A 57,671-nucleotide genomic window follows, 5' to 3' on the forward strand; every position below is an offset into this window, starting at 1 on the left:
CGAGGGGTAGGCTCCCGCGATGGACGCGAGCGGAACGGGGGACCCCCCCGCAGGCGGATCGGTGCTCGGGGGAGTCGCCCCAAGTGCCTACGTCGGCCTGCTCAAGAACCGCGGCTTCCGCAACCTCACCCTCGCCACGCTGAGCTCCGCGGTCGGCGACTGGATGGGGTTCTTCGCCATCATCACGCTGACGGCGGACATCCTCGGTCCGGGCAACGCGGCGCTGTTCGCCGTGTCCGGCGTCATGATGGCCCGGGTCCTGCCGTCGCTGTTGCTCGGCACGGTCGCGGGCGTCCTCGTGGACCGGTGGGACCGCAAGCACGTGCTCATCGGGACCGACCTCGGTCGGGGCCTGGTGATGGTGCTGATCCCGTTCACCAACGAGGTGTTCACCCTCGTGCTCGCCACGCTCGTGATCGAGGGCATGTCGTCGCTGTTCGCGCCGGCCAAGGACGCGGTCTTCCCGTCCCTCGTCAAGCGCAGCGAGCTCGTGCTGGCCAACCAGATCAACCTGCTGTCGACCTACGGGACCCTGCCGATCGGCGCCCTGCTCAACGCGGCGCTCGTGGCGCTGGCCCTGACGCTGGCCCCCGAGGGGTCGTTCCTGGCCGAGCGACCCATCGCGCTGCCCATCTGGGTCAACGCCTTCTCCTACTGGATCTCGGCACCGCTGCTCGCGCGGCTCGAGGTTCCACCCGCGGCGCGTCACGGCACCTCGATGGCGACCACGGACGGCGCCGAGCCTCCCGGGCCTTGGGAGCAGCTGCTCGAGGGGTTCCGCTTCATCGCGCGCCAGCCCGTCGTCCGCGCGCTGATCGTCGGCGTCATGGTCGCGTTCGCGGCGGCGGGCGTGGTCATCTCGGTCGGTGAGTTCTTCGCCCGCGTGCTCAACGCCGGCCAGTCCGGTTTCGGCATCCTGGTGGGGCTGGTCGGCATCGGGCTCATCGGCGGTCTGGTGCTCGCGCCGCCGCTCAGCCAGCGGATCGAGCCCGAGCGGCTGTTCGCCCCCGGGATCGGGATCGCGGGGGTCTCCCTCCTGGCGCTCGCGCCGATGCCGTCGCTCGGCTGGGCCGTGATCCCGGCCCTCACGATGGGCATCGGCGCCGGCGTCGCCTTCATCGTCGGCTACACCGTGCTCCAGCAGCGCTCCGGGGACGCCATCCGCGGGCGCACGTTCGCGGCGTTCAACTCCGGGGTCCGCGTGGCCCTGTTCGGGGCCACCCTCGCCGTGCCGCTGTTCGTCGGCGCGATCGGCCGGGAGCGCCCGGAGCCGGGCAGCTCTTTCTACCCGTACGCCTTCGGGGGCATCCGGATCTCGATCCTCATCGCCGGAGCGCTGGCGCTGACCGGCGCGGTGCTGACCGGGAGAGCCCTCCACCGTGCCATCACGAGCGAACCCGGCCTGGACCTCGACTCCTCCGTCGAACCGCTCATTCGGCACGGCATCTTCATCGTCTTCGAGGGTGGCGACGGCTCGGGGAAGTCCACCCAGATCCGGCTCCTGCGATCAGCCATCGAGCGCACCGGCTGGGACGCCGTGGTGACGCGGGAGCCGGGCGGTACCGCCATCGGCGAGCGCATCCGCGAGGTGCTGCTCTCGCGCTCGTCCGACGAGATGAGCGACCGGACCGAAGCGTTGCTGTACGCCGCGGCACGTGCGCAACACGTCGACGAGGTCATCCGTCCCGCCATCGAGAAGGGGGCGGTCGTGCTGTGCGACCGGTACGTCGATTCCTCGATCGTCTACCAGGGTGCGGGCCGAGGGCTCGGTGAGCGGGCCGTCGCCGACCTCAACGCCTGGGCGACCGGCGAGGTCGTCCCCGACCTCGTGGTCCTGCTCGACGTCGATCCGGCCGAGGGCCTCCGGCGCGCCACCGACAGCGGCACCCCGGACCGTCTCGAGGCTGCAGGGCTCGACTTCCACCGCTCCGTGGCTGCTGCCTACCGCGCCCGCGCGGAGCTCGACCCGGACCGCTACCTCGTGCTCGACGCCACGCGACCGGTCGAACAGCTCCACCACCGCATCCGGGACGTGGCGCTCGAGCTGCTCGGCGAGCGTGACCGGGACCGCGACCGCCCACCGACCAGCCCCGAGGACGGCGGCGCCGTCGCGGACCCGGATCCGGGTCCGATCCCGGACCCGACCCCGAGCCCGGACGGCACGCTGCCCCTGCCGACGGCGGAGACGACGGCCGTGTCCGCGGCCGAGACGACCGCCCTGCCGGTCGAGACCCGGGGCCGGGAGGAACCTTCGTGAACGGTGTGACCTGGGACGAGGTGCTCGGGCAGCCCGCTGCGGTCGAAGCGCTCCGCGCCGCGCTGCGGAGCGACGAGGTCGCGCACGCCTGGTTGCTGGTCGGTCCGACCGGCGTGGGGCAGCCCGAAGCGGTCCGGGCGCTCGCCGCGGCGCTCAACTGCCCCGACCGATCCGCCGACGCCGGGTGCGGCGAGTGCTCCACGTGTCTGCGGATCGGACGTGGCGTCCACCCAGCGGTGGACGTCTTCGAGCCCGAGGGCCAGTTCCACCTCGTCGACGCGGTCCACGACTGGATCACCACCGCGTCGCGGTCCCTCACCGAGGGGCAGCGACGGGTGATGCGGGTGGTCGCGGCCGACCGCATGAACGAGTCGGCGCAGAACGCCTTCCTGAAGATCCTCGAGGAGCCGCCCCCATCGGTGGTGTGGGTCCTCGAAGCCTCGGACGAGTCCGCGCTGCTCGACACCATCCTGTCGCGCTGCCGCCGGCTCGACGTCGTGCCGTGGGGGCCGAACGCGCTGACCCAGCTCGCCACCCGCGAGCTCGGCGTCCCTGCGGACCGCGCCCTCGAGCTGGCGCGCGCGTCGCTCGGCTCGCCCGAGCGGCTCCGCGACCTCGCCGACCCCGAGCTCGCCGAAGCGCGCTGGCAGCACCTCGCGCTGCTCGACCGGCTCGCGACCGGGGGGCCTGGGCTGGTCGTCCCGCTGGCCAAGGAGCTGACGGCGTGGGCGCGTGGACGGGTCGCCCCGCTGAAGGACAAGCACCTCGCCGAGTTCGCGAGCTACGAGGAGTCCTACGGCGTCGACGAACGCGGACGCGGGTGGCCGACCGGCGTGAAGAAGCGGCTCGAGCAGCGGCACGCCCGGCTCGAGCGGGCCGAGATGCGTCGCGCGCTCGACACCCTCCTCGACACGCTCGCGAGCCAGCTGCGTGACCTGCTCGCCGTCGCATCGGGAGCTGGGCCCGATCAGGTGATCAACGTCGACCACCTCGCCTCGCTCCAGCGTGACGCGGTCCGCCTGCCGCCGCCCGCCGCGGTCCAGGGCCTGCGGGCGATCGCCCGGTGCCGCGAGGCGCTGGATCGCAACGGCGCTCCCGAGCTCCAGCTCGAACGGCTCCTGCTCGCCATCGCGCTGCCGCTGTACGCCCAGGCCGCCGCCAGCTGATCGTCTCCTCCGTCCGGGCGGTAGCATCCGCACCGCACACGCCGGGATAGCTCAGTCGGCAGAGCGATTCACTCGTAATGAATAGGTCCGGGGTTCGATTCCCCGTCCCGGCTCCAGCCACGACCGTCCTCGCCTCGGTGCGGGGCACCCCGCCCGCTCCCGTACCCTCGCGCCGCCCGTGCGCACGCTCGCGCCGGTCGGAGGACGACACCCGCGATGATCACCCCGGTGCAGGCACCGCCCCGCTCGGCGGCCGAACGCCTGGCTCGGCAGCTGCTGCGCGTCGAACACGCTGAACCCCGTGCGCTCATGCCGCTCAAGGGGTCGCTGGCCATCTCCGCGGTCCGGTGCGTCATCACCTACGCCATCATCCCGGCCACGGCGCCGCTGATCACCGGCTTGGGGGTCGTCGCCACCCCCATCGCCATCGTCCTGTCGATCGTGGCTGGCGTCATGGCGGTCGTCAGCCTGCGCCGCGTCTGGCTCGCCGACTGGTCACGACGGTGGGCGTACACCGCGTTCATCCTGATCGTGGTGGCGCTGCTGGCCACCACGCTGGTGTTGGACGTGCGGACCCTGCTCACCTGACCTCTCGACGGGACGGAGCCGAGGTGGAGCCGCCGGACGACCCACGGGCGCGTTGGAACCGCAAGCACGCGGACGCGGTGGGTAGCGGCACGGCCCCGACCGACCCGTCGAGCTTCCTCACCGCGAACGACGCGCTGCTGCCGACCTCCGGTCGCGCCGTCGACGTGGCCGGAGGCACCGGCCGGCACGCGCTGTGGCTCGCCGCGCGCGGCCTCGATGTCACGCTGGTCGACGTGTCGGACACCGCGTGCGCCGAAGCGACGCGGCGCGCGATCGACACCGGGGTCAGCCTCGACGTGGTGCGCGCCGACCTGTCACGGGACCCGCTGCCCGCCGGCCCCTGGGACGTGATCGTCGTCACCCACTGGCTCGACCGGGACGTCTGGTCCCGGCTCCCCGCCGAGCTCGCGCCAAGCGGCACGCTGCTGCTGTGCCAGGCGACGGTCAGCAACCTCGATCGGCACGACCGGCCGCCACGCCACTTCCTGCTCGAAGACGGCGAGGTGGCGCAGCTCGCCGACCGGTTCACCGCCGCCGACGCGGCCCTCGAGGTGATCGCCCTCGAGGAGGGGTGGACCGACGAGGACCGCCACGAGGCCCGGCTCGTCCTCCGTCGAGCGGCCGGGTAGGCGCCGGCGGCGGACGGCTCGGCAACGACGGGTCAGATGCGGCTCGACCGGTCCGAGCCGCCGGCGATCAGCTCGAGCCGAGCGGTGACCTCGCGGACGAAGCGGTGCACGACCGCCTCCGCGACCCGGTGAGGGCCGGCGCGGTCGAGCAGGTCGCCCGCGACCCCGAAGGGCGGGTCGTAGCTGCCGGTCAGGGCGACCTGCACCCGCGGGGGCGACAGCGACAGCGCGGTGATCTCGAGCTGGGCATCGACGGTGGGGAACAGCAGGTGCCCCCGCGCCGCCCGCCAGCGCAGGGGGAGGACGCCGCGCAGCACCTCGACCGGCTGGAACGCATCGAGCTCGATCACCACGTCACGGCCGAGCTCGAAGCCGCCGAGGTCGACCGCGAGGTTGCCGACGACCTCCTCGGCGTGGGCCGCCGAACGATCCGTCGCGTCCTGGAGCAGGCGCTCCGGATCGGTCGCGAGCAGCTCGATGGCGTCGTCGTAGGGGACGTCGGCGTAGTCGTAGGCGTAGAGCGGACGTTCCACGGGGTGTCCTGTCAGACGGAGGCGTCGTGGCTGGCGGGACCGAGCAGTCCGAGCTCCGCGTGCGCCGCCGCGAGGCGGGCCACGGGCACCCGGAAGGGCGAGCACGATACGTCGTCGAACCCGACCGCCGAGAAGAAGCCCACGGAGGTCGGATCACCACCGTGCTCGCCGCAGACGCTGATGTCCACCGTCGGGTCCGTCGCGCGGATGCGCTCCACGGCCGTCCGCACCAGCTCGCCCACGCCGTCGACGTCGATGGTCTCGAACGGGTCGGCGGGCAGGATGCCCTGGGCGAGGTACGGGGGCAGCAGCCGGGCTTCGACGTCGTCCCGCGAGAACCCGAACGTCATCTGGGTCAGGTCGTTGGTGCCGAAGGACAGGAAGTCGACCTGCTCGGCGATGACACCGGCGAGCAGCGCCGCGCGCGGGGTCTCGATCATCGCGCCGACCTCGTAGCTGAGCGGGTGGCCGGCAGCCGCCTCCACCTCCGCAGCCACCGCCCGGACCGCCGCCAACGCGGCGGCGAGCTCGGCGGGAGCGCTGACCAGCGGGATCATGATGCGCACCTGCGGATCACCGCCTGCAGCGGACCGTTCTACCGCTGCGTCGAGCAGCGCCCGCACCTGGACCGCGTAGATCTCGGGCCGGAGCAGGCCCAGTCGGACGCCGCGGATCCCGAGCATGGGATCGTCCTCACGCCACGCCAGCGCCCCGTCGAGCAGGTGGTGTTCCTCCTCCGACAGGCCACGCGTCGCGTCCGCGACCAGCAGTTGCTCGACGCGCGGGAGGAACTCGTGGAGCGGGGGGTCGAGCAGGCGCACGGTCACGGGCAGCCCGTCGACCGCCTCGAGCAGCTCGACGAAGTCGTGCCGCTGCTGGACGTAGAGGTCGGCGATGGCCTCGTCCCGATCGGCATCGTCGGTGGCGAGGATGACGTGGCGGACGAGTGGCAGCCGGTCACCGAGGAACTGGTGCTCGGTCCGGCACAGGCCGATGCCCTCCGCGCCCCGCTCCAACGCTGCCCGGGCGTCCTCCGGCGTGTCGGCGTTGGTCAGCACCCGCAGCTCGCGGACCTCGTCGGCCCAGCCGAGCAGGCGGACCAGCTCGGGCGGCGCGGCGGGCGCGACGACGGCGACCTCGCCGACCACGACGTCGCCGCTGGTCCCGTCGATCGAGATGGTGTCACCCGCGTGGATGACGACGTCGCCGATCGTGACCGTGCCCGCGTCCGGGTCGACGACCAGGTCGGCCGCGCCGCAGACGGCGGGCTTGCCGATCCCGCGGGCGACCACGGCGGCGTGGCTGACGAGTCCGCCGCGGCTCGTGAGCACCCCGCGTGCCGCCAGGATCCCGTGCAGGTCCTCGGGCGAGGTCTGCGGCCGTACCAGCAGCACGTCGACGCCCTCGGCGGCGCGCGCGACGGCGGCGTCCGCGGTCAGCACCACCTCCCCGGCGGCAGCACCGGGGGAGGCAGCCAGACCCCGCGTGACCGGCTCGTAGCTGGCGGCCGGGTCGAAGCGCGGGTGGAGCAGCATCTCGAGCTGGTCGGGGGTGAAGCGGGCGACCGCCTCGGCGGGCTCGATGACCCCCTCGTCGACGAGCTCGACCGCGATCCGGAGCGCCGCCAGCGCCGTCCGCTTGCCGACCCGCGTCTGGAGGACGTACAGGGTCCCGTGCTCGATGGTGAACTCGATGTCGCACAGGTCGCGGTAGCGCTCCTCGAGCCGCCGGAAGACCTCCAGCAGCTCGACCTCGCACTCGGGGAACACCGCGCCGAGGTGCGACAGCGGTTCGGTGGTCCGGGTCCCGGCGACGACGTCCTCCCCCTGGGCGTGCAGGAGGAAGTCGCCCACCGGGCGTGCCTCGCCGGTCGCGGGGTCACGCGTGAACGCGACCCCGGTGCCGGAGTCGTCACCCGCGTTGCCGAACACCATGACCTGCACGTTCACGGCGGTACCGAGATCGTCCGAGATGCCCTCCATGCGCCGGTAGGTCACGGCGCGGTTGCCGTTCCAGGACCGGAAGACGGCCAGGATCGCCGCGTCGAGCTGCTCCCACGGGTCGGTCGGGAAGGGGCGTCCGGTCGCTGCCACGATCGCGGCGTCGTAGGCCGCGATGAGCTCCTCGAGCCCCTCCACCGGCAGACCGCTCGGGTCGGTGACGGCGTGGCGTTCGAGCAGCGGCGTCGCCGCGGCGGACAACTGCTCCTCGGGCACCCCGAGCACGACCCGCCCGAAGAGGTCCAGCAGGCGCCGGTAGGCGTCCAGCGCGAACCACCGGTCGCCGGTCTTCGCCTCGAGCCCGGCGACGGTCTCGGGGTTCAGGCCGAGGTCGAGGACGGTGTCCATCATCCCCGGCATGGAGAACTTGGCACCGGACCGGACCGACAACAACAGGGGTGCGGTGGGGTCACCGAACCCGAGGCCCGTCACCTGCTCGAGGTGAGCGATGGCGGAGCGCACCTCGTCGGCGAGCTCGCTCGGCGCGGTGCCGTCCGCCGCCGTGGTCGCCCGGCAGGCCTCGGTGGTCACCGTGAAACCGGGGGGGACCGGCAGGCCCATCCGCACCATCTCGGCGAGGTTCGCGCCCTTGCCGCCGAGCAGGTCGCGCTGGTCGGCGCCGCCCTCCTCGAACAGCCGCACCCACCGGCGCGGTGTGGGCGGCGATCCGTCGTTCGTGCGAGCGACAGGTGCGGGAACGAGCGTCGAGGTGTCCACGGCGAGCCCTCCTCGGGCGTGGCCGCCCCGCACGGGGGGCCGCGTCCAAGGTACGTCCAGCAGGCGCTGCGGGCGAGGGTCCAAGGACCAGCCTCCGGGTGACCTACGGTGCGGTGCCGGACGTCGGGAGCGAACCGTGGAAGCGTTGGAGACGATCGAGTACGAGGTGGCCGATCGGGTGGCGCGGATCACCCTCGACCGGCCCGAGCGCGGGAACGGGTTGACCCCGCGCCTGATCGCCGAGCTCGGCACCTGCGTCGAGCGCGCGGACCTCGATCCGGACGTGCACGTGATCGTGCTGAGCGGGAACGGCAAGGGGTTCTGCGGGGGCTACGACCTCGTGGACAGCGCCGAGGGGATGGGCCGCTTCGGTGACGACCGCGTGTCCCCGCCGCCCGGATCGCCGATCGACCCCGCGGTCGTGGCCGCCAACCACGACCCGGAGGGGACCTGGGACCCGATGGTCGACCACGCGATGATGAGCCGGAACGTGCGCACCTTCATGTCGCTGTTCCACGCCTCGACCCCGGTGGTCTGCAAGGTCCACGGGTTCTGCGTCGCCGGCGGCACCGACCTCGCGCTCTGCAGCGACCTGCTCGTCATCGCCGAGGACGCCAAGATCGGCTACCCCCCGTCCCGGGTCTGGGGGTCGCCCACCACCTCGACGAGCGCACCGAGATCCTGGTCGAACGCATCGCCCGCGTGCCCTGGAACCAGCTGGCGATGATGAAGCACCTGGTCAACCAGTCCCTCTACGGCCAGGGTCTGCACCAGACCCAGCTCCTCGGCACCGTCTTCGACGGCATCACCCGCCACACCGCCGAGGGGTACGCCTTCCAGCGCCGCGCGGCCGATGCGGGCTTCCGCGAGGCTGTCCGCGAGCGGGACGCGCCGTTCGGCGACGCGGGGTCGTCCACCTTCAAGGGCTGACGCTGCCCGGACCCCCTGCGGACGGCCGTTCGGCCGCCTCCGGTCGGGACCGGAGGCCCGGTCATGAGTGCCCTAGGGCCCTGGCCGTCGACGTTCACGCTCCTAGTCTCGATCGACCGACCGCGATCGCGTCGGGTGCGCGGGCGATGAGGCGGCTGGGGTGGGACGAACGCTGCGGCTCACGGGCTTGGTCGTCGGCGACGAGCCGTCCGCCTGGGCCGAGATGGGTCTTCCCGTCGTCGGCGATCACCTCACCGTGGGTGGCGTGACCGTGCGGCTCGTGGGGGCGGACGGCCCGCGCGGCATCCTCGGGTGGGAGCTCGATCCGCGCATCGATCACGCGGTAGACGGGCTCGCCCCGGCCACCGCTGGCGACCGCCAGCAGGATCCGGATGCGACCGCCACGGGCCGTGGGTACGCGGTGGTCGCCCTCGACCACCTCGTCGTGGCGACGCCCGACGTCGAGCGGACCTCCGCAGCCATCATCGCTCTCGGCATCGAGCCACGTCGCACCATCGACGCCGCACGCGGGGACGAGGGTTTCCGGTACCGCTTCTGGAAGCTCGGCACCAGCCTGCTCGAGCTGATCGGCCCGATCGCTCCCGCGGGCGACGGCCCGGCCGTGTTCGCGGGGCTGGCCTTCACCGTCCCGGACCTGCGGGTCTTCGCTGGGGTCACCGGAGCACCCCAGGCGGCGGTGCAGCCGGGCCGCGAGATCGCCACCGTGAGGACCGCGGAGCTCGACATCAGCGTGCCCGTGGCGTTCCTGACCCCGCGGCCGCCGCGAGGTGAGGCGGCCCGCGAGGACGACCAGCCCGTCAGAGCTGGCCGATGAGCTCGCGCGGGTGATCCACGATGCGCGTGACCCCCGCCTCGCGCAGGACCTCGTCACCGAAGCCGCCGCAGCGCACCCCGATCGGGCGGACGCCGGTCCGGCGCGCGGCGATGGCGTCCCACGGCGAGTCGCCGACGAGCACCGCGTGGTCCGGGGTCACCCCCAGCTGACCGCAGGCGGCGATCAGCGTCTCGGGTGACGGCTTGCTGTCGTGCTCACCCGCGCCGGCGAGCGGCAGGTCGGGTTCGCCGAGCACGGCCAGCAGCGCCTCGCGTTCCTCCTCCCCGGCGGAGGTGGCGATGACGAACGGGACCTCGCGCACCCGCAGGTCCTCGAGCAGCTCCCGCGCCCCCGGCGTCGGCCGCAGATCGTCGGCCCGGGCCAGGAAGCGTCGACGGTGGCCGTCCGCGGCCTCCTCGGTCCCGTCCGCGTCGTGGCCACCGAGGAGCCAGGGCAACAGGCGGTCGCCGCCCATCCCGATGCCGGCGTGGATGCGCACGGCGGGGATCTCGTGGCCGACCTCGCGGAGGGCGTCCTGCCAGGCGACGACGTGGTGGTAGACCGAATCGACGAGCGTGCCGTCGAGGTCCAGGAGGGCGGCGGGGCGTGAGCTCATGCCCCCTTGGTAGCGGCCGTGGCCGCCTCCCGACCGTGCGGTGCCCGACCGGATGGTCGGTCCTACCGGTCGGCGCGGACGAGTGGCGGGGGTCGCCAGCAGGAACCTGCCCCGTGCGCGTGGAAGCCTCCACCAGCACCCAGCCAGGATCGAACCGTGAGCGACCACAGCAACGGAGGCGACCGACGTCCGTCGGCGACCGATCGTGCGCGCCTCGCCGGTGACCTCCACCGTGAGCTCGGTACCTCCCGGCTGGCCTGGGACGCCGCGCTGCTGCGCAGCGATGCGGCCATCGCGGGAGGCGACGAGGACGAGGTCCGCGCGGCCCTCGATGACCACCGCCTCCTGCTCCAGATCCTCGAGCAGCGCATCGGCGAGGTGGTCGCGACCGCGGCGCAGGCTCGGATCGGCGACCCGACACCTGACGAGCCCGCCCTCCTGGAGTCGACCACCGGGTCGAACGGCGGGCCGCGTGACCGCCTCGCGACCGTCCTCCACCGCGCCGGGGTCCTGCTCGGCACCGCCGCCGCCGTGCTCGCCGTCGTGGCGGTCGGGGTCGGCGATCCCCCGATCGGCCCGCAGACCACCGTCGCCCGCTCGGAACAGGACGCCCGCTCCGTCGACGCGGGGTTCGACGCTCGCACCGCGGAGGAGACCCGATCGCCGCTCCCCGACGGTGGGTTGCCGTCGCCCACGCTGGTCCCGGAGCGGTCCATCACCCCGCTCGAGTCGCCGACCCCGCGGACCTCGCCGGGCGAGCCCCCCGGCGACGACGCCACCCCTCCGGCGGACCCCGCTCCGACGAGCGGCGGGCCCGGCACCGTGCCGGCCATCCCCGAGCTGCCGACGGCCGAACCGGGCGAGGACGACGAGCCGCCGCGGATCGTCGAGCTGTTCGACCGGTTCGGCGGCGTGGGCGACGCCACCGACCAGGACGCCTCGTCGTCGCTGCCCGGCGAGTTCCGCGACCTGATCGCGCCCTGATGCACCCGTGCGCCGGACCCGCCGCTTCGGAACCTCGGACGGGCCTGAGGTAGGCTCCCGCGTCGCCCGAGCTCGAACCTCGCTCGTGTGCGCACCGTCGACTCGAACCGCCCCCGAGCCCCTCGGAGCCGCCCGATGCGCCGCCTCCTCGCGCCCCTGTTGCTGGCGCTGATCGCCCTGCTTCTCGTGCCCAGCGCGGCCTCCGCCGACGTGGTCGAGGCCCCGGCCGACGTGGTCGAGACCCCGGCCGACGTCGTGCTGGCCGCGGCTGCGGATGACGAGCCCCTCGGACCGGACCCGATACCGCGTGACGAGCTCGACAACCCGGCCCGGTCGCTGGCCGGGTACGAGGACCCGGACCTGCCGTTCCACTGGGCGGCGTCGTTGATCCTGCTGGTCGTCGGGGTCGTGGGGCTCGTGATCGGGATCGGACTCTGGTACCTCCTGGTGGTCCGGCCCGCCAAGCACGACGCGGCCTGACCGAGGTCCAGCGCGAGACCTGATCCGATCAGAGAGGTCGGCACCCGTGGCCCACCCGACCTCACCGCCGCTGATCGACGAGCGGGTCGCCATCGCGGCGGCCCGGCTGGTGGTGATCGGCAAGCGTGACGATGCCGAGGCGGCCGCTCGGCTGCGGGCCGAGGTCGCCGCGGACCTGCCGGCCATCGACGAAGCGGCGCGGCGCTGGTCCGGTCTCGGCGCCGACCTGCCCCCGACGCGCGCCCGCGTGATCGGGCGCCTCGGGTGGGTCCGCGCGAACCTGGCGGGCATGCGCGGCGCCTTCGAGCCGCTCCGCGAGCGGCTCGGACCCCGACGCGCCGTGACCTCGCGGGTGCTCGGGGCCCAGCTCGGCGGGCTGCTCGGGCTGCTGTCCACGCGGGTGCTCGGCCAGTACGTGCTGCCGCTCGGCTCGCGGGTCGCCGGCGGCGCGACGGGAGAGCTGGTCGTCGTGGGCCCGAACGTGCTCGAGCTCGGCCGGCAGCGCGGTGAGCTGGCCACCGACGTGCGGCGGACGGTGCTGCTCCACGAGGTCACCCACCGGCTGCAGTTCGACGCTTCGCCGTGGCTCGGCCCGCACCTGCAGGGGCTGCTCGACCGCTACCTCGAGGGCGCCCGGCTGTCCGGCGAAGCCGTCGCTGACGTGGCCGCCGGCCTGCCGGGGACCATCGCGAAGGTCATCGCGACCGGCTCGTCGCAGCCTCTGATCGAGCTCGTGCTCACCCCCGACCAGCTGACGGTGATGGACGAGGCACAGGGGCTGATGAGCCTGCTCGAAGGTCACGGGAACGCGGCCATGTTCGGGGCCACGACCGGGCTGGTCGACGACCCGGATGGCGTGCGCGAGCACCTCGCCAGCCGCCGCGGCGACCTCACCGCGAAGATCCTCAACACCGTCGGTGGGTTCGAGCTCAAGCGTCGTCAGTACGCGGAGGGGGAACGGTTCGTCGATGGCGTGGTCGCTCGCGCCGGGGTGGACGGTCTCAACCGCGCCTTCGAGCGCGCCGACCACCTGCCTCGTGGCGAGGAGATCGCCGACCCGGAGGGCTGGCTGGCTCGCGTCGGTGGCTCCCCGGCCGCGTCCCTGCCGAGCGGGTGACGCGCGGGGACCTGGACCCACCGCAGCGGCCGGGCCCGCTGCCCCCCGGCCGCGGCCGCGGCGCGCTGATCGACGCCGTCGCCGCTGAGCTCGCGCACCTCCCGCGCGGCGCAGCCGTCGTCGTCGCGCTGTCCGGTGGCCCGGACTCGACCGCGCTCGCCTACCTGGCCACCGAGGCGCGACCGGACCTGATCGTCACCCTCGTCCACGTCCGGCACGGGCTCCGGGACGACACCGAGGACGTCGTCGTCGTCGAGCGTCACGCCGCCTACCTCGGGCTCGCCCTCGAGATCACCGCGGTCGCGGTGGCGCGCTCCGGGCGGGGGCTCGAGGCCGCTGCCCGCGACGCGCGGTACGCGGCGCTCCGCCGGGTCGCGAGCGATCGGGGGGCCGAAGCCATCCTCGTCGGCCACACCGCGGACGACCAGGCCGAGACCGTGGTCCTACGGATCGCGCGGGGGACCGGTGTCGGTGGACTGGCCGCGATGCGCCCCCGTTCAGCCGACCTCGTGCGCCCCCTCCTGCGTCTGCGTCGGGCGGACCTGCGTCGCTTCGTGGCCCTCGAGGGCCTGCCGGTCGCCAGCGACCCGACCAACGACGACGCCCGTCTGCGGCGTGTCCTCGTCCGTTCGCAGGTGCTGCCTCTCCTCGGTGAGGTCGGCCCGGATCCCGTCGGCGCGCTCGGGCGCCTCGCGGCACTCGCCGCCGAGGACGACGATGCGTTGGGGGCGCTCGCGGATGCGGCGTTCGGTGAGGTCGCGGTGCGGTGCGGCGACGTGCTCGCCGTGCGGGACGAGCAGCTCGAGCGCCTCCCCGCGGCCGTCCAGCGACGACTCTGGCGGCGCGTGTTCGCCGACCTCGGCCAGGCGCTGCCGCCCCCTGCAGCCGTGATCGCCGACCTGCTCGCGCTCCGGGCGGGGCGCCGGCTCCAGGTGGGCGCCCTCGAGGTGTCCGCGGGCGGCGGCTGGCGTGCCGTGGCACCTCGCCGATCGATCCCCAGCCCGCCCCGCCCGTTGCAGCTGCCGGGGACCACGAGGTGGGACCCGGCCGGCATCGCGGTCGAGGTCCGGACCCCCGGGTCCGTCGCTGCCGACGGGACGACCACGGGACAGATCACCTTCGAGCTGAGCGGCGCCTGGACCCTTCCGGTCCCCGCCCTCGGCGGGCTCGCCCCGCCGCCTGGGGGGACCGCCGAGCGGTGCGTGCTCGCGCTGCCGACCGAGCTGGTCCACGCCGGGCTGGAGCTGCGTCACCGGCGTCCGGGGGACCGGTGCCGTGCCGTCGGTGGGACGCGCCGCGTCGCCGACGTGTTCGTGGACGCCCGCGTGCCCCGACCGGTCCGCGACCGGTGGCCGCTGCTCGTGGCCGGTGACCGGGTCGTGTGGATCCCGGGGGTGGTCGTCGATGCGGAGGTGCTCGCCGCCGGGCGTGCCGCCCCCGCCGCGCAGCTGCTGGCGGTCCCGAGCACCCCCGCCCCCCGTTAGTCTCGATGTTTCATCGGCTCCGCGGACAGGCTGTGACGGAGCCCGGCCTGCCGCGCCTCTCGCACCCACGGAGCCACGATGTCCGACCTGGACGCCATCCCCGCCCTGCACCGCGACGACATCGAGTCGGTGCTGATCTCGAGCGACCGGATCGAGGCGAAGATCGCCGAGCTCGGCGCCCGCATGTCGCAGGACTACACCGGCCGGGACATCCTCCTCGTCGCGGTCCTGAAGGGGGCGTTCCTGGTCATGGCCGACCTGGCACGTCACCTCGAGGTCGGCTGCTCGGTGGACTTCATGGCGGTCTCCTCGTACGGGGCCGCGACCTCCTCGTCCGGGGTCGTGCGCATCCTCAAGGACCTCGACACCGACATCGAGGGCAAGCACGTGGTGATCGTCGAGGACATCGTCGACTCCGGTCTGACGCTCGACTACCTGGTCAAGAACCTGCGCTCGCGCAAGCCCGCGTCGCTCGAGCTGATGGCGCTGCTGACCAAGCCGTCGCGCCGCGAGGTCGATCTGCCGGTCAAGTACGTCGGCTTCGAGATCCCCGACGTCTTCGTGGTGGGCTACGGGCTCGACTACGACGAGCGGTACCGCAACCTGCCGTGCATCGCGACCCTCAAGCCCGAGGTGTACGGGGCGGCCTGACCGTCCGGCTCGCGGCCTGGCGTGCGCCGAACGGTGCGCCGGGGCCCCGCAGGCCAGGGACCGGCCACCCACCCCGCTGGTAGCATCGAACCTCGCTCGGAGGACGTTCCTGCACGAGGTCGTGCGGCCCGCAGGCCCTCCACTCGACGAGCAGGGAACACCAGATGAAGCCAGGTCAGCGGCTCCTGCGCGGCCCTCTCCCGTGGATCCTCGCCTTCGCGGCGGCGCTCTGGCTCGGGGTCAGCTTCCTCGGCGCGGCCAACGCCCCGGACGAGCTGTCCTGGACCGAGTTCTCCGCGGCCGTCGAGGCCGGCCAGCTCCAGGGGCAGGATCTCGAGCTGTCGACGATCGGCAACCGGTCGCAGTCCATCGAGGGTGAGCGCATCGTCGACGGTGACGCGACGCCGTTCCGGGTGGTCTACAACCCCGACATCGTCGGTGACCAGATCGGTTCGTGGATCGACGCGGGCCAGCTCCGCACCGAGTTCGACGCCGAGGCACCCGGTGCGCTGACCTCCATCCTCGCCACGGTCCTGCCCTTCATCCTGATCCTCGGGATCTTCTTCCTGCTGATGAACAACATGCAGGGCGGTGGCGGCAAGGTCATGCAGTTCGGCAAGTCCAAGGCCAAGATGGTCTCCAAGGACGCGCCGAAGGTCACCTTCGCCGACGTCTCCGGTGCCGACGAGGCGGTCGAGGAGCTCCGCGAGATCAAGGAGTTCCTGTCCAACCCCCAGAAGTTCCAGGCGATGGGCGCCAAGATCCCGAAGGGTGCGCTGCTCTACGGCCCCCCCGGGACCGGCAAGACCCTGCTCGCCCGCGCGGTGGCCGGCGAGGCCGGCGTCCCGTTCTTCTCGATCTCCGGGTCGGACTTCGTCGAGATGTTCGTCGGTGTCGGCGCGAGCCGAGTGAGGGACCTCTTCGAGCAGGCCAAGGCGAACGCCCCCGCGATCATCTTCGTCGACGAGATCGACGCCGTCGGTCGTCACCGCGGTGCCGGCATGGGTGGCGGCCACGACGAACGCGAACAGACCCTCAACCAGCTGCTGGTCGAGATGGACGGCTTCGACGTCCGCACCACGGTCATCCTCATCGCGGCGACCAACCGTCCCGACATCCTCGACCCGGCGCTGCTGCGCCCGGGCCGCTTCGACCGCCAGATCCCGGTCGACCGGCCCGACCTGATCGGTCGCGAAGCGATCCTCCAGACCCACGCCCGTGGCAAACCGCTCGAGGACGACGTCGACCTCGGCGTGCTCGCGCGGCAGACGCCGGGCTTCACCGGTGCCGACCTCGCCAACCTCGTCAACGAGGGGGCGCTGCTCGCCGCCCGCTACGGCAAGAAGTCGATCGCGATGTCCGAGCTCGAGGAATCCATCGAGCGGGTCATCGCCGGTCCCGAACGTCGCACCCGCCTGATGTCGGAACGCGAGAAGCGGACGGTCGCCTACCACGAGGGTGGTCACGCGATCGTCGGGCACGCCCTGCCCAACGCCGACCCCGTGCACAAGGTCACCATCATCCCGCGCGGCCAGGCGCTCGGTTTCACGATGCAGCTGCCGACCGAGGACAAGTACCTCATCTCGCGCAGCGAGCTGATCGATCGGCTCGCGGTGATGCTCGGTGGGCGCGTCGCCGAGGAGCTCAAGATCGGCGACATCACCACCGGCGCCGGTGACGACATCAAGAAGGCCACCGCGACCGCCAAGCAGATGGTCACCCAGTACGGCATGAGCGACATCCTCGGGCCGATCACGCTCGGTCACGGTGACTCGCAACCGTTCATGGGACGCGAGATGGGCGGCGGACCGGAGTACTCCGGGCAGATCGCCGCGCAGATCGACGCCGAGATCCGCAAGCTCCTCGACGAGGCCCACGACGAGGCGCTCGAGATCCTGGTCGAGAACGACGACGTGCTCGAGGCGTTGGCGAGCAAGCTGCTCGAGGTCGAGACGGTCGACGGCGCGCTCATGGCCGAGGTCTTCTCGCCCATCGACAAGCGACCCACGCGTGCCGTGGTCGCCCCCGAAGCGCAGGACCCGAAGATCGTCATCGATAAGCTCCGCCGGCTCGACCCGTCGATGAACGGGCACGGGAACGGCAACGGGAGCGCCGATGGCCCGAAGGCGTCCACCGCCAAGAAGGCGACCAAGAAGGCCACCCGGAAGCGGGCGACCGAGAAGACCTCGCGTTCGTCGAGCGGCCGGACCACCAAGCGGAGGACCGACGGATCCAGCTCCGACAGCTGACCGCCGGACCCAGGACCGCTGCCGAGACCGAGGGCCAGGTGCGCGACATCACGGGCGTCGAACCGAACGGCACGTTCGACCACGACAAGATCGAGCGCGCCGTGCGGATGCTGTTCGAGGCGATCGGCGAGGATCCGGACCGTCCCGGCATCGTCGACACCCCGGCGCGCGTCGCTCGGGAGTACGACGAGATCTTCGCCGGGCTGCTCGTCGACCCGGCCGACGTTCTGTCGGTGGTCTTCGATGAGCACCACGACGAGATCGTGATGATGCGCGACATCACCTTCCACAGCATGTGCGAGCACCACCTCGTCCCGTTCAGCGGGGTGGCACACGTCGCCTACCTGCCGAACGAGGCCGGGCAGGTCACCGGCCTGTCGAAGCTGGCGCGCCTGGTCGACGTCTGCGCGAAACGGCCGGGGCTGCAGGAACGCATGACGACGATGATCGCCGACACCATGGAGCGCAAGCTCGACCCCCGTGGCGTGATGGTGGTGGTCGAGGCCCGGCACCTGTGCATGGAGATGCGTGGCATCCGGCGAGCCGGCGCGACGACGGTGACCTCGACGGTCCGCGGCATCTTCCGCGAGGACCCACGCACGCGCGCGGAAGCGCTGGCGCTCCTGCGCGGCGGCGGTGGGGGCTCCGCGCTGTTCTGAGGGTCGCGGCTCCGTTCCTGACGTCGCTGAGGACACGCGGCCCTCTAGGATCGGCCCGTCCACGCCTCCGAGCGATCAGGGTGCCTACCGTGGCTGAGGTTCGACCGATCTGCCGCGTCGAGGATGCCCGCCTGGTCCCCGAGGGTGGCCCCGCACAGCTGGTCCTCACCCAGCTCGAGCGGGCGAGCGAGATCGCCGACAAGGTCGCTGCGGCGCGCGGCGTCGGGCGGGCTGACGGTGACCGGCTCGAGGTCATGGCCGTCCCTTCGCGGCTGATCGATGCTGCCGGCCGGGTCGGCGGCGCCGAACTCGCCGGTCCGCTCCGCGAGGTCGTGGACGCCGCCGTGGCCGCCTGGCTCGGAGGGGCTCCGGACCTGGTCACCCCCGCGGGGATGTTGCCCACCGGTTCGCGCCCCGTCGTGCTGGGCATCCTGAACGTCACCCCCGATTCGTTCTCGGACGGTGGGACGGCCTACGACCCGAGCGATCACCCCGGCGCGGCGATCCGCGCCGGCCTGGCCCTGCTGGCAGCCGGAGCGGACGCGGTCGACGTCGGTGGCGAATCCACGCGGCCGGGCGCCGATCCCGTGCCCGCCGACGAGGAGCTGCGTCGGGTCCTGCCCGTCGTCGAGGCCCTCGCGGCGGAGGGTGCGATCGTCGCGATCGACACGGTCAAGGCCGAGGTGGCGCGGGCAGCCGTCGAGGCCGGTGCGAGCATCGTCAACGACGTGTCCGCGGGATCGCTGGACGAGCGGATGCACCCGACGGTGGTCGACCTGCGCGTCCCGTACGTGCTGACCCACATGCGCGGCGAGCCACGGACCATGCAGGAGCACGCCTCCTACGAGGACGTGGTGCGCGAGGTGTTCGACCAGCTCGCGGGAGGGATCCGCGACCTCACGGCCGCCGGGCTCCCGCCCGAGCGCATCGTGGTCGACCCGGGGCTCGGGTTCGCCAAGGACGCGCGCCACAACCTCGCCCTGCTCCAGGCCGTGCGGGACCTGACCTCGCTCGGCCGGCCCGTCATGATCGGTGCCTCGCGCAAGTCCTTCATCGGCACGGTGACCGGCTCGGACGATCCGACGGACCGGCTCGAAGGCTCGCTCGCCGTGGCCGCGACGGCCGTGGCCGCGGGCGTCCGGATCGTCCGGGCGCACGACGTGGCCGCCACCGCCCGCGCCGTCCGGGTCGCCCACGCCATCGCGGCCGGCGAGCTCCCCGACGGGCCGGTGCCGACCGGTCGGCAGTAGCCTCGCGGTCCGTGCCGGGAGGACCCGCGTTGGACCGCATCACCGTGACCGGCATCGAGGTGTTCGCGCACCACGGCGTCCTGCCGCACGAGCGCGAGCTCGGCCAGCGGTTCGTCATCGACCTGGCCCTCGACCTCGACCTCGCGCCGGCCGCCGCGTCGGACGACGTCGCCGACACCGTCCACTACGGCGACCTCGCCGCGGCGGTGGTGGCCCTCGTCACCGAGCAGCCGGTCGACCTCATCGAGACGGTCGCCGAACGCGTCGCGGGTCGCTGCCTCGAGGACGACCGGGTGCGCGCCGCCGAGGTCACGGTGCACAAGCCCTCCGCGCCGCTCCCCGTGATCGCCGCCGAGGTGGCGGTCACCGTGCGACGAACCCGCGCCTGACGTGGCGGACCTCACCTTCCTGTCGCTCGGCGCGAACGTCGGTGACGCGCTCGAGACCCTGACCGCGGCCGTCTACGCGCTCGACGACGTCGACGGGTTCGCGGTCGAGGACGTGTCGGCGGTGTACGAGACCGAGCCCTGGCCGACGCCCGACGACCCGCGGCACGTACCCCAGGACCCCTACCTCAACCTCGTCGTCCGGGGCCGGACGGCCCTCGACCCCCACGACCTCCTCCGGCAGACCCAGCTCCTCGAGGCTGCGTTCGGGCGCGACCGTGCCACCGAGCAGCGGTGGGGCCCGCGTCCCCTCGACATCGACCTCCTGCTGGTCGGTGACGTCCGGCTCGCCACGGCCGACCTCGAGCTGCCCCACCCGCGACTGACCGAGCGCGCCTTCGTCCTCGTCCCGCTCGCGGAGGTCTGGCCGGGGGGCACGCTCCCGGACGGTCAGCGCGTCGCGCAGGCGCTCGCAGCGATCGCGCCGATCACCGGCATCGAGCTGGTGGTCCGGCTCGACGACGTCCCGGGGCGTCACGTGGCGCGACCCGAAGGGCCGGGAGCACCGCGAGCCTCGTTCGAGCGCCCCGGACTGGATCCCGACGAGGCGGCCGGCTCGTGACCTCGACGACCTCGACGACCTCGCGTCGACGCGTCGCCATCGTCGGGCCCGGCCGCGTGGGGACCCTGCTGGCGGTGGCGCTGTCGCGGGCCGGTCACCGGACGGTGGCGGTGGCTGGTGGGTCCGAGGCCTCCCGCGAGCACGTGGTGGCGCTCGTGGCGGGCTGTCGGCCGCACGGGGACGTCGTCGCGGCCGCCGCGGACGCCGACCTCGTCGTCATCGCCACCCCCGACGATGCCATCGAGCGGGTCGTCACCGACCTCGCGCGGTCGGACGTCCTGCACGAGGGGCACCGTGTGGTGCACGTCGCCGGGTCGCGCGGTCTGGCGCCACTCCACCGCGCTGCCCTCTGCGGCGCCGGGGTGGCGGCGTGCCACCCCGCGATGACCGTGCCGACCGGCGCCAGCGATCCCGACCTCCTCGTCGGGACACCGTGGGCGGTGACCGCGTCCGCGACGGATCGGGCGTGGGCACGGGATCTCGTCGCCGACCTCGGCGGGGACCCCCACGATGTCGACGACGACGTCCGCGGGCTCTACCACGCCGGTCTCACGGTCGGCAGCAACGCGGCGGCCGCGGCCGTGGTGGTCGCGCGCCAGCTCCTGCTCGGCGCCCGCATCGACGACCCCGCCGCCTTCCTCGGCCCCCTCGTGGCCCGCAGCGTGGACAACGCGATGACGACCGGCGCCGCTGCCCTGACCGGTCCGGTGGTCCGGGGCGACGTGGGCACGGTCGCCGCGCACCTCGACGTGCTCGCCGCCGATGTGCCCGACCTGCTCGAGGCGTACCGGGACCTCGCGCGGGTCCTGCTCGGCCGTGTCCGCGCCGAGTTGTCCCCGGGGGCCGCCGCCGAGCTCGATGTCCTCCTCGCCCCGCGGACCTCGTGACCCGATCGGCACGTACCCTGCGCCGCCGCCGGAGGGAGCCCGTGTGCAGCGTCTGACCACCATCGCCGAGGTGCGGGCCGCCGTCGGCGAGGCCCGCCGTGCGGGCGGTCGCGTGGCGCTGGTGCCCACCATGGGAGCGCTGCACGAGGGCCACCTCGCCCTGGTCCGTGAGGCGGCCAGCGACGCGGACCTCACGGTCGTCTCGATCTTCGTCAACCCGACGCAGTTCGACCGCCCCGATGACCTGGCCGCCTACCCGCGCGATCTCGAAGGGGACGAGGGGCAGCTCGCCGAGCTCGGCGACCTCGCGCCCGACGTCGTGTTCGCCCCGGAGGTCGCCGAGGTCTACCCCCGTCCGTCCGTCACCCGGGTGACCGTGAGGGGCCTGACCGACCGCCTCTGTGGCGCCTCGCGCCCCGGCCACTTCGATGGCGTCGCGACCGTCTGTACCAAGCTGTTCTCGATCGTCCAGCCCGACCTGGCCGTGTTCGGCCGCAAGGACTTCCAGCAGCTGGCCGTCATCCGGCGGGTCGTGGCCGACCTGGACCTCCCGGTCGAGGTCGTGGGTGCGCCGACCGTCCGCGAACCCGACGGGTTGGCGATGTCGTCACGCAACCGCCGGCTCGGCCCCGCGGAGCGTCGGAGCGCTCTCTGCCTGTCGCGCGCGCTCCGGGCGGGTGTCGCGGTGGCTCGCGCCGGCCGCGCGGGAGGGGGGCCGATCGACGCGGTTCGGGTCGCCAACGAGGTCGGCGGTACCCTCTCGGCCGCCCCCGGGGTCACCGTCGACTACGTCGAGGTGCTCGACCCCGAGACCCTCGCACCACCCGACGCGACCTCGCGCGGGCAGGCGGGAGACGGATCTCCGGAGGCGCAGCAACAGCTGCTGGTCGCGGTCGCAGCCGACGTCGGACCGGTCCGCCTCATCGACAACGTCGTGCTGGGCGACACCGAGGACGAGGAACGGCTGCTGGCAGCGACGAGCTGAACGCCACCGACAGGTGGACCGGTTGGAACCGGGACGTGGGAGCGTCCCGGAACGACACGGCAGAGAGGCGGGTGCAGATGCGCCGCACGATGATGAAGTCCAAGATCCACCGCGGGACGGTCACCGAGGCCAACCTCGATTACGTCGGCTCGATCACCATCGACCGCGACCTGATGGACGCCGCGGACCTGCTGGTCAACGAGAAGGTGCAGGTCGTCGACAACGACAACGGCGCCCGGCTCGAGACCTACGTGATCGAGGGCGAGCGAGGATCGGGCGTGATCTGCCTCAACGGCGCTGCCGCCCGGTTGGTCCAGCCCGGCGACACCGTCATCATCATCTCGTACGCCGATCTCGAGGATGCCGAGGCGCGGGCCTGGGAACCGACGGTCGTCTTCGTCGACGGGGACAACCAGCCGGTCTCGGTCGAGGTGGCCGAACGGCACGGCCAGGTCCGGGGCGTGGCCTGAGCACCGGACGGCAGGTGGCTGGGTCCTCCGCCCTCCCCGGTGACGGCGTGCTCGACGCGGTCGCGGTCCGCGCTGCGGGCGAGGAGGCGGTCGCGCGAGCGCTCGCCGAGGACCTCGGGGTCGCGGTCGACGCGACCCCGGCGCAGCGGCGAGCCGCGGACGCGACGGCCACGGCGACCATCCCGCCGGACCTTCCGGGCGAGGCATCGCTGGTCGCCCGGGCCGATGGCGTGATCGCGGGGACCGCCCTGGTCGAGCTGACCTTCGCGGCGGTCGACCCGTCCCTCGCGGTGTCGATCGACGTCGCCGACGGCGCGGCCGTCACGCGGGGCCAGGTGCTCGGAGCGGTGACGGGTCCGCTCGCGTCGGTCCTGGCGGGCGAACGCACCGCGCTGAACTTCCTCACCCACCTGTCGGGGGTGGCGACGCGCACCCGCGAGTTCGCGCGCGCCGTCGACGGCACGGGCTGCGTGGTCCGCGACACCCGCAAGACCACCCCGGGGTTGCGGCTGCTCGAGAAGGCGGCCGTCCGGGCGGGGGGTGGGGTGAACCACCGCGTCGGACTGGCCGACGCGTTGCTGGTCAAGGACAACCACGTCGCCGCTGCCGGCGGTGTGGCCGAGGCCACCCGGCGCGCTCTCGCCGCCGTCGGAGGTCGCCACGTCCAGGTCGAGGTCACCTCGCTGGCCGAGCTCGACGCGGCCGTCGATGCCGGCGCGCGGGACGTGCTGCTCGACAACTTCACCCCGGAGGGCTGCGCCGAGGCCGTCGCCCACCTCGCGGCTCGCGATCTCGCCGAGCGGGTCCTGCTCGAGGCCTCCGGGACGATCCGGCTCGACACGGTCGCCGCGTACGCCGCGTCCGGGGTCGATCGCGTGGCCGTCGGGGCGCTCACCCACTCGGCGCCGCAGCTCGACATCGCGTTGGACGTCCGGGCCGTCGGCTCGGACGCTGCTCCTCGACCGGAGGCCTGAGGTGCTGCTCGCCATCGATGTCGGCAACTCCAGCACGGTCGTCGGCACGCTGCTCGGCGACGAGGTGCGCCACCACTGGCGGCTGTCGACCCACGCCGACGAGACCGCCGACGAGCTCGCCCTCAAGCTCGCCGGCTTGCTCCGGTTCGTGGGCCTCGACCTCAGCACGGACATCGACGGGGCGATCGTGTCGTCCGTGGTCCCGCACGTGACCGAGACGTTGCGCCAGCTGGCCGATCGCTACCTGCGCGAACCGCTGCTGGTGGTCGAACCCGGGGTGCGTACCGGCCTGGCGTTGCGCGTGGACAACCCGCGCGAGATCGGCGCCGACCGCATCGTCAACGCCGTCGCCGCGTACGCGCTCTACGGCGGCCCGGCCATCGTCGTCGACTTCGGGACCGCCACGTCGTTCGACGTCGTCGATGGCCAGGGCCAGTTCGTCGGGGGGGCCATCGCTCCGGGCGTCAGCACGTCCGCCGATGCGCTCGTCCGACGAGCCGCACGCCTGCCGCGGGTCGAGACGATCGCCCCGCCCGCGGCCATCGGCCGCTCCACGGTCACCGCGTTGCAGTCCGGCATCGTCTTCGGCGCCGCGGGGCAGGTCGACGCCCTCGTCGAACGCATCTCCCGCGAGCTCGGACCCGGCGTGACGACGGTGGCGACCGGGGGACTGGCGTCCGCGGTCCTCGACGCGTGCCGGAGCATCGATCACCACGATCCCTGGCTCACGCTCAGGGGCCTGAGCCTGGTCTGGGCGCACAACCGCCCCTGACGCGGCTGCCGTAACCCCCGCACGCCAGCGCTACCGTGCGGCCCCGCCCGCACCCTAGCCCGCGAGACGCCCGTGTCCGACGCCCCCCGTGACCCGTCCGACGAGGCGCTGCCCGATGAGGGCTCCAAGCTCGACGAGCTGATCGCCGCCCGCCGGGCGAAGGTCGACCAGCTCCGTGAGGCTGGTGTCGAGCCGTACGCGTTCGCGTTCCGGCCCACCGACACCCTCGCTGAGGTCGCGGAGCGCCACCCCGCCCTCGAGCCTGGCACCGAGACGGGCGAGCAGGTCACCGTCGCCGGTCGGGTCGTGGCCAAGCGTTCGATGGGTCGTCTGCACTTCCTGGTCCTCCAGGAGGCGGACGCGCAGCTCCAGCTGTTCGTGCCGATCAAGGCCGTCGACGAGCCGTCGCGCGACCTGCTCGGCCAGCTCGACGTCGGGGACTGGCTCGGCGCGACCGGTGAGGTGCTGGCGACCAAGACCGGTGAGCTGTCGGTGAAACCGTCGCAGCTCACCCTCCTCGCCAAGAGCCTTCGGCCGCTGCCCGACAAGTGGCACGGCCTCACCGACACCGAGGCGCGCTTCCGTCAGCGCGAGCTCGACCTCGTGGTCAACGCCGACGCCCGCCGGGTCTTCACGGTCCGGGCGAAGGTGCTCAAGGCGCTCCGGGCCGAGCTCGACGAGCGCGGGTTCGTCGAGGTCGAGACCCCGATGCTGCACCCGATCCCCGGCGGGGCCGCTGCGCGACCGTTCGTGACCCACCACAACACCTTGGACACCGACCTCTACCTGCGCATCGCGCCCGAGCTCTACCTCAAGCGGCTCATCGCGGGTGGCATGAACCGGGTCTTCGAGATCAACCGGAGCTTCCGCAACGAGGGCATGTCGACCCGGCACAACCCCGAGTTCACGATGCTCGAGTCGTACGAGGCCTACGCCGACTACCACGACGTCATGGACCTGACCGAGGCGCTGCTGCAGCGCGCATCGCGGGAGGCGGTCGGCACGCTCGAGCTCACCTACGGCGACCGCGAGGTGTCCCTCGCGGGGCCGTTCCGGCGGATCCCCCTCCTGGACCTCGTCCGCGAGGCGACGGGCCGCGGCGAGCTCACCTACGACGACGATCTCGACACCTGGCGGGGCGTCTGCGACGCGCACGAGGTCCACCACGAGGACGCCTGGGGAGTCGGCAAGCTCGCGCTCGAGGTGTACGAGGCGCTCGTCGAGCACACCCTCTGGGAGCCGACCTTCGTCACCGACTACCCGATCGAGGTCAGCCCGCTCGCGCGTCGCCACCGCGATCAGCCCCACGTGACCGAACGCTTCGAGCTCATCGTCGCGGGCCGCGAGTTCGGCAACGCCTTCTCCGAGCTCATCGATCCGGTCGACCAACGCGAGCGCTTCGAGGCGCAAGCGCGCGCCAAGGCCGCCGGCGACCACGAGGCGATGCCGATCGACGAGCCGTACCTGCGGGCGATGGAGCTCGGCCTCCCGCCCACCGGCGGGCTCGGCATCGGGGTCGACCGGCTCGTGATGCTGCTCGCCGACGTCCACAACATCCGTGATGTCATCCTGTTCCCGACGCTGCGACCCGAGTCGGGCGTCTGACCCCGACGGCGTCACGCGTTCGAGTCGACCTGGAGAGCCGCACGTGCGGATCACGACCTACTGCTCGTCCTCCGAGGCGGTCGACGACCGCTACAGCGAGGTCGCCCACGCGTACGGCACGGCGCTCGGCGAGGCGGGCCACGAGCTGGTCTACGGCGGCACCTCGGTCGGGCTCATGGGCGTGGTCGCCCGTTCGGTCCGCGAGGCCGGCGGTCGGGTCACCGGGGTCGTCCCCGAGCTCATGGTCGAGCGCGGGCTCGCCGACGACGCGTGCGACGAGCTGGTGGTCACCGAGGGGATGGGCGGTCGCAAGCAGGAGATGATCGTCCGAGCGGACGCCTTCGTCGCGCTCCCCGGCGGTTTCGGGACCCTCGAGGAGCTGCTCGAGGTGTTGACCCTGAAGCAGCTCGGCTACCACCGGCGGCCCATCGTCATGCTGCAGGTCGACGGGTTCTGGGACGGCCTCCTCGCGTTCTTCGAGCAGCTCTACGCCGCGGACTTCGCCCGTCCCGACTACCGGCGGCTCTACGCAGTGGCCGCCGACGTGCGCGAGCTGCTCGAACTGGTCGTGCTCCCGCCCGAGAGCGACCTCCCGACGAAGTGGTACTGAGGTGAAGGGTGAAGTCCCGGACGCTTCGGCCGATGCTCCGGTGAGAGTCGACGCGGCGGACACCGGGACGGGGAGAGGGCGACGTGCGTTTCGAGGCGGCGTTCCGTTCCTTCGCCGAGAGCATCGGTGTCGCCGTCGTCGTCGCGGATGTCGACGGGCGGGTCCTGACGGCCAACGACGCGGCGCACGAGCTGTTCGATGGCGTCCTCGGCACCCATGGGGTCCTGCTCGGTTCCCGCGCCGGCGATCACCCCTGGACGCTGCTGCACGAGGACGGGCGCGAGATGACGCTCGATGAGGAACCTGCGCAGCACGCGCGGCGGTCCGGTGAGCCCGTGCGGGACGCGGTGGTCGGGTTCGTGGTCCGGGACGGCTCCCCCTGCTGGCTGCTCCAGAGCGCCGTCCCGCTCCAGCCGGACGACGACCCCACCAACGATCTGATCATCTCGACGTTCGTGGACATCACGGCGCGGCGTGAGCTCGAGGCGCGCCTCGAGCAGCAGGCGAGCGCCGATCCGCTGACCGGGCTGGCGAACCGTCTCCGCTACGAGGAGGGGCTCCGGGAATCGGCCGAACGGGCCGATCTGTCGGAGCTGCCGGTCGCGTTGATGCACCTCGACGTCGACGACTTCAAGGGCATCAACGATCTGCACGGTCACGCGGCTGGCGATGGCGTGCTGGTGGCGATCGCGGATCGGATCGGATCGTTGGTGCGTGCCACCGACACCGTCGCCCGGCTCGGCGGCGACGAACTGGCGGTGGTGCTCGCCGGAGCCGACGAGGAACGAGCGCGAGCCCTGGCCGAGGAGATCCTCACGGCCGTCGCGGCCCCCATCCGTCCAGCCCGGACGTTGCGAGGGACCGAGCTCGAGGTGACGGTGTCGATCGGCCTCGCCGTCCGCGAGTCCCGTGGCGCGCTCGACACGCTCGAGCTGGCGGCCGACGAGGCGCTGCTGGCCGCCAAGCACGCCGGGAAGGGGCGCTACGTGGTCCACGACGGCGCCACGGTGGCTCCGGGCGGCGTCGAGGTGGTCGTGGACGGTGCGGACGCCCACGCCTGGGCGGAGTACATCGACCGGCTCCGTCACGCGATCGCGCGCAGCAAGGAGGAGGGCAGGCTCCCGAGCTCGTCCGGGGCGCCGGACTCCATCCACCGGGTGCTGCAGGCGATGCTCGTTCGGATCCGGCGCGTGGCGCCAATCGGTGAGGTGGCGTTGGAGCTACCGCGCGAACGGGACCTCGGGCCGTTCGTGTTCCACCAGACCAACGTGGACTCGTGGGTGGCCCGGCTGCGCCGGGACGGCATCATCGACGTCGAGATGTCGCCGGAGGCCGAGCGGTTCTGGGCGGCGGTTCGGGGCCGCGTCGACGTCGTCGGGCTCTGAGCGTCTCGGTCGACTCGGTACCACGGCGTGGCACCCGGCTCAGCGGCCCGCACGGTCCCGGAGCTGCTGTGCGAGGTCCCGGGCGGTGCCGCTCGGATCGGCCGGGTCGAGGACGATCGGGCCGAAGGTCTCGTCCGGCGTGCTGCCGGCCGCGAACGGACCGAGGTCGAGCGCTGCCAGGGCTGCCAGCGCCAGGATCAACACCGTGAGACCGGCCAACGTGGCCGTCGTCCGCGAACGCTTCCCCTCCCCGCGGGGCTCCGGACCGTCACCTGCCGCCGCGTCGGCAGCCGGTTCGGCGGCGATGGCTCCGGTGGGCGTGTCGGCGCCCACGGGCTCGAACGGTCCCTCGCCGGTGAGGTCCGGCGCCTGCTCCTCGTGCGGTCCGGTGGTCCGGTCCACGACCATCGCCGCGGTGGCCTCGCGGTGGGGCGGCGGCGGCGTCGGCGCGCCGCTGTGCACCGGATCGCTGGCGAGGATGTCGAGGGCGGCGAGGGCATCCGGTGGGCGGTCGTCGGGGTGTTCGGCGAGCAGTCGGCGCAGCAGCTCGCGCAGCCTCGGCGGCACGTCGGAGCGCGTCGCCGTGCGAACGCTGGCTTCGTCGCCCGGCGCGTGGCCGGTCAGCAGCTCGGTCAGGGTCGCCCCGAGCGCCCACAGGTCCGTGCGCACGGTCGCCGGTTCCCCGCGCCGACGCTCCGGCGCGAGGTATCCCGCCGTGCCGATGACGAAGCCGGTGCGCGTCAGGCGTTCCTGGTCGATGGCGACCGCGACCCCGAAGTCGGTCACCTTGACGGTGCCGTCCGCCGCGCGCAGCAGGTTGCCCGGCTTGACGTCGCGGTGCAGGAGGCCCGCCTGGTGCGCGCTGTGGAGGGCCCCGAGCGCGTCCGTGGCGATCTGGGTGACCGCCTCGGGCGACAGCGGACCCTCGGAGGCGAGCACGTCCGAGAGGCTCGGCCCGTCGACGCACTCCATCACCAGGTAGGGGCGGCCCGTCTCCTCGCCGACGTCGTAGACGGCGACCACACGAGGGTCGCTGACGGACGCCGCCGCACGTGCCTCGCGCAGGAAGCGCGCGTACGAACCCGCGTCGAGGGAGAGGTTGTCGGCGAGGAGCTTGATCGCGACCTCGCGACCGAGCACCTCGTCCTCCGCCCGCACGACCACCCCCATGCCACCGACGCCGAGCTGGCCGGTCACCCGGTAACGGCCGGACGCGATCTGGCTCGGCAGCATCGGTGCGGGCGACCACGTCCGGGAAGCCGATGGGCCCGGCCCGACCGCGGTGCCACCGGGGCGATCGTCGACGACGTGCGCCTGGGCCGGTGCGCCGTCGAGGTGCTCCTGCGTGGGCTCACCGTCACCACGCCCACCGTCGTGGCGATCGGAGGCGCCGCGCCCGTCAGCGTCGGGTGCGGCGCTCACGGGCCGCCTCCCTGTCCGGAGCCACGACCGGGCGGTGGCCCGCCGCCACGGTCAGCCCCGGGCGGTTCGTTCTCCGGGCCGCCCCCGCCGCCCTGGTCGCCGCCGGACGAGCCCGATCCCCCGTCGTCGTCACCGCTCGGCGGAACGGGGGCGGGTGCAGGTGCAGGTGCAGGTGCGGGTTCCGCTGCTGGCGGAGGCGGCTCCGGCGCGGGCGTCCCGGAGCGGTCGTCGTCCGTCACCTCGTCGTCCGTCACCTCGTCGTCAGCCGCTCCGTCGCCGTCGGTGTCGTCGCACGACAGCCCGACGGTCACGGCCGCAGCGACCCGGATCGTCTCGTCGACGACCGACTCGGGGGCGGCACCGTCGGCCAACGCCGCGGTGGCGCGTCGTTCGAGCGTGTCCGCCTCATCGAGCGCGGCGCAGGGCTCGTCGCGGGCCAGCGCGAGGGCGAGCCGCTCGGCAGCGTCGGCGAGCGCGGCACCGGTCGCGGGCTCGAGGGCCGTCGACCCGTCACCGCCACCCTCCGTGCACCCCGCGAGGAGGGAACCGGCGATGGCGACCGCGAGGGCGCCGCCGAGCAGGGCGGAGCCCGACGGACGGTGCCGGAGGGTGATCACGGCATCACCGTAGGTCCGCGAGGGGGTGTCGCCCCCGGCCGAAGGGGTCCGTCGGCGCACGCGTCCGACCGTCCGGTCCGGTACGGCTCGACGGATGTGCGCCGGGTCGGCTCCACGCGGCAGCGGATCGCGCCGTCTACCTCCACCCTCGTCGACCGATCGCCGCCGTCCGCGCCGGCTCGCGCCCGCCGCCCGCCCACGTCCCGGTCCGTCCGACCGGGGCCGGGCGGGAGCCGAGCCCGAACCACCCCCGAAGTGGCCACGAACCCGGGGAAGCGCGATGGATCGATGGGTTACAGTCGGTCGAGGTCCCGGACCCTCACCCGGAGGGTCCACCGGGCCCAGCCGTGGGGAGTCATCCACATGTTCGAGAGGTTCACCGACCGGGCCCGCCGGGTCGTCGTCCTCGCCCAAGAAGAGGCGAGGATGCTGAACCACAACTACATCGGGACCGAGCACATCCTGCTCGGCCTGATCCACGAGGGCGAGGGGGTCGCCGCCAAGGCCCTCGAGTCGATGAACATCTCCCTCGAGGCCGTGCGCAACCAGGTCACCGAGATCATCGGCCGTGGCCAGACCGCGCCGGCGGGTCACATCCCGTTCACCCCCCGGGCCAAGAAGGTGCTCGAGCTGTCCCTGCGCGAAGCGCTCCAGCTCGGTCACAACTACATCGGCACCGAGCACATCCTGCTCGGGCTCATCCGCGAGGGCGAGGGCGTCGCCGCCCAGGTCCTCCAGAAGCTGTCCGCCGACCTCAACCGCGTCCGCCAGCAGGTCATCCAGCTGCTGTCCGGGTACGCGGGGAGCGAGGGCGGCAAGGCCGGCGCCGGCGTCGGCGAGGGCAGCACCGGTGGCGCTCGCGAGGGCTCGACCGTACTCGACCAGTTCGGGCGCAACCTCACCCAGGCCGCCCGGGACGCCGAACTCGACCCCGTCATCGGCCGCGCGCGGGAGATCGAGCGCGTGATGCAGGTCCTGTCGCGCCGGACCAAGAACAACCCGGTCCTGATCGGTGAGCCAGGCGTCGGCAAGACCGCCATCGTCGAGGGGCTCGCCCAGCGCATCGTGGCCGGTGAGGTCCCCGAGACCCTGACCGACAAGCACCTCTACACCCTCGACCTCGGCGCGCTCGTGGCCGGGTCGCGCTACCGCGGTGACTTCGAGGAGCGCCTGAAGAAGGTCCTCAAGGAGATCACCACCCGCGGCGACATCATCCTGTTCATCGACGAGATCCACACCCTCGTCGGTGCCGGTGCGGCCGAGGGTGCCATCGACGCGGCCTCGATCCTCAAGCCCATGCTGGCCCGAGGCGAGATCCAGACCATCGGCGCCACCACCCTCGACGAGTACCGCAAGTACGTCGAGAAGGACGCAGCCCTCGAACGGCGCTTCCAGCCGGTCAAGGTCGAGGAACCCTCGATGGAGCACACCATCGAGATCCTCAAGGGCCTCCGCGACCGCTACGAGGCCCACCACCGGGTGACCATCACCGACGAGGCGCTCGTGTCGGCCGCCGAGCTCGCTGACCGCTACATCTCCGACCGCTACCTGCCGGACAAGGCCATCGACCTCATCGACGAGGCGGGCTCGCGTCTGCGCATCCGGGCGATGACCACGCCGCCGGACCTCGCCGAGCTCGACGCCTCCATCGAGGAGGCCCGTCGCGCGAAGGAGGACGCCATCGACGCGCAGGACTTCGAGCGTGCCGCTCGTCTGCGTGACGAGGAGAAGAAGCTGATCGAGAACCGCCAGCACCGCGAGGACGAGTGGCGCTCGGAAGGCATGGACCAGGTGCTGACCGTCGACGAGGAGGTCGTCGCCGAGGTCCTCGCGGTCTGGACCGGTATCCCGGTCTTCAAGCTGACCCAGGAGGAGACCGACAAGCTGCTGCACATGGAGGACGAGCTGCACAAGCGCGTCATCGGGCAGGAGCAGTCGATCACCGCGGTGTCCAAGGCCATCCGGCGCACCCGGGCCGGCCTGAAGGACCCCAAGCGGCCGTCCGGGTCGTTCATCTTCCTCGGCCCCTCCGGTGTCGGCAAGACCGAGCTCGCCAAGACCCTCGCCGAGTACCTGTTCGGCGACGAGAACTCGCTGATCCACCTCGACATGTCCGAGTACATGGAGAAGCACACCGTCAGCCGGCTCGTGGGTTCGCCCCCGGGGTACGTCGGCTACGACGAGGGCGGCCAGCTCACCGAACAGGTGCGCCGCAAGCCCTTCTCGGTGGTGCTCTTCGACGAGGTCGAGAAGGCCCACCCGGATGTGTTCAACACCCTCCTGCAGATCCTCGAGGACGGGCGGCTCACCGACGCGCAGGGCCGCACGGTGGACTTCAAGAACACCATCCTGATCATGACCTCCAACCTCGGGACCAAGAACCTCACCGCCCCCGCGGTCGGGTTCGTGGCGGCCGACGACGCGTCGATGTACGAGAAGATGAGGAGCCAGGTCGACGACGAGCTCAAGAAGCACTTCCGACCCGAGTTCCTCAACCGCATCGACGACACCATCGTCTTCCACCCGCTCTCGCGGGAGGAGGTCAAGGAGATCGTCGACCTGATGCTCGCGCGGGTGAAGAACCAGCTGCGCGTCAAGGACCTCGACCTCGAGCTGACCGACGACCTCAAGATCTGGCTCGCCGAGAAGGGCTACGACCCGCAGCTCGGTGCCCGTCCGCTGCGTCGCACGATCCAGCGTGAGCTCGAGGACAAGCTCTCCGAGCGCATCCTGCTCGGCGAGTTCACCCCGGGGCAGCTGATCGTGGCCGGGGTCGACACCGAGGGCGACACCGTGAGCTTCCGGGCCGTGGACTCGCCGTCCGCGCCGGACGTGCCCCCGGTCGAGCTCGCCGGCGGCGACCGCGGCGAGGACGACACGGCCGGGACCGACTGACCCGGATCGGACCGCAGCGTGAGGGCGGGCCAGCTGGCCCGCCCTCACGCTGCGGTCCGATCCGGGTCAGTCGGTCCCGGCCGTGTCGTCCTCGCCGCGGTCGCCGCCGGCGAGCTCGACCGGGGGCACGTCCGGCGCGGACGGCGAGTCCACGGCCCGGAAGCTCACGGTGTCGCCCTCGGTGTCGACCCCGGCCACGATCAGCTGCCCCGGGGTGAACTCGCCGAGCAGGATGCGCTCGGAGAGCTTGTCCTCGAGCTCACGCTGGATCGTGCGACGCAGCGGACGGGCACCGAGCTGCGGGTCGTAGCCCTTCTCGGCGAGCCAGATCTTGAGGTCGTCGGTCAGCTCGAGGTCGAGGTCCTTGACGCGCAGCTGGTTCTTCACCCGCGCGAGCATCAGGTCGACGATCTCCTTGACCTCCTCCCGCGAGAGCGGGTGGAAGACGATGGTGTCGTCGATGCGGTTGAGGAACTCGGGTCGGAAGTGCTTCTTGAGCTCGTCGTCGACCTGGCTCCTCATCTTCTCGTACATCGACGCGTCGTCGGCCGCCACGAACCCGACCGCGGGGGCGGTGAGGTTCTTGGTCCCGAGGTTGGAGGTCATGATCAGGATGGTGTTCTTGAAGTCCACCGTGCGGCCCTGCGCGTCGGTGAGCCGCCCGTCCTCGAGGATCTGCAGGAGGGTGTTGAACACATCCGGGTGGGCCTTCTCGACCTCGTCGAAGAGCACCACCGAGAAGGGCTTGCGGCGCACCTGTTCGGTGAGCTGGCCGCCCTCGTCGTAGCCGACGTACCCCGGGGGCGAACCCACGAGCCGGCTGACGGTGTGCTTCTCCATGTACTCGGACATGTCGAGGTGGATCAGCGAGTTCTCGTCGCCGAACAGGTACTCGGCGAGGGTCTTGGCGAGCTCGGTCTTGCCGACACCGGAGGGGCCGAGGAAGATGAACGACCCGGACGGCCGCTTGGGGTCCTTCAGGCCGGCCCGGGTGCGCCGGATGGCCTTGGACACCGCGGTGATCGACTGCTCCTGCCCGATGACGCGCTTGTGCAGCTCGTCCTCCATGTGCAGCAGCTTGTCGGTCTCCTCCTGGGTCAGCTTGAAGACCGGGATACCGGTCCAGACCGCGAGGACCTCGGCGACGACCTCCTCGTCGACGGTCAGCACCTGGTCCATGCCTTCCGAGCGCCACTCGTCCTCGCGGTGCTGGCGGTTCTCGATCAGCTTCTTCTCCTCGTCACGCAGACGAGCGGCACGCTCGAAGTCCTGCGCGTCGATGGCGTCCTCCTTCGCGCGACGGGCCTCCTCGATGGAGGCGTCGAGCTCGGCGAGGTCCGGCGGCGTGGTCATCGCCCGGATGCGCAGACGCGAGCCCGCCTCGTCGATGAGGTCGATGGCCTTGTCCGGCAGGTAGCGGTCGGAGATGTAGCGGTCAGCGAGCTCGGCGGCCGACACGAGCGCCTCGTCGGTGATGGTCACCCGGTGGTGGGCCTCGTAGCGGTCGCGGAGGCCCTTGAGGATCTCGATGGTGTGCTCCATCGAGGGTTCCTCGACCTTGACCGGCTGGAAGCGCCGTTCGAGGGCTGCGTCCTTCTCGACGTACTTGCGGTACTCGTCGAGGGTGGTGGCGCCGATGGTCTGGATCTCGCCTCGGGCCAGCATGGGCTTGAGGATCGAGGCCGCGTCGATGGCACCCTCGGCCGCACCGGCACCGACGAGGGTGTGGATCTCGTCGATGAACAGGATGATGTCGCCGCGGGTGGTGATCTCCTTGAGGACCTTCTTCAGGCGCTCCTCGAAGTCACCGCGGTAGCGCGACCCGGCCACGAGCGCGCCGAGGTCGAGGGTGTAGAGGTGCTTGTCGGTCAGGGTCTCGGGGACCTCACCGGCCACGATGCGCTGGGCGAGCCCCTCGACGATGGCGGTCTTGCCGACGCCTGGCTCACCGATCAGGACCGGGTTGTTCTTGGTCCGGCGCGACAGGACCTGCATCACGCGCTCGATCTCCCGCGCGCGGCCGATGACGGGGTCGAGTTCGGCGTCCCGGGCGGCCTGGGTGAGGTTGCGCCCGAACTGGTCGAGTACGGTCGAGCCCTCGCGAGCGCCACCGGTGCTGCCCTCGCCGACGCCGGCGCCGGCCTTGCCGCCCTCGCTCCCCGCGTACCCGGACAGCAGCTGGATGACCTGCTGGCGGACGCGGTTGAGGTCGGCGGACAGCTTCTGGAGGACCTGGGCGGCGACGCCCTCGCCCTCGCGGATGAGCCCGAGCAGGATGTGCTCGGTGCCGATGTAGTTGTGACCGAGCTGGAGCGCTTCGCGCAGGGACAGCTCGAGCACCTTCTTGGCCCGGGGGGTGAACGGGATGTGACCCGCCGGCGCGGTCTGGCCACGGCCGATGATCTCGGTGACCTGGTTGCGCACGGCCTCGAGGGAGATGTTCATCGACTCGAGGGCCTTGGCGGCGACCCCCTCGCCCTCGTGGATCAGGCCGAGCAGGATGTGCTCGGTCCCGATGTAGTTGTGGTTCAGCATCCTCGCCTCTTCTTGGGCGAGGACGACGACCCGGCGGGCCCGGTCGGTGAACCTCTCGAACATGTGGATGACTCCCCACGGCTGGGCCCGGTGGACCCTCCGGGTGAGGGTCCGGGACCTCGACCGACTGTAACCCATCGATCCATCGCGCTTCCCCGGGTTCGTGGCCACTTCGGGGGTGGTTCGGGCTCGGCTCCCGCCCGGCCCCGGTCGGACGGACCGGGACGTGGGCGGGCGGCGGGCGCGAGCCGGCGCGGACGGCGGCGATCGGTCGACGAGGGTGGAGGTAGACGGCGCGATCCGCTGCCGCGTGGAGCCGACCCGGCGCACATCCGTCGAGCCGTACCGGACCGGACGGTCGGACGCGTGCGCCGACGGACCCCTTCGGCCGGGGGCGACACCCCCTCGCGGACCTACGGTGATGCCGTGATCACCCTCCGGCACCGTCCGTCGGGCTCCGCCCTGCTCGGCGGCGCCCTCGCGGTCGCCATCGCCGGTTCCCTCCTCGCGGGGTGCACGGAGGGTGGCGGTGACGGGTCGACGGCCCTCGAGCCCGCGACCGGTGCCGCGCTCGCCGACGCTGCCGAGCGGCTCGCCCTCGCGCTGGCCCGCGACGAGCCCTGCGCCGCGCTCGATGAGGCGGACACGCTCGAACGACGCGCCACCGCGGCGTTGGCCGACGGTGCCGCCCCCGAGTCGGTCGTCGACGAGACGATCCGGGTCGCTGCGGCCGTGACCGTCGGGCTGTCGTGCGACGACACCGACGGCGACGGAGCGGCTGACGACGAGGTGACGGACGACGAGGTGACGGACGACGACCGCTCCGGGACGCCCGCGCCGGAGCCGCCTCCGCCAGCAGCGGAACCCGCACCTGCACCTGCACCTGCACCCGCCCCCGTTCCGCCGAGCGGTGACGACGACGGGGGATCGGGCTCGTCCGGCGGCGACCAGGGCGGCGGGGGCGGCCCGGAGAACGAACCGCCCGGGGCTGACCGTGGCGGCGGGCCACCGCCCGGTCGTGGCTCCGGACAGGGAGGCGGCCCGTGAGCGCCGCACCCGACGCTGACGGGCGCGGCGCCTCCGATCGCCACGACGGTGGGCGTGGTGACGGTGAGCCCACGCAGGAGCACCTCGACGGCGCACCGGCCCAGGCGCACGTCGTCGACGATCGCCCCGGTGGCACCGCGGTCGGGCCGGGCCCATCGGCTTCCCGGACGTGGTCGCCCGCACCGATGCTGCCGAGCCAGATCGCGTCCGGCCGTTACCGGGTGACCGGCCAGCTCGGCGTCGGTGGCATGGGGGTGGTCGTGCGGGCGGAGGACGAGGTGCTCGGTCGCGAGGTCGCGATCAAGCTCCTCGCCGACAACCTCTCCCTCGACGCGGGTTCGTACGCGCGCTTCCTGCGCGAGGCACGTGCGGCGGCGTCCGTCAGCGACCCTCGTGTGGTCGCCGTCTACGACGTCGGCGAGGAGACGGGCCGCCCCTACCTGGTGATGGAGTGCGTCGACGGGCCGAGCCTCTCGGACGTGCTCGCCTCCGAGGGTCCGCTGTCGCCCGAGGCGGTCACCCAGATCGCCACGGACGCGCTCGGGGCCCTCCACAGCGCGCACCAGGCGGGCCTCCTGCACCGCGACGTCAAGCCGGGCAACCTGCTGCGCGCGGCGGACGGCACCGTCAAGGTGACCGACTTCGGGGTCGCGGTCGCCATCGACCAGGAACGCCTGACGCGCACCGGCTTCGTCATCGGCACGGCGGGATACCTCGCGCCGGAGCGTCGGCGCGGGGAACCGGCGACCGTGCGCACGGACCTGTGGGCGCTCGGGGCGACCCTGACCGAGCTGCTGACCGGCCACGCGCCGGGCGACGAAGCCAGCGTTCGCACGGCGACGCGCTCCGACGTGCCGCCGAGGCTGCGCGAGCTGCTGCGCCGACTGCTCGCCGAACACCCCGACGACCGCCCACCGGATGCCCTCGCCGCCCTCGACATCCTCGCCAGCGATCCGGTGCACAGCGGCGCGCCGACGCCGCCGCCGCCCCACCGCGAGGCCACCGCGGCGATGGTCGTGGACCGGACCACCGGACCGCACGAGGAGCAGGCGCCGGACCTCACCGGCGAGGGACCGTTCGAGCCCGTGGGCGCCGACACGCCCACCGGAGCCATCGCCGCCGAACCGGCTGCCGACGCGGCGGCAGGTGACGGTCCGGAGCCCCGCGGGGAGGGGAAGCGTTCGCGGACGACGGCCACGTTGGCCGGTCTCACGGTGTTGATCCTGGCGCTGGCAGCCCTGGCAGCGCTCGACCTCGGTCCGTTCGCGGCCGGCAGCACGCCGGACGAGACCTTCGGCCCGATCGTCCTCGACCCGGCCGATCCGAGCGGCACCGCCCGGGACCTCGCACAGCAGCTCCGGGACCGTGCGGGCCGCTGAGCCGGGTGCCACGCCGTGGTACCGAGTCGACCGAGACGCTCAGAGCCCGACGACGTCGACGCGGCCCCGAACCGCCGCCCAGAACCGCTCGGCCTCCGGCGACATCTCGACGTCGATGATGCCGTCCCGGCGCAGCCGGGCCACCCACGAGTCCACGTTGGTCTGGTGGAACACGAACGGCCCGAGGTCCCGTTCGCGCGGTAGCTCCAACGCCACCTCACCGATTGGCGCCACGCGCCGGATCCGAACGAGCATCGCCTGCAGCACCCGGTGGATGGAGTCCGGCGCCCCGGACGAGCTCGGGAGCCTGCCCTCCTCCTTGCTGCGCGCGATCGCGTGACGGAGCCGGTCGATGTACTCCGCCCAGGCGTGGGCGTCCGCACCGTCCACGACCACCTCGACGCCGCCCGGAGCCACCGTGGCGCCGTCGTGGACCACGTAGCGCCCCTTCCCGGCGTGCTTGGCGGCCAGCAGCGCCTCGTCGGCCGCCAGCTCGAGCGTGTCGAGCGCGCCACGGGACTCGCGGACGGCGAGGCCGATCGACACCGTCACCTCGAGCTCGGTCCCTCGCAACGTCCGGGCTGGACGGATGGGGGCCGCGACGGCCGTGAGGATCTCCTCGGCCAGGGCTCGCGCTCGTTCCTCGTCGGCTCCGGCGAGCACCACCGCCAGTTCGTCGCCGCCGAGCCGGGCGACGGTGTCGGTGGCACGCACCAACGATCCGATCCGATCCGCGATCGCCACCAGCACGCCATCGCCAGCCGCGTGACCGTGCAGATCGTTGATGCCCTTGAAGTCGTCGACGTCGAGGTGCATCAACGCGACCGGCAGCTCCGACAGATCGGCCCGTTCGGCCGATTCCCGGAGCCCCTCCTCGTAGCGGAGACGGTTCGCCAGCCCGGTCAGCGGATCGGCGCTCGCCTGCTGCTCGAGGCGCGCCTCGAGCTCACGCCGCGCCGTGATGTCCACGAACGTCGAGATGATCAGATCGTTGGTGGGGTCGTCGTCCGGCTGGAGCGGGACGGCGCTCTGGAGCAGCCAGCAGGGGGAGCCGTCCCGGACCACGAACCCGACCACCGCGTCCCGCACGGGCTCACCGGACCGCCGCGCGTGCTGCGCAGGTTCCTCATCGAGCGTCATCTCGCGCCCGTCCTCGTGCAGCAGCGTCCAGGGGTGATCGCCGGCGCGGGAACCGAGCAGGACCCCATGGGTGCCGAGGACGCCATCGAACAGCTCGTGCGCCGCGTCGTTGGCCGTCAGGACCCGCCCGTCGACATCCGCGACGACGACGGCGACACCGATGCTCTCGGCGAAGGAACGGAACGCCGCCTCGAAACGCACGTCGCCCTCTCCCCGTCCCGGTGTCCGCCGCGTCGACTCTCACCGGAGCATCGGCCGAAGCGTCCGGGACTTCACCCTTCACCTCAGTACCACTTCGTCGGGAGGTCGCTCTCGGGCGGGAGCACGACCAGTTCGAGCAGCTCGCGCACGTCGGCGGCCACTGCGTAGAGCCGCCGGTAGTCGGGACGGGCGAAGTCCGCGGCGTAGAGCTGCTCGAAGAACGCGAGGAGGCCGTCCCAGAACCCGTCGACCTGCAGCATGACGATGGGCCGCCGGTGGTAGCCGAGCTGCTTCAGGGTCAACACCTCGAGCAGCTCCTCGAGGGTCCCGAAACCGCCGGGGAGCGCGACGAAGGCGTCCGCTCGGACGATCATCTCCTGCTTGCGACCGCCCATCCCCTCGGTGACCACCAGCTCGTCGCACGCGTCGTCGGCGAGCCCGCGCTCGACCATGAGCTCGGGGACGACCCCGGTGACCCGACCGCCGGCCTCGCGGACCGAACGGGCGACCACGCCCATGAGCCCGACCGAGGTGCCGCCGTAGACCAGCTCGTGGCCCGCCTCGCCGAGCGCCGTGCCGTACGCGTGGGCGACCTCGCTGTAGCGGTCGTCGACCGCCTCGGAGGACGAGCAGTAGGTCGTGATCCGCACGTGCGGCTCTCCAGGTCGACTCGAACGCGTGACGCCGTCGGGGTCAGACGCCCGACTCGGGTCGCAGCGTCGGGAACAGGATGACATCACGGATGTTGTGGACGTCGGCGAGCAGCATCACGAGCCGGTCGACCCCGATGCCGAGCCCGCCGGTGGGCGGGAGGCCGAGCTCCATCGCCCGCAGGTACGGCTCGTCGATCGGCATCGCCTCGTGGTCGCCGGCGGCCTTGGCGCGCGCTTGCGCCTCGAAGCGCTCGCGTTGGTCGACCGGATCGATGAGCTCGGAGAAGGCGTTGCCGAACTCGCGGCCCGCGACGATGAGCTCGAAGCGTTCGGTCACGTGGGGCTGATCGCGGTGGCGACGCGCGAGCGGGCTGACCTCGATCGGGTAGTCGGTGACGAAGGTCGGCTCCCAGAGGGTGTGCTCGACGAGCGCCTCGTACACCTCGAGCGCGAGCTTGCCGACTCCCCAGGCGTCCTCGTGGTGGACCTCGTGCGCGTCGCAGACGCCCCGCCAGGTGTCGAGATCGTCGTCGTAGGTGAGCTCGCCGCGGCCCGTCGCCTCGCGGACGAGGTCCAGGAGGGGGATCCGCCGGAACGGCCCCGCGAGGGACACCTCGCGGTCGCCGTAGGTGAGCTCGAGCGTGCCGACCGCCTCCCGCGATGCGCGCTGCAGCAGCGCCTCGGTCAGGTCCATGACGTCGTGGTAGTCGGCGTAGGCCTCGTACGACTCGAGCATCGTGAACTCGGGGTTGTGCCGGGTCGACATGCCCTCGTTGCGGAAGCTCCGGTTGATCTCGAAGACCCGGTTCATGCCACCCGCGATGAGCCGCTTGAGGTAGAGCTCGGGCGCGATGCGCAGGTAGAGGTCGGTGTCCAAGGTGTTGTGGTGGGTCACGAACGGTCGCGCAGCGGCCCCGCCGGGGATCGGGTGCAGCATCGGGGTCTCGACCTCGACGAACCCGCGCTCGTCGAGCTCGGCCCGGAGCGCCTTGAGCACCTTCGCCCGGACCGTGAAGACCCGGCGGGCGTCGGCGTTGACCACGAGGTCGAGCTCGCGCTGACGGAAGCGCGCCTCGGTGTCGGTGAGGCCGTGCCACTTGTCGGGCAGCGGCCGAAGGCTCTTGGCGAGGAGGGTGAGCTGCGACGGTTTCACCGACAGCTCACCGGTCTTGGTCGCCAGCACCTCACCGGTCGCGCCGAGCCAGTCCCCGACGTCGAGCTGGCCGAGCAGGTCGCGCGACGGCTCGTCGACGGCCTTGATCGGCACGAACAGCTGGAGCTGCGCGTCCGCCTCCTGGAGGACCAGGAAGTGCAGACGACCCATCGAACGCTTGGCCACGACCCGACCGGCGACGGTGACCTGCTCGCCCGTCTCGGTGCCAGGCTCGAGGGCGGGGTGGCGCTCCGCGACCTCAGCGAGGGTGTCGGTGGGCCGGAACGCGAACGCGTACGGCTCGACACCAGCCTCACGGAGCTGGTCGACCTTCGCCCGGCGGGCGGCGATCAGCTCGTCGAGCTTGGAGCCCTCATCGGGCAGCGCCTCGTCGGACGGGTCACGGGGGGCGTCGGACACGGGCGTCTCGCGGGCTAGGGTGCGGGCGGGGCCGCACGGTAGCGCTGGCGTGCGGGGGTTACGGCAGCCGCGTCAGGGGCGGTTGTGCGCCCAGACCAGGCTCAGGCCCCTGAGCGTGAGCCAGGGATCGTGGTGATCGATGCTCCGGCACGCGTCGAGGACCGCGGACGCCAGTCCCCCGGTCGCCACCGTCGTCACGCCGGGTCCGAGCTCGCGGGAGATGCGTTCGACGAGGGCGTCGACCTGCCCCGCGGCGCCGAAGACGATGCCGGACTGCAACGCGGTGACCGTGGAGCGGCCGATGGCCGCGGGCGGGGCGATCGTCTCGACCCGCGGCAGGCGTGCGGCTCGTCGGACGAGCGCATCGGCGGACGTGCTGACGCCCGGAGCGATGGCCCCCCCGACGAACTGGCCCTGGCCATCGACGACGTCGAACGACGTGGCGGTCCCGAAGTCGACGACGATGGCCGGGCCGCCGTAGAGCGCGTACGCGGCGACGGCGTTGACGATGCGGTCGGCGCCGATCTCGCGCGGGTTGTCCACGCGCAACGCCAGGCCGGTACGCACCCCGGGTTCGACCACCAGCAGCGGTTCGCGCAGGTAGCGATCGGCCAGCTGGCGCAACGTCTCGGTCACGTGCGGGACCACGGACGACACGATCGCCCCGTCGATGTCCGTGCTGAGGTCGAGGCCCACGAACCGGAGCAAGCCGGCGAGCTTGAGGGCGAGCTCGTCGGCGGTCTCGTCGGCGTGGGTCGACAGCCGCCAGTGGTGGCGCACCTCGTCGCCGAGCAGCGTGCCGACGACCGTGCTGGAGTTGCCGACATCGATGGCGAGCAGCACCTCAGGCCTCCGGTCGAGGAGCAGCGTCCGAGCCGACGGCCCGGACGTCCAACGCGATGTCGAGCTGCGGCGCCGAGTGGGTGAGCGCCCCGACGGCCACGCGATCGACCCCGGACGCGGCGTACGCGGCGACCGTGTCGAGCCGGATCGTCCCGGAGGCCTCGAGCAGGACCCGCTCGGCGAGATCGCGAGCCGCGAGGTGGGCGACGGCCTCGGCGCAGCCCTCCGGGGTGAAGTTGTCGAGCAGCACGTCCCGCGCGCCGGCATCGACGGCCGCGTCGAGCTCGGCCAGCGAGGTGACCTCGACCTGGACGTGGCGACCTCCGACGGCGGCGAGAGCGCGCCGGGTGGCCTCGGCCACACCGCCGGCAGCGGCGACGTGGTTGTCCTTGACCAGCAACGCGTCGGCCAGTCCGACGCGGTGGTTCACCCCACCCCCCGCCCGGACGGCCGCCTTCTCGAGCAGCCGCAACCCCGGGGTGGTCTTGCGGGTGTCGCGGACCACGCAGCCCGTGCCGTCGACGGCGCGCGCGAACTCGCGGGTGCGCGTCGCCACCCCCGACAGGTGGGTGAGGAAGTTCAGCGCGGTGCGTTCGCCCGCCAGGACCGACGCGAGCGGACCCGTCACCGCTCCGAGCACCTGGCCCCGCGTGACGGCCGCGCCGTCGGCGACGTCGATCGACACCGCGAGGGACGGGTCGACCGCCGCGAAGGTCAGCTCGACCAGGGCGGTCCCCGCGATCACGCCATCGGCCCGGGCGACCAGCGATGCCTCGCCCGGAAGGTCCGGCGGGATGGTCGCCGTGGCCGTCGCGTCCGCGGCTCGCCGCTGCGCCGGGGTCGCGTCGACCGCGACCCCGAGGTCCTCGGCGAGCGCTCGCGCGACCGCCTCCTCGCCCGCAGCGCGGACCGCGACCGCGTCGAGCACGCCGTCACCGGGGAGGGCGGAGGACCCAGCCACCTGCCGTCCGGTGCTCAGGCCACGCCCCGGACCTGGCCGTGCCGTTCGGCCACCTCGACCGAGACCGGCTGGTTGTCCCCGTCGACGAAGACGACCGTCGGTTCCCAGGCCCGCGCCTCGGCATCCTCGAGATCGGCGTACGAGATGATGATGACGGTGTCGCCGGGCTGGACCAACCGGGCGGCAGCGCCGTTGAGGCAGATCACGCCCGATCCTCGCTCGCCCTCGATCACGTAGGTCTCGAGCCGGGCGCCGTTGTCGTTGTCGACGACCTGCACCTTCTCGTTGACCAGCAGGTCCGCGGCGTCCATCAGGTCGCGGTCGATGGTGATCGAGCCGACGTAATCGAGGTTGGCCTCGGTGACCGTCCCGCGGTGGATCTTGGACTTCATCATCGTGCGGCGCATCTGCACCCGCCTCTCTGCCGTGTCGTTCCGGGACGCTCCCACGTCCCGGTTCCAACCGGTCCACCTGTCGGTGGCGTTCAGCTCGTCGCTGCCAGCAGCCGTTCCTCGTCCTCGGTGTCGCCCAGCACGACGTTGTCGATGAGGCGGACCGGTCCGACGTCGGCTGCGACCGCGACCAGCAGCTGTTGCTGCGCCTCCGGAGATCCGTCTCCCGCCTGCCCGCGCGAGGTCGCGTCGGGTGGTGCGAGGGTCTCGGGGTCGAGCACCTCGACGTAGTCGACGGTGACCCCGGGGGCGGCCGAGAGGGTACCGCCGACCTCGTTGGCGACCCGAACCGCGTCGATCGGCCCCCCTCCCGCGCGGCCGGCGCGAGCCACCGCGACACCCGCCCGGAGCGCGCGCGACAGGCAGAGAGCGCTCCGACGCTCCGCGGGGCCGAGCCGGCGGTTGCGTGACGACATCGCCAACCCGTCGGGTTCGCGGACGGTCGGCGCACCCACGACCTCGACCGGGAGGTCCAGGTCGGCCACGACCCGCCGGATGACGGCCAGCTGCTGGAAGTCCTTGCGGCCGAACACGGCCAGGTCGGGCTGGACGATCGAGAACAGCTTGGTACAGACGGTCGCGACGCCATCGAAGTGGCCGGGGCGCGAGGCGCCACAGAGGCGGTCGGTCAGGCCCCTCACGGTCACCCGGGTGACGGACGGACGGGGGTAGACCTCGGCGACCTCCGGGGCGAACACGACGTCGGGCGCGAGGTCGCCGAGCTCGGCGAGCTGCCCCTCGTCCCCTTCGAGATCGCGCGGGTAGGCGGCCAGGTCATCGGGGCGGTCGAACTGCGTCGGGTTGACGAAGATCGAGACGACCGTGAGGTCCGCGTCGCTGGCCGCCTCACGGACCAGGGCGAGGTGGCCCTCGTGCAGCGCTCCCATGGTGGGCACCAGCGCCACGCGACCGCCCGCACGGCGGGCCTCGCCGACGGCGGCCCGCACCTCGGCGATGGTGGTCAGACGCTGCACACGGGCTCCCTCCGGCGGCGGCGCAGGGTACGTGCCGATCGGGTCACGAGGTCCGCGGGGCGAGGAGGACATCGAGCTCGGCGGCGGCCCCCGGGGACAACTCGGCGCGGACACGGCCGAGCAGGACCCGCGCGAGGTCCCGGTACGCCTCGAGCAGGTCGGGCACATCGGCGGCGAGCACGTCGAGGTGCGCGGCGACCGTGCCCACGTCGCCCCGGACCACCGGACCGGTCAGGGCAGCGGCGCCGGTCGTCATCGCGTTGTCCACGCTGCGGGCCACGAGGGGGCCGAGGAAGGCGGCGGGGTCGTCGATGCGGGCGCCGAGCAGGAGCTGGCGCGCGACCACCACGGCCGCGGCCGCCGCGTTGCTGCCGACCGTGAGACCGGCGTGGTAGAGCCCGCGGACGTCGTCGTCGACATCGTGGGGGTCCCCGCCGAGGTCGGCGACGAGATCCCGTGCCCACGCCCGATCCGTCGCGGACGCGGTCACCGCCCACGGTGTCCCGACGAGGAGGTCGGGATCGCTGGCGCCGGTCGGCACGGTCATCGCGGGGTGGCACGCCGCCACCCCGGCGCCGCAGAGGGCAGCGCGGTGGAGTGGCGCCAGACCGCGCGACCCGGCGACGTGCACCACACGGTGCCCCTCGTGCAGGACGTCCGACCGCGCGAGGTCGGTGACGACCCGCTCGATGGCATCGTCGGGGGTGGCGATGACGACGAGGTCGGCGTCCGCGGCGGCCGCGACGACGTCCCCGTGCGGCCGACAGCCCGCCACGAGCGCCACCACGTGCTCGCGGGAGGCCTCGGACCCACCAGCCACCGCCACCGTCCGGTGACCGGCCCGCGACAGCGCCACCGCCAGCAGGGTCCCCACGCGGCCGGGCCCGACGATGGCGACGCGTCGACGCGAGGTCGTCGAGGTCGTCGAGGTCACGAGCCGGCCGCCTCGTCGGGATCCAGTCCGGGGCGCTCGAACGAGGCTCGCGGTGCTCCCGGCCCTTCGGGTCGCGCCACGTGACGCCCCGGGACGTCGTCGAGCCGGACCACCAGCTCGATGCCGGTGATCGGCGCGATCGCTGCGAGCGCCTGCGCGACGCGCTGACCGTCCGGGAGCGTGCCCCCCGGCCAGACCTCCGCGAGCGGGACGAGGACGAAGGCGCGCTCGGTCAGTCGCGGGTGGGGCAGCTCGAGGTCGGCCGTGGCGAGCCGGACGTCACCGACCAGCAGGAGGTCGATGTCGAGGGGACGCGGGCCCCACCGCTGCTCGGTGGCACGGTCGCGCCCGAACGCAGCCTCGAGGAGCTGGGTCTGCCGGAGGAGGTCGTGGGGGTCGAGGGCCGTCCGGCCCCGGACGACGAGGTTGAGGTAGGGGTCCTGGGGTACGTGCCGCGGGTCGTCGGGCGTCGGCCAGGGCTCGGTCTCGTACACCGCCGACACGTCCTCGACCGCGAACCCGTCGACGTCGTCGAGCGCGTAGACGGCCGCGGTCAGGGTCTCGAGCGCGTCACCGACGTTCGCGCCGAGCGACAGGAAGGTGAGGTCCGCCACGTCAGGCGCGGGTTCGTCGCACGGTGACCGCCACCTCGGCGGCGATCACGGGGAGCGGCGCGGAGGGCTTGTGCACCGTGACCTCGGCGGCGCGCACCCGGTCGTCCTCGAGGCAGCGACCCGCGACGCGTTCGGCGACCGTCTCGATGAGGTCGACCGGCTGCTCGGTGACGAGGGCCACCACCGCCGCGGCGAGGTCGCCGTAGTGGACGGTGTCGGCGACGTCGTCCGACGCGGCGGCCGGCGCGAGGTCGAGGTCGAGGGCCAGGTCGATGACGAACCGCTGGCCGAGCTCGCGCTCGTGCGGCAGGACGCCGTGGTGCGCGAACACCTCGATGCCGGTCACGGTGATGCGGTCCAACGCGGGTCCTCCCGGCACGGACCGCGAGGCTACTGCCGACCGGTCGGCACCGGCCCGTCGGGGAGCTCGCCGGCCGCGATGGCGTGGGCGACCCGGACGGCGCGGGCGGTGGCGGCCACGTCGTGCGCCCGGACGATCCGGACGCCCGCGGCCACGGCCGTCGCGGCCACGGCGAGCGAGCCTTCGAGCCGGTCCGTCGGATCGTCCGAGCCGGTCACCGTGCCGATGAAGGACTTGCGCGAGGCACCGATCATGACGGGCCGGCCGAGCGAGGTCAGGTCCCGCACGGCCTGGAGCAGGGCGAGGTTGTGGCGCGCGTCCTTGGCGAACCCGAGCCCCGGGTCGACCACGATGCGCTCGGGCGGGAGCCCGGCGGCCGTGAGGTCGCGGATCCCTCCCGCGAGCTGGTCGAACACCTCGCGCACCACGTCCTCGTAGGAGGCGTGCTCCTGCATGGTCCGTGGCTCGCCGCGCATGTGGGTCAGCACGTACGGGACGCGCAGGTCGACCACCGTCGGGTGCATCCGCTCGTCCAGCGATCCCGCGGACACGTCGTTGACGATGCTCGCACCGGCCTCGACGGCTGCCCGCGCCACCTCGGCCTTGACCGTGTCGATCGCGACGATCGCACCCTCCGCCGCGAGGGCCTCGACGACGGGCAGGACCCGACGCAGCTCCTCGTCGGCGGGCACGGGATCGGCGCCCGGCCGCGTGGATTCGCCACCGACGTCGACCGCGTCCGCTCCGGCTGCCAGCAGGGCCAGGCCGGCGCGGATCGCCGCGCCGGGGTGATCGCTCGGGTCGTAGGCCGTCCCACCGTCCGAGAACGAATCGGGGGTGACGTTCAGGATGCCCAGCACGACGGGGCGCGAACCGGTGGGCAACATCCCCGCGGGGGTGACCAGGTCCGGAGCCCCTCCGAGCCAGGCGGCCACGGCGGCGTCCACGACCTCGCGGAGCGGACCGGCGAGTTCGGCGCCGCCGACCCGGCCGGCAGCATCGATCAGCCGCGAAGGGACGGCCATGACCTCGAGCCGGTCACCGTCAGCCCGCCCGACGCCGCGCGCCGCAGCGACCTTGTCGGCGATCTCGCTCGCCCGCTCGAGCTGGGTGAGGACCAGCTGTGCGGGGCCACCCTCGGGGACCAGGCGGGCATCCTCGACGCGGCAGATCGGTCGAACCTCAGCCACGGTAGGCACCCTGATCGCTCGGAGGCGTGGACGGGCCGATCCTAGAGGGCCGCGTGTCCTCAGCGACGTCAGGAACGGAGCCGCGACCCTCAGAACAGCGCGGAGCCCCCACCGCCGCCGCGCAGGAGCGCCAGCGCTTCCGCGCGCGTGCGTGGGTCCTCGCGGAAGATGCCGCGGACCGTCGAGGTCACCGTCGTCGCGCCGGCTCGCCGGATGCCACGCATCTCCATGCACAGGTGCCGGGCCTCGACCACCACCATCACGCCACGGGGGTCGAGCTTGCGCTCCATGGTGTCGGCGATCATCGTCGTCATGCGTTCCTGCAGCCCCGGCCGTTTCGCGCAGACGTCGACCAGGCGCGCCAGCTTCGACAGGCCGGTGACCTGCCCGGCCTCGTTCGGCAGGTAGGCGACGTGTGCCACCCCGCTGAACGGGACGAGGTGGTGCTCGCACATGCTGTGGAAGGTGATGTCGCGCATCATCACGATCTCGTCGTGGTGCTCATCGAAGACCACCGACAGAACGTCGGCCGGGTCGACGAGCAGCCCGGCGAAGATCTCGTCGTACTCCCGAGCGACGCGCGCCGGGGTGTCGACGATGCCGGGACGGTCCGGATCCTCGCCGATCGCCTCGAACAGCATCCGCACGGCGCGCTCGATCTTGTCGTGGTCGAACGTGCCGTTCGGTTCGACGCCCGTGATGTCGCGCACCTGGCCCTCGGTCTCGGCAGCGGTCCTGGGTCCGGCGGTCAGCTGTCGGAGCTGGATCCGTCGGTCCTCCGCTTGGTGGTCCGGCCGCTCGACGAACGCGAGGTCTTCTCGGTCGCCCGCTTCCGGGTGGCCTTCTTGGTCGCCTTCTTGGCGGTGGACGCCTTCGGGCCATCGGCGCTCCCGTTGCCGTTCCCGTGCCCGTTCATCGACGGGTCGAGCCGGCGGAGCTTATCGATGACGATCTTCGGGTCCTGCGCTTCGGGGGCGACCACGGCACGCGTGGGTCGCTTGTCGATGGGCGAGAAGACCTCGGCCATGAGCGCGCCGTCGACCGTCTCGACCTCGAGCAGCTTGCTCGCCAACGCCTCGAGCACGTCGTCGTTCTCGACCAGGATCTCGAGCGCCTCGTCGTGGGCCTCGTCGAGGAGCTTGCGGATCTCGGCGTCGATCTGCGCGGCGATCTGCCCGGAGTACTCCGGTCCGCCGCCCATCTCGCGTCCCATGAACGGTTGCGAGTCACCGTGACCGAGCGTGATCGGCCCGAGGATGTCGCTCATGCCGTACTGGGTGACCATCTGCTTGGCGGTCGCGGTGGCCTTCTTGATGTCGTCACCGGCGCCGGTGGTGATGTCGCCGATCTTGAGCTCCTCGGCGACGCGCCCACCGAGCATCACCGCGAGCCGATCGATCAGCTCGCTGCGCGAGATGAGGTACTTGTCCTCGGTCGGCAGCTGCATCGTGAAACCGAGCGCCTGGCCGCGCGGGATGATGGTGACCTTGTGCACGGGGTCGGCGTTGGGCAGGGCGTGCCCGACGATCGCGTGACCACCCTCGTGGTAGGCGACCGTCCGCTTCTCGCGTTCCGACATCAGGCGGGTGCGACGTTCGGGACCGGCGATGACCCGCTCGATGGATTCCTCGAGCTCGGACATCGCGATCGACTTCTTGCCGTAGCGGGCGGCGAGCAGCGCCCCCTCGTTGACGAGGTTGGCGAGGTCGGCACCGGTGAAGCCCGGCGTCTGCCGCGCGAGCACGCCGAGGTCGACGTCGTCCTCGAGCGGTTTGCCACGGGCGTGGGTCTGGAGGATCGCTTCGCGACCGATCAGGTCGGGCCGGTCGACCGGGATCTGGCGGTCGAAGCGGCCCGGGCGCAGCAGCGCCGGGTCGAGGATGTCGGGACGGTTGGTCGCCGCGATGAGGATGACCGTGGTGCGGACGTCGAAGCCGTCCATCTCGACCAGCAGCTGGTTGAGGGTCTGTTCGCGTTCGTCGTGGCCGCCACCCATGCCGGCACCGCGGTGACGACCGACGGCGTCGATCTCGTCGACGAAGATGATCGCGGGGGCGTTCGCCTTGGCCTGCTCGAAGAGGTCCCTCACTCGGCTCGCGCCGACACCGACGAACATCTCGACGAAGTCCGACCCGGAGATCGAGAAGAACGGGACGCCGGCCTCGCCGGCCACCGCGCGGGCGAGCAGGGTCTTGCCGGTCCCGGGGGGGCCGTAGAGCAGCGCACCCTTCGGGATCTTGGCGCCCATCGCCTGGAACTTCTGGGGGTTGGACAGGAACTCCTTGATCTCGCGGAGCTCCTCGACCGCCTCGTCGGCACCGGAGACGTCGGCGAAGGTGACCTTCGGCGCGTCCTTGGAGACCATCTTGGCCTTGGACTTGCCGAACTGCATGACCTTGCCGCCACCGCCCTGCATGTTGTTCATCAGCAGGAAGAAGATCCCGAGGATCAGGATGAAGGGCAGGACCGTGGCGAGGATGGAGGTCAGCGCACCGGGTGCCTCGGCGTCGAACTCGGTGCGGAGCTGGCCCGCGTCGATCCACGAACCGATCTGGTCACCGACGATGTCGGGGTTGTAGACCACCCGGAACGGCGTCGCGTCACCGTCGACGATGCGCTCACCCTCGATGGACTGCGACCGGTTGCCGATCGTCGACAGCTCGAGATCCTGCCCCTGGAGCTGGCCGGCCTCGACGGCCGCGGAGAACTCGGTCCAGGACAGCTCGTCCGGGGCGTTGGCCGCGCCGAGGAAGCTGACCCCGAGCCAGAGCGCCGCCGCGAAGGCGAGGATCCACGGGAGAGGGCCGCGCAGGAGCCGCTGACCTGGCTTCATCTGGTGTTCCCTGCTCGTCGAGTGGAGGGCCTGCGGGCCGCACGACCTCGTGCAGGAACGTCCTCCGAGCGAGGTTCGATGCTACCAGCGGGGTGGGTGGCCGGTCCCTGGCCTGCGGGGCCCCGGCGCACCGTTCGGCGCACGCCAGGCCGCGAGCCGGACGGTCAGGCCGCCCCGTACACCTCGGGCTTGAGGGTCGCGATGCACGGCAGGTTGCGGTACCGCTCGTCGTAGTCGAGCCCGTAGCCCACCACGAAGACGTCGGGGATCTCGAAGCCGACGTACTTGACCGGCAGATCGACCTCGCGGCGCGACGGCTTGGTCAGCAGCGCCATCAGCTCGAGCGACGCGGGCTTGCGCGAGCGCAGGTTCTTGACCAGGTAGTCGAGCGTCAGACCGGAGTCGACGATGTCCTCGACGATCACCACGTGCTTGCCCTCGATGTCGGTGTCGAGGTCCTTGAGGATGCGCACGACCCCGGACGAGGAGGTCGCGGCCCCGTACGAGGAGACCGCCATGAAGTCCACCGAGCAGCCGACCTCGAGGTGACGTGCCAGGTCGGCCATGACCAGGAACGCCCCCTTCAGGACCGCGACGAGGAGGATGTCCCGGCCGGTGTAGTCCTGCGACATGCGGGCGCCGAGCTCGGCGATCTTCGCCTCGATCCGGTCGCTCGAGATCAGCACCGACTCGATGTCGTCGCGGTGCAGGGCGGGGATGGCGTCCAGGTCGGACATCGTGGCTCCGTGGGTGCGAGAGGCGCGGCAGGCCGGGCTCCGTCACAGCCTGTCCGCGGAGCCGATGAAACATCGAGACTAACGGGGGGCGGGGGTGCTCGGGACCGCCAGCAGCTGCGCGGCGGGGGCGGCACGCCCGGCGGCGAGCACCTCCGCATCGACGACCACCCCCGGGATCCACACGACCCGGTCACCGGCCACGAGCAGCGGCCACCGGTCGCGGACCGGTCGGGGCACGCGGGCGTCCACGAACACGTCGGCGACGCGGCGCGTCCCACCGACGGCACGGCACCGGTCCCCCGGACGCCGGTGACGCAGCTCCAGCCCGGCGTGGACCAGCTCGGTCGGCAGCGCGAGCACGCACCGCTCGGCGGTCCCCCCAGGCGGCGGGGCGAGCCCGCCGAGGGCGGGGACCGGAAGGGTCCAGGCGCCGCTCAGCTCGAAGGTGATCTGTCCCGTGGTCGTCCCGTCGGCAGCGACGGACCCGGGGGTCCGGACCTCGACCGCGATGCCGGCCGGGTCCCACCTCGTGGTCCCCGGCAGCTGCAACGGGCGGGGCGGGCTGGGGATCGATCGGCGAGGTGCCACGGCACGCCAGCCGCCGCCCGCGGACACCTCGAGGGCGCCCACCTGGAGCCGGCGCCCCGCCCGGAGCGCGAGCAGGTCGGCGATCACGGCTGCAGGGGGCGGCAGCGCCTGGCCGAGGTCGGCGAACACGCGCCGCCAGAGTCGTCGCTGGACGGCCGCGGGGAGGCGCTCGAGCTGCTCGTCCCGCACGGCGAGCACGTCGCCGCACCGCACCGCGACCTCACCGAACGCCGCATCCGCGAGCGCCCCCAACGCATCGTCGTCCTCGGCGGCGAGTGCCGCGAGGCGCCCGAGCGCGCCGACGGGATCCGGGCCGACCTCACCGAGGAGAGGCAGCACCTGCGAACGGACGAGGACACGCCGCAGACGGGCGTCGTCGTTGGTCGGGTCGCTGGCGACCGGCAGGCCCTCGAGGGCCACGAAGCGACGCAGGTCCGCCCGACGCAGACGCAGGAGGGGGCGCACGAGGTCGGCTGAACGGGGGCGCATCGCGGCCAGTCCACCGACACCGGTCCCCCGCGCGATCCGTAGGACCACGGTCTCGGCCTGGTCGTCCGCGGTGTGGCCGACGAGGATGGCTTCGGCCCCCCGATCGCTCGCGACCCGGCGGAGCGCCGCGTACCGCGCGTCGCGGGCAGCGGCCTCGAGCCCCCGCCCGGAGCGCGCCACCGCGACCGCGGTGATCTCGAGGGCGAGCCCGAGGTAGGCGGCGTGACGCTCGACGACGACGACGTCCTCGGTGTCGTCCCGGAGCCCGTGCCGGACGTGGACGAGGGTGACGATCAGGTCCGGTCGCGCCTCGGTGGCCAGGTAGGCGAGCGCGGTCGAGTCCGGGCCACCGGACAGCGCGACGACGACGGCTGCGCCGCGCGGGAGGTGCGCGAGCTCAGCGGCGACGGCGTCGATCAGCGCGCCGCGGCCGCGGCCGGGGGGCAGCGGGCCCGGCCGCTGCGGTGGGTCCAGGTCCCCGCGCGTCACCCGCTCGGCAGGGACGCGGCCGGGGAGCCACCGACGCGAGCCAGCCAGCCCTCCGGGTCGGCGATCTCCTCGCCACGAGGCAGGTGGTCGGCGCGCTCGAAGGCGCGGTTGAGACCGTCCACCCCGGCGCGAGCGACCACGCCATCGACGAACCGTTCCCCCTCCGCGTACTGACGACGCTTGAGCTCGAACCCACCGACGGTGTTGAGGATCTTCGCGGTGAGGTCGCCGCGGCGGCTGGCGAGGTGCTCGCGCACGCCATCCGGGTCGTCGACCAGCCCGGTCGTGGCCCCGAACATGGCCGCGTTCCCGTGACCTTCGAGCAGGCTCATCAGCCCCTGTGCCTCGTCCATCACCGTCAGCTGGTCGGGGGTGAGCACGAGCTCGATCAGAGGCTGCGACGAGCCGGTCGCGATGACCTTCGCGATGGTCCCCGGCAGGCCGGCGGCCACGTCAGCGACGGCTTCGCCGGACAGCCGGGCGCCCTCGAGGTAGCGGTCGAGCAGCCCCTGCAGGTGCGGGCCGAGCCACGGCGAAGCGTCGAACTGCAGCCGGTGGGTGACCTCGTGGAGCAGCACCGTCCGCCGCACGTCGGTGGCCAGCTCACCGCGCTGCCGGCCGAGCTCGAGCACGTTCGGGCCCACGACGACCAGCTCTCCCGTCGCGCCGCCGGCGACCCGCGAGCCGAGCGGCAGCACGTACTGGCCGAGCACCCGCGTGGACAGCAGCCCGAGCAGCCCGCCGAGCTGGGCCCCGAGCACCCGCGAGGTCACGGCGCGTCGGGGTCCGAGCCGCTCGCGGAGCGGCTCGAAGGCGCCGCGCATGCCCGCCAGGTTCGCGCGGACCCACCCGAGGCGCCCGATCACGCGGGCGCGCGTCGGGGGCAGGTCGGCGCCGAGACCGGACCAGCGCCGCGCCGCTTCGTCGATGGCCGGCAGGTCCGCGGCGACCTCGGCCCGCAGCCGAGCGGCCGCCTCGGCATCGTCACGCTTGCCGATCACCACCAGCCGGGCCGCCGCGATGGCGACCCGCTCGTCGATCAGCGGCGGTGAGGTCGGGTGGGCCACGGGTGCCGACCTCTCTGATCGGATCAGGTCTCGCGCTGGACCTCGGTCAGGCCGCGTCGTGCTTGGCGGGCCGGACCACCAGGAGGTACCAGAGTCCGATCCCGATCACGAGCCCCACGACCCCGACGACCAGCAGGATCAACGACGCCGCCCAGTGGAACGGCAGGTCCGGGTCCTCGTACCCGGCCAGCGACCGGGCCGGGTTGTCGAGCTCGTCACGCGGTATCGGGTCCGGTCCGAGGGGCTCGTCATCCGCAGCCGCGGCCAGCACGACGTCGGCCGGGGTCTCGACCACGTCGGCCGGGGCCTCGACCACGTCGGCGGAGGCCGCGCTGGGCACGAGAAGCAGGGCGATCAGCGCCAGCAACAGGGGCGCGAGGAGGCGGCGCATCGGGCGGCTCCGAGGGGCTCGGGGGCGGTTCGAGTCGACGGTGCGCACACGAGCGAGGTTCGAGCTCGGGCGACGCGGGAGCCTACCTCAGGCCCGTCCGAGGTTCCGAAGCGGCGGGTCCGGCGCACGGGTGCATCAGGGCGCGATCAGGTCGCGGAACTCGCCGGGCAGCGACGACGAGGCGTCCTGGTCGGTGGCGTCGCCCACGCCGCCGAACCGGTCGAACAGCTCGACGATCCGCGGCGGCTCGTCGTCCTCGCCCGGTTCGGCCGTCGGCAGCTCGGGGATGGCCGGCACGGTGCCGGGCCCGCCGCTCGTCGGAGCGGGGTCCGCCGGAGGGGTGGCGTCGTCGCCGGGGGGCTCGCCCGGCGAGGTCCGCGGGGTCGGCGACTCGAGCGGGGTGATGGACCGCTCCGGGACCAGCGTGGGCGACGGCAACCCACCGTCGGGGAGCGGCGATCGGGTCTCCTCCGCGGTGCGAGCGTCGAACCCCGCGTCGACGGAGCGGGCGTCCTGTTCCGAGCGGGCGACGGTGGTCTGCGGGCCGATCGGGGGATCGCCGACCCCGACCGCCACGACGGCGAGCACGGCGGCGGCGGTGCCGAGCAGGACCCCGGCGCGGTGGAGGACGGTCGCGAGGCGGTCACGCGGCCCGCCGTTCGACCCGGTGGTCGACTCCAGGAGGGCGGGCTCGTCAGGTGTCGGGTCGCCGATCCGAGCCTGCGCCGCGGTCGCGACCACCTCGCCGATGCGCTGCTCGAGGATCTGGAGCAGGAGGCGGTGGTCATCGAGGGCCGCGCGGACCTCGTCCTCGTCGCCTCCCGCGATGGCCGCATCGCTGCGCAGCAGCGCGGCGTCCCAGGCCAGCCGGGAGGTACCGAGCTCACGGTGGAGGTCACCGGCGAGGCGCGCACGATCGGTCGCCGACGGACGTCGGTCGCCTCCGTTGCTGTGGTCGCTCACGGTTCGATCCTGGCTGGGTGCTGGTGGAGGCTTCCACGCGCACGGGGCAGGTTCCTGCTGGCGACCCCCGCCACTCGTCCGCGCCGACCGGTAGGACCGACCATCCGGTCGGGCACCGCACGGTCGGGAGGCGGCCACGGCCGCTACCAAGGGGGCATGAGCTCACGCCCCGCCGCCCTCCTGGACCTCGACGGCACGCTCGTCGATTCGGTCTACCACCACGTCGTCGCCTGGCAGGACGCCCTCCGCGAGGTCGGCCACGAGATCCCCGCCGTGCGCATCCACGCCGGCATCGGGATGGGCGGCGACCGCCTGTTGCCCTGGCTCCTCGGTGGCCACGACGCGGACGGGACCGAGGAGGCCGCGGACGGCCACCGTCGACGCTTCCTGGCCCGGGCCGACGATCTGCGGCCGACGCCGGGGGCGCGGGAGCTGCTCGAGGACCTGCGGGTGCGCGAGGTCCCGTTCGTCATCGCCACCTCCGCCGGGGAGGAGGAACGCGAGGCGCTGCTGGCCGTGCTCGGCGAACCCGACCTGCCGCTCGCCGGCGCGGGTGAGCACGACAGCAAGCCGTCACCCGAGACGCTGATCGCCGCCTGCGGTCAGCTGGGGGTGACCCCGGACCACGCGGTGCTCGTCGGCGACTCGCCGTGGGACGCCATCGCCGCGCGCCGGACCGGCGTCCGCCCGATCGGGGTGCGCTGCGGCGGCTTCGGTGACGAGGTCCTGCGCGAGGCGGGGGTCACGCGCATCGTGGATCACCCGCGCGAGCTCATCGGCCAGCTCTGACGGGCTGGTCGTCCTCGCGGGCCGCCTCACCTCGCGGCGGCCGCGGGGTCAGGAACGCCACGGGCACGCTGATGTCGAGCTCCGCGGTCCTCACGGTGGCGATCTCGCGGCCCGGCTGCACCGCCGCCTGGGGTGCTCCGGTGACCCCAGCGAAGACCCGCAGGTCCGGGACGGTGAAGGCCAGCCCCGCGAACACGGCCGGGCCGTCGCCCGCGGGAGCGATCGGGCCGATCAGCTCGAGCAGGCTGGTGCCGAGCTTCCAGAAGCGGTACCGGAAACCCTCGTCCCCGCGTGCGGCGTCGATGGTGCGACGTGGCTCGATGCCGAGAGCGATGATGGCTGCGGAGGTCCGCTCGACGTCGGGCGTCGCCACGACGAGGTGGTCGAGGGCGACCACCGCGTACCCACGGCCCGTGGCGGTCGCATCCGGATCCTGCTGGCGGTCGCCAGCGGTGGCCGGGGCGAGCCCGTCTACCGCGTGATCGATGCGCGGATCGAGCTCCCACCCGAGGATGCCGCGCGGGCCGTCCGCCCCCACGAGCCGCACGGTCACGCCACCCACGGTGAGGTGATCGCCGACGACGGGAAGACCCATCTCGGCCCAGGCGGACGGCTCGTCGCCGACGACCAAGCCCGTGAGCCGCAGCGTTCGTCCCACCCCAGCCGCCTCATCGCCCGCGCACCCGACGCGATCGCGGTCGGTCGATCGAGACTAGGAGCGTGAACGTCGACGGCCAGGGCCCTAGGGCACTCATGACCGGGCCTCCGGTCCCGACCGGAGGCGGCCGAACGGCCGTCCGCAGGGGGTCCGGGCAGCGTCAGCCCTTGAAGGTGGACGACCCCGCGTCGCCGAACGGCGCGTCCCGCTCGCGGACAGCCTCGCGGAAGCCCGCATCGGCCGCGCGGCGCTGGAAGGCGTACCCCTCGGCGGTGTGGCGGGTGATGCCGTCGAAGACGGTGCCGAGGAGCTGGGTCTGGTGCAGACCCTGGCCGTAGAGGGACTGGTTGACCAGGTGCTTCATCATCGCCAGCTGGTTCCAGGGCACGCGGGCGATGCGTTCGACCAGGATCTCGGTGCGCTCGTCGAGGTGGTGGGCGACCCCCAGACCCGGGACGGGGGGTAGCCGATCTTGGCGTCCTCGGCGATGACGAGCAGGTCGCTGCAGAGCGCGAGGTCGGTGCCGCCGGCGACGCAGAACCCGTGGACCTTGCAGACCACCGGGGTCGAGGCGTGGAACAGCGACATGAAGGTGCGCACGTTCCGGCTCATCATCGCGTGGTCGACCATCGGGTCCCAGGTCCCCTCCGGGTCGTGGTTGGCGGCCACGACCGCGGGGTCGATCGGCGATCCGGGCGGCGGGGACACGCGGTCGTCACCGAAGCGGCCCATCCCCTCGGCGCTGTCCACGAGGTCGTAGCCCCCGCAGAACCCCTTGCCGTTCCCGCTCAGCACGATCACGTGCACGTCCGGATCGAGGTCCGCGCGCTCGACGCAGGTGCCGAGCTCGGCGATCAGGCGCGGGGTCAACCCGTTCCCGCGCTCGGGCCGGTCGAGGGTGATCCGCGCCACCCGATCGGCCACCTCGTACTCGATCGTCTCCAACGCTTCCACGGTTCGCTCCCGACGTCCGGCACCGCACCGTAGGTCACCCGGAGGCTGGTCCTTGGACCCTCGCCCGCAGCGCCTGCTGGA

The 57,671-nt window shown here is 72.8% G+C and carries 52 protein-coding genes, 1 tRNA gene and 2 pseudogenes; 29 read left to right on the plus strand and 26 right to left on the minus strand.

Annotated elements, in window-relative coordinates; genetic code table 11:
- Window positions 1-61: 61 nt before the first annotated feature.
- The 5 genes from tmk to WEB03_RS12905 all read left to right on the plus strand — a co-directional run bounded on the left by tmk (window position 62) and on the right by WEB03_RS12905 (window position 4,640).
- The gene (gene tmk / locus WEB03_RS12885) at window positions 62-2,257 is read left to right on the plus strand and encodes a dTMP kinase (RefSeq protein ID WP_368071356.1); all 2,196 of its coding nucleotides are present in this window, start codon (window positions 62-64) and stop codon (window positions 2,255-2,257) included.
- Window positions 2,254-3,423, plus strand: coding sequence for an ATP-binding protein (locus WEB03_RS12890; protein ID WP_368071357.1), 1,170 nt, complete (start codon window positions 2,254-2,256; stop codon window positions 3,421-3,423). Before tmk ends, WEB03_RS12890 begins: the two co-directional genes overlap by 4 nt.
- Before the next feature lie 40 nt (window positions 3,424-3,463).
- Window positions 3,464-3,539: transfer RNA gene (locus tag WEB03_RS12895), tRNA-Thr, on the plus strand.
- A gap of 100 nt (window positions 3,540-3,639) precedes the next feature.
- A complete protein-coding gene (locus WEB03_RS12900) occupies window positions 3,640-4,011 on the plus strand; it encodes a hypothetical protein (protein ID WP_368071358.1) in 372 nt (123 codons plus the stop codon).
- Between the two features lie 23 nt (window positions 4,012-4,034).
- Window positions 4,035-4,640 carry a class I SAM-dependent methyltransferase gene (locus WEB03_RS12905; RefSeq protein ID WP_368071359.1) on the plus strand — a complete coding sequence of 202 codons (606 nt, stop codon included), beginning with the start codon at window positions 4,035-4,037 and terminating at the stop codon, window positions 4,638-4,640.
- 32 nt (window positions 4,641-4,672) lie between these two features.
- Here the strand turns inward: WEB03_RS12905 and WEB03_RS12910 are convergent, their stop codons facing one another.
- Window positions 4,673-5,173, minus strand: a complete 501-nt coding sequence (locus tag WEB03_RS12910; protein WP_368071360.1) for a hypothetical protein — start codon at window positions 5,171-5,173, stop codon at window positions 4,673-4,675.
- Window positions 5,174-5,184: 11 nt separating this feature from the next.
- The gene (gene ppdK / locus WEB03_RS12915) at window positions 5,185-7,890 is read right to left on the minus strand and encodes a pyruvate, phosphate dikinase (RefSeq protein WP_368071361.1); all 2,706 of its coding nucleotides are present in this window, start codon (window positions 7,888-7,890) and stop codon (window positions 5,185-5,187) included.
- Window positions 7,891-8,026: 136 nt separating this feature from the next.
- Between ppdK and WEB03_RS12920 the strand changes: the two are divergent.
- Together WEB03_RS12920 and WEB03_RS12925 are read left to right on the plus strand one after the other, a co-directional pair.
- Window positions 8,027-8,820 (plus strand): annotated as a pseudogene (locus WEB03_RS12920) (enoyl-CoA hydratase-related protein).
- 160 nt (window positions 8,821-8,980) lie between these two features.
- Window positions 8,981-9,655, plus strand: coding sequence for a VOC family protein (locus WEB03_RS12925; protein WP_368071362.1), 675 nt, complete (start codon window positions 8,981-8,983; stop codon window positions 9,653-9,655).
- Here the strand turns inward: WEB03_RS12925 and WEB03_RS12930 are convergent.
- Window positions 9,639-10,271, minus strand: coding sequence for an HAD family hydrolase (locus tag WEB03_RS12930; protein WP_368071363.1), 633 nt, complete (start codon window positions 10,269-10,271; stop codon window positions 9,639-9,641). The two genes, WEB03_RS12925 and WEB03_RS12930, sit on opposite strands and share 17 nt — an antisense overlap.
- Before the next feature lie 156 nt (window positions 10,272-10,427).
- On the opposite strand from WEB03_RS12930, the gene WEB03_RS12935 reads away from it, so the two are divergent.
- The 18 genes from WEB03_RS12935 (at window position 10,428) to WEB03_RS13020 (ending at window position 27,841) form a co-directional block, all read left to right on the plus strand.
- Window positions 10,428-11,255 (plus strand): hypothetical protein, encoded by an 828-nt coding sequence (locus tag WEB03_RS12935; RefSeq protein ID WP_368071364.1) that lies wholly within the window; start codon window positions 10,428-10,430, stop codon window positions 11,253-11,255.
- A gap of 135 nt (window positions 11,256-11,390) precedes the next feature.
- A complete protein-coding gene (locus WEB03_RS12940) occupies window positions 11,391-11,735 on the plus strand; it encodes a hypothetical protein (RefSeq protein ID WP_368071365.1) in 345 nt (114 codons plus the stop codon).
- Window positions 11,736-11,781: 46 nt separating this feature from the next.
- Window positions 11,782-12,852, plus strand: coding sequence for a zinc-dependent metalloprotease (locus WEB03_RS12945; protein ID WP_368071366.1), 1,071 nt, complete (start codon window positions 11,782-11,784; stop codon window positions 12,850-12,852).
- Window positions 12,849-14,336, plus strand: a complete 1,488-nt coding sequence (tilS, locus tag WEB03_RS12950) for a tRNA lysidine(34) synthetase TilS (RefSeq protein ID WP_368071367.1) — start codon at window positions 12,849-12,851, stop codon at window positions 14,334-14,336. The genes WEB03_RS12945 and tilS (WEB03_RS12950) overlap by 4 nt, the downstream gene beginning before the upstream one ends.
- A gap of 78 nt (window positions 14,337-14,414) precedes the next feature.
- Window positions 14,415-14,987, plus strand: coding sequence for a hypoxanthine phosphoribosyltransferase (gene hpt, locus WEB03_RS12955; protein WP_368071368.1), 573 nt, complete (start codon window positions 14,415-14,417; stop codon window positions 14,985-14,987).
- A gap of 164 nt (window positions 14,988-15,151) precedes the next feature.
- The gene (gene ftsH, locus WEB03_RS12960; RefSeq protein WP_368071369.1) at window positions 15,152-17,236 is read left to right on the plus strand and encodes an ATP-dependent zinc metalloprotease FtsH; all 2,085 of its coding nucleotides are present in this window, start codon (window positions 15,152-15,154) and stop codon (window positions 17,234-17,236) included.
- Between the two features lie 38 nt (window positions 17,237-17,274).
- A complete protein-coding gene (folE, locus tag WEB03_RS12965; RefSeq protein WP_368071370.1) occupies window positions 17,275-17,895 on the plus strand; it encodes a GTP cyclohydrolase I FolE in 621 nt (206 codons plus the stop codon).
- An 89-nt stretch (window positions 17,896-17,984) separates the two neighbouring features.
- Complete coding sequence (gene folP, locus WEB03_RS12970) at window positions 17,985-19,145, plus strand: dihydropteroate synthase (RefSeq protein WP_368071371.1); 1,161 nt, start codon at window positions 17,985-17,987, stop codon at window positions 19,143-19,145.
- Window positions 19,146-19,174: 29 nt separating this feature from the next.
- Window positions 19,175-19,534 (plus strand): dihydroneopterin aldolase, encoded by a 360-nt coding sequence (folB, locus tag WEB03_RS12975; RefSeq protein ID WP_368071372.1) that lies wholly within the window; start codon window positions 19,175-19,177, stop codon window positions 19,532-19,534.
- A gap of 1 nt (window position 19,535) precedes the next feature.
- On the plus strand, window positions 19,536-20,153 hold the full coding sequence (gene folK, locus WEB03_RS12980; RefSeq protein ID WP_368071373.1) for a 2-amino-4-hydroxy-6-hydroxymethyldihydropteridine diphosphokinase: 618 nt from the start codon (window positions 19,536-19,538) through the stop codon (window positions 20,151-20,153).
- Entirely contained in the window at window positions 20,150-21,040 is an 891-nt protein-coding gene (locus WEB03_RS12985; protein WP_368071374.1) for a Rossmann-like and DUF2520 domain-containing protein, read from the plus strand. The genes folK (WEB03_RS12980) and WEB03_RS12985 overlap by 4 nt, the downstream gene beginning before the upstream one ends.
- A 43-nt stretch (window positions 21,041-21,083) precedes the next feature.
- Window positions 21,084-22,025 (plus strand): pantoate--beta-alanine ligase, encoded by a 942-nt coding sequence (gene panC / locus WEB03_RS12990; protein WP_368071375.1) that lies wholly within the window; start codon window positions 21,084-21,086, stop codon window positions 22,023-22,025.
- A gap of 77 nt (window positions 22,026-22,102) precedes the next feature.
- Entirely contained in the window at window positions 22,103-22,495 is a 393-nt protein-coding gene (panD, locus tag WEB03_RS12995; protein ID WP_368071376.1) for an aspartate 1-decarboxylase, read from the plus strand.
- A 14-nt stretch (window positions 22,496-22,509) separates the two neighbouring features.
- The gene (nadC, locus tag WEB03_RS13000) at window positions 22,510-23,469 is read left to right on the plus strand and encodes a carboxylating nicotinate-nucleotide diphosphorylase (RefSeq protein WP_368071377.1); all 960 of its coding nucleotides are present in this window, start codon (window positions 22,510-22,512) and stop codon (window positions 23,467-23,469) included.
- Between the two features lies 1 nt (window position 23,470).
- Window positions 23,471-24,241, plus strand: a complete 771-nt coding sequence (locus tag WEB03_RS13005) for a type III pantothenate kinase (protein ID WP_368071378.1) — start codon at window positions 23,471-23,473, stop codon at window positions 24,239-24,241.
- A gap of 72 nt (window positions 24,242-24,313) precedes the next feature.
- Complete coding sequence (gene lysS, locus WEB03_RS13010; RefSeq protein WP_368071379.1) at window positions 24,314-25,846, plus strand: lysine--tRNA ligase; 1,533 nt, start codon at window positions 24,314-24,316, stop codon at window positions 25,844-25,846.
- Between the two features lie 43 nt (window positions 25,847-25,889).
- Complete coding sequence (locus WEB03_RS13015) at window positions 25,890-26,456, plus strand: TIGR00730 family Rossman fold protein (protein WP_368071380.1); 567 nt, start codon at window positions 25,890-25,892, stop codon at window positions 26,454-26,456.
- Window positions 26,457-26,539: 83 nt separating this feature from the next.
- A complete protein-coding gene (locus tag WEB03_RS13020) occupies window positions 26,540-27,841 on the plus strand; it encodes a diguanylate cyclase (RefSeq protein WP_368071381.1) in 1,302 nt (433 codons plus the stop codon).
- A gap of 39 nt (window positions 27,842-27,880) precedes the next feature.
- Here WEB03_RS13020 and WEB03_RS13025 read toward each other — a convergent pair whose 3' ends face one another.
- Window positions 27,881-29,263 (minus strand): serine/threonine-protein kinase, encoded by a 1,383-nt coding sequence (locus WEB03_RS13025; protein ID WP_368071382.1) that lies wholly within the window; start codon window positions 29,261-29,263, stop codon window positions 27,881-27,883.
- Entirely contained in the window at window positions 29,260-29,880 is a 621-nt protein-coding gene (locus WEB03_RS13030; RefSeq protein WP_368071383.1) for a hypothetical protein, read from the minus strand. The genes WEB03_RS13025 and WEB03_RS13030 overlap by 4 nt, the downstream gene beginning before the upstream one ends.
- Window positions 29,881-30,243: 363 nt before the next feature.
- Here WEB03_RS13030 and WEB03_RS13035 point away from each other — a divergent pair, with 363 nt between their 5' ends.
- Window positions 30,244-32,775, plus strand: coding sequence for an ATP-dependent Clp protease ATP-binding subunit (locus tag WEB03_RS13035; RefSeq protein ID WP_368071384.1), 2,532 nt, complete (start codon window positions 30,244-30,246; stop codon window positions 32,773-32,775).
- Window positions 32,776-32,841: 66 nt separating this feature from the next.
- On the opposite strand, the gene WEB03_RS13040 is transcribed toward WEB03_RS13035, so the two are convergent.
- Window positions 32,842-35,373: an ATP-dependent Clp protease ATP-binding subunit gene (locus WEB03_RS13040; protein ID WP_368071384.1), complete on the minus strand. Its 2,532-nt coding sequence runs from the start codon at window positions 35,371-35,373 to the stop codon at window positions 32,842-32,844.
- Window positions 35,374-35,736: 363 nt separating this feature from the next.
- Here WEB03_RS13040 and WEB03_RS13045 point away from each other — a divergent pair, with 363 nt between their 5' ends.
- Together WEB03_RS13045 and WEB03_RS13050 are read left to right on the plus strand one after the other, a co-directional pair.
- Window positions 35,737-36,357 (plus strand): hypothetical protein, encoded by a 621-nt coding sequence (locus WEB03_RS13045; protein WP_368071383.1) that lies wholly within the window; start codon window positions 35,737-35,739, stop codon window positions 36,355-36,357.
- A complete protein-coding gene (locus tag WEB03_RS13050; RefSeq protein ID WP_368071382.1) occupies window positions 36,354-37,736 on the plus strand; it encodes a serine/threonine-protein kinase in 1,383 nt (460 codons plus the stop codon). The genes WEB03_RS13045 and WEB03_RS13050 overlap by 4 nt, the downstream gene beginning before the upstream one ends.
- Before the next feature lie 39 nt (window positions 37,737-37,775).
- On the opposite strand, the gene WEB03_RS13055 is transcribed toward WEB03_RS13050, so the two are convergent.
- The 18 genes from WEB03_RS13055 to WEB03_RS13140 all read right to left on the minus strand — a co-directional run bounded on the left by WEB03_RS13055 (window position 37,776) and on the right by WEB03_RS13140 (window position 55,189).
- Window positions 37,776-39,077 carry a diguanylate cyclase gene (locus WEB03_RS13055; RefSeq protein ID WP_368071381.1) on the minus strand — a complete coding sequence of 434 codons (1,302 nt, stop codon included), beginning with the start codon at window positions 39,075-39,077 and terminating at the stop codon, window positions 37,776-37,778.
- An 83-nt stretch (window positions 39,078-39,160) separates the two neighbouring features.
- A complete protein-coding gene (locus tag WEB03_RS13060; RefSeq protein ID WP_368071380.1) occupies window positions 39,161-39,727 on the minus strand; it encodes a TIGR00730 family Rossman fold protein in 567 nt (188 codons plus the stop codon).
- A gap of 43 nt (window positions 39,728-39,770) precedes the next feature.
- Window positions 39,771-41,303 (minus strand): lysine--tRNA ligase, encoded by a 1,533-nt coding sequence (gene lysS, locus WEB03_RS13065; protein WP_368071379.1) that lies wholly within the window; start codon window positions 41,301-41,303, stop codon window positions 39,771-39,773.
- A gap of 72 nt (window positions 41,304-41,375) precedes the next feature.
- The gene (locus WEB03_RS13070) at window positions 41,376-42,146 is read right to left on the minus strand and encodes a type III pantothenate kinase (RefSeq protein WP_368071378.1); all 771 of its coding nucleotides are present in this window, start codon (window positions 42,144-42,146) and stop codon (window positions 41,376-41,378) included.
- Window position 42,147: 1 nt separating this feature from the next.
- On the minus strand, window positions 42,148-43,107 hold the full coding sequence (gene nadC, locus WEB03_RS13075) for a carboxylating nicotinate-nucleotide diphosphorylase (protein ID WP_368071377.1): 960 nt from the start codon (window positions 43,105-43,107) through the stop codon (window positions 42,148-42,150).
- Window positions 43,108-43,121: 14 nt separating this feature from the next.
- Window positions 43,122-43,514, minus strand: coding sequence for an aspartate 1-decarboxylase (gene panD, locus WEB03_RS13080; RefSeq protein WP_368071376.1), 393 nt, complete (start codon window positions 43,512-43,514; stop codon window positions 43,122-43,124).
- 77 nt (window positions 43,515-43,591) lie between these two features.
- Window positions 43,592-44,533: a pantoate--beta-alanine ligase gene (panC, locus tag WEB03_RS13085; protein WP_368071375.1), complete on the minus strand. Its 942-nt coding sequence runs from the start codon at window positions 44,531-44,533 to the stop codon at window positions 43,592-43,594.
- 43 nt (window positions 44,534-44,576) lie between these two features.
- Window positions 44,577-45,467, minus strand: a complete 891-nt coding sequence (locus WEB03_RS13090) for a Rossmann-like and DUF2520 domain-containing protein (RefSeq protein ID WP_368071374.1) — start codon at window positions 45,465-45,467, stop codon at window positions 44,577-44,579.
- Window positions 45,464-46,081 carry a 2-amino-4-hydroxy-6-hydroxymethyldihydropteridine diphosphokinase gene (folK, locus tag WEB03_RS13095; protein ID WP_368071373.1) on the minus strand — a complete coding sequence of 206 codons (618 nt, stop codon included), beginning with the start codon at window positions 46,079-46,081 and terminating at the stop codon, window positions 45,464-45,466. The genes WEB03_RS13090 and folK (WEB03_RS13095) overlap by 4 nt, the downstream gene beginning before the upstream one ends.
- A 1-nt stretch (window position 46,082) precedes the next feature.
- Complete coding sequence (gene folB / locus WEB03_RS13100; protein ID WP_368071372.1) at window positions 46,083-46,442, minus strand: dihydroneopterin aldolase; 360 nt, start codon at window positions 46,440-46,442, stop codon at window positions 46,083-46,085.
- Between the two features lie 29 nt (window positions 46,443-46,471).
- On the minus strand, window positions 46,472-47,632 hold the full coding sequence (gene folP, locus WEB03_RS13105; protein WP_368071371.1) for a dihydropteroate synthase: 1,161 nt from the start codon (window positions 47,630-47,632) through the stop codon (window positions 46,472-46,474).
- Between the two features lie 89 nt (window positions 47,633-47,721).
- Complete coding sequence (folE, locus tag WEB03_RS13110) at window positions 47,722-48,342, minus strand: GTP cyclohydrolase I FolE (protein WP_368071370.1); 621 nt, start codon at window positions 48,340-48,342, stop codon at window positions 47,722-47,724.
- A gap of 38 nt (window positions 48,343-48,380) precedes the next feature.
- Window positions 48,381-50,465: an ATP-dependent zinc metalloprotease FtsH gene (gene ftsH / locus WEB03_RS13115; protein ID WP_368071369.1), complete on the minus strand. Its 2,085-nt coding sequence runs from the start codon at window positions 50,463-50,465 to the stop codon at window positions 48,381-48,383.
- Between the two features lie 164 nt (window positions 50,466-50,629).
- Window positions 50,630-51,202 (minus strand): hypoxanthine phosphoribosyltransferase, encoded by a 573-nt coding sequence (gene hpt, locus WEB03_RS13120; RefSeq protein WP_368071368.1) that lies wholly within the window; start codon window positions 51,200-51,202, stop codon window positions 50,630-50,632.
- Window positions 51,203-51,280: 78 nt separating this feature from the next.
- Window positions 51,281-52,768, minus strand: coding sequence for a tRNA lysidine(34) synthetase TilS (gene tilS / locus WEB03_RS13125; protein WP_368071367.1), 1,488 nt, complete (start codon window positions 52,766-52,768; stop codon window positions 51,281-51,283).
- Complete coding sequence (locus tag WEB03_RS13130; protein WP_368071366.1) at window positions 52,765-53,835, minus strand: zinc-dependent metalloprotease; 1,071 nt, start codon at window positions 53,833-53,835, stop codon at window positions 52,765-52,767. The genes tilS (WEB03_RS13125) and WEB03_RS13130 overlap by 4 nt, the downstream gene beginning before the upstream one ends.
- 46 nt (window positions 53,836-53,881) lie before the next feature.
- Window positions 53,882-54,226, minus strand: coding sequence for a hypothetical protein (locus WEB03_RS13135; RefSeq protein ID WP_368071365.1), 345 nt, complete (start codon window positions 54,224-54,226; stop codon window positions 53,882-53,884).
- A 135-nt stretch (window positions 54,227-54,361) separates the two neighbouring features.
- Window positions 54,362-55,189 carry a hypothetical protein gene (locus WEB03_RS13140; RefSeq protein WP_368071364.1) on the minus strand — a complete coding sequence of 276 codons (828 nt, stop codon included), beginning with the start codon at window positions 55,187-55,189 and terminating at the stop codon, window positions 54,362-54,364.
- Window positions 55,190-55,345: 156 nt separating this feature from the next.
- Here WEB03_RS13140 and WEB03_RS13145 point away from each other — a divergent pair, with 156 nt between their 5' ends.
- The gene (locus tag WEB03_RS13145) at window positions 55,346-55,978 is read left to right on the plus strand and encodes an HAD family hydrolase (protein ID WP_368071363.1); all 633 of its coding nucleotides are present in this window, start codon (window positions 55,346-55,348) and stop codon (window positions 55,976-55,978) included.
- Here the strand turns inward: WEB03_RS13145 and WEB03_RS13150 are convergent.
- Window positions 55,962-56,636 (minus strand): VOC family protein, encoded by a 675-nt coding sequence (locus WEB03_RS13150; protein ID WP_368071362.1) that lies wholly within the window; start codon window positions 56,634-56,636, stop codon window positions 55,962-55,964. The two genes, WEB03_RS13145 and WEB03_RS13150, sit on opposite strands and share 17 nt — an antisense overlap.
- A gap of 160 nt (window positions 56,637-56,796) precedes the next feature.
- Window positions 56,797-57,590, minus strand: a pseudogene (locus WEB03_RS13155) (enoyl-CoA hydratase-related protein).
- Window positions 57,591-57,671 lie beyond the last annotated feature (81 nt).

The sequence above is a fragment of the Nitriliruptor sp. genome (assembly GCF_040882075.1).
Lineage (GTDB): Bacteria > Actinomycetota > Nitriliruptoria > Nitriliruptorales > Nitriliruptoraceae > Nitriliruptor.

What these genes read in the sequence shown, in the direction of transcription:
- panD (WP_368071376.1), top strand. Translation starts at nt 22,103, where the DNA reads ATGCGCCGCACGATGATGAAGTCCAAGATCCACCGCGGGACGGTCACC.
- hpt (WP_368071368.1), top strand. Translation starts at nt 14,415, where the DNA reads ATGTCCGACCTGGACGCCATCCCCGCCCTGCACCGCGACGACATCGAG.
- WEB03_RS12900 (WP_368071358.1), top strand. Translation starts at nt 3,640, where the DNA reads ATGATCACCCCGGTGCAGGCACCGCCCCGCTCGGCGGCCGAACGCCTG.
- WEB03_RS12930 (WP_368071363.1), bottom strand. Translation starts at nt 10,271, where the DNA reads ATGAGCTCACGCCCCGCCGCCCTCCTGGACCTCGACGGCACGCTCGTC.
- panD (WP_368071376.1), bottom strand. Translation starts at nt 43,514, where the DNA reads ATGCGCCGCACGATGATGAAGTCCAAGATCCACCGCGGGACGGTCACC.
- ftsH (WP_368071369.1), top strand. Translation starts at nt 15,152, where the DNA reads ATGAAGCCAGGTCAGCGGCTCCTGCGCGGCCCTCTCCCGTGGATCCTC.
- ftsH (WP_368071369.1), bottom strand. Translation starts at nt 50,465, where the DNA reads ATGAAGCCAGGTCAGCGGCTCCTGCGCGGCCCTCTCCCGTGGATCCTC.
- WEB03_RS12940 (WP_368071365.1), top strand. Translation starts at nt 11,391, where the DNA reads ATGCGCCGCCTCCTCGCGCCCCTGTTGCTGGCGCTGATCGCCCTGCTT.
- WEB03_RS13145 (WP_368071363.1), top strand. Translation starts at nt 55,346, where the DNA reads ATGAGCTCACGCCCCGCCGCCCTCCTGGACCTCGACGGCACGCTCGTC.
- WEB03_RS13035 (WP_368071384.1), top strand. Translation starts at nt 30,244, where the DNA reads ATGTTCGAGAGGTTCACCGACCGGGCCCGCCGGGTCGTCGTCCTCGCC.
- WEB03_RS13135 (WP_368071365.1), bottom strand. Translation starts at nt 54,226, where the DNA reads ATGCGCCGCCTCCTCGCGCCCCTGTTGCTGGCGCTGATCGCCCTGCTT.
- WEB03_RS13040 (WP_368071384.1), bottom strand. Translation starts at nt 35,373, where the DNA reads ATGTTCGAGAGGTTCACCGACCGGGCCCGCCGGGTCGTCGTCCTCGCC.
- hpt (WP_368071368.1), bottom strand. Translation starts at nt 51,202, where the DNA reads ATGTCCGACCTGGACGCCATCCCCGCCCTGCACCGCGACGACATCGAG.